Below are 57,671 nucleotides of genomic sequence, written 5' to 3'. Positions count from 1 at the left end.
TTTGAATTAGAGTCTTTAGCAAATTTATTAGCGACTTCACGCGCTTTTTCAGTTGCTTCTTGCACCATCGCAGGTTTTACATCATTGAGGCCTGTAAAAATGTATTCAACTTTTGTTTCGTAGCTGTCCTGCACTATCGCGATATCTTGTTTAGCAAGCTGGCTTACTTTACTCAGCGCGTTTTGCACTTTATCTGGCGCATCAGAATAAACAATAATATTTGAACGCACTATGTATCTAAATTGCTGATTTTCATTACTGTATTCACGTGCTTGCTTATCAATAACTGACTGGCTGCCTATTGTTATTTCATCGTCGTCAAAACCATGCAGTTTTAAGAAAGCAGTTACAGCATCATTTTTTTTCTCAACTCGGCTTACTAATTTTTCAAGATTATTGTCGGCATCACTAAATTGCAGAGGCCAAATTACCGTATCGGCTATAACTTCTCGCTCGGCCAATCCCTTAACCTGCACAGTACGTTCCATCTCTTTTACACTGAGAGCTGTGCTCTTTAAAATAAACCCTAAGCTAATTAAGCCTATACTTAAACAAATAGCCGCTATAACAATGTAAAAACCGGGGGTTTTATTCACAATAATCTCCTTGATTGATATCAATAATAAGCATCTAGACGCTCGAAATAACACAGTAAACAGGGTACATTGAGACTATAAATAACGCAAAATTTAATCAGCCTAGGAAAAACCATGAGCCTTAAGCGCATTACCCAGTTTTTTAACCCAAGCTCAGTGGCCGTTATTGGTGCCTCTAATATATCAACTCGTGCTGGTTTTGTGGTTATGCGCAACTTACTTCAAGGCGGTTTTAAAGGGCCGATAATGCCCGTTACTCCAAGCCATAGCGCAGTACATGGCGTACTTGCTTACCCCTCTATTGCTGACTTACCAAAAGTACCTGACCTTGCTGTTATTTGTACTAACAAAAATACCTTAATTGATATTATTGAGCAGCTTGGAGAGCTTGGCTGTAAAACGGCTATTGTTATTGCAGATGGGCTTTCTGGGGAGCAAAAAAGCGCGCTTAAAGCATGCGCTCAAGCCAAACAGGTTACTTTGCTTGGACCCAATTGTTTGGGCTTGCTGATCCCTCATATTGGTTTAAATGCGAGCTTTTCACATACAGTGGCAAGCCCAGGTAAAATTGCATTTGTATCGCAATCAGCAGCAGTATGCTCAACCATTTTAGATTGGGCTAAAAACAAAGAAATTGGCTTTTCATATTTTGTATCGGTAGGTGATTGCCTTGATATAAACTTTAATGAACTACTCGACTTTTTAGGTCGTGATGCTAAAACCAAAGCTATTTTACTCTACATTGACAACATTGAAGATATTCGTGGCTTTATATCAGCAGCAAGAGCTGCGGCCTTTAGTAAACCTGTAATTGCAATTAAAACAGGTAAAACAAGTGCAGGCGCACTTGCAGCCGAAATTCACACCGGCGGAAAGCAAAGCTCTGATGCTGTTTACGATGCGTTATTTCAACGAGCGGGTATGCTGCGCGTAAATGATTTACGAGAGCTATTTGCAGCGACACAAACACTCGCCATGCATCCAAAATTATTAAAAGTAGAGCAACTGACAATTTTAACTAATGGTGGCGGCCCGGGTGTTATGGCCGTTGATGAGCTAATTCAAAGCTCCGGTAAATTAGCCGAGTTGAGCGCTGAAACCCGAAATGCGCTAAATAAAGTAATTCCGCAATCAGAAACCACCTCAAACCCTGTGGATATTTTTGGCGATTCAGCACCTGCGCGTTATAAGCAAGCATTAGAAATTTTACTGCACGCAAAAGAAGTTAAAAACTTACTGATTATCCATACTCCCTCAGCGCTTGCGCCCAGCGAAGACTACGCCAACATTATTGTAGAAACCTTACAAACATTACCTAAAATGGCGCGCCCTTACGTTATAACTAATTTTATGGGTGAAGACGCATCTTACGCCGCCAGAAAAGTGTGCTCAAACAACGCAATACCAACTTATAGAACACCAGAGGGTGCTGTTGGCGCGTTTATGCACTTGGTAACGTATCGCCGTAACCAAAAGCATTTAACGCAAACACCTGAGTCGAATACAGATGACGCAAAAATAAATAAAGTAGCAGCTAAAGCGCTTATTAATGAGTTTTTAGATGACGGACAAAGCTACTTACCTACCCATCAGGCAAGCCAAGTATTAAATCACTATGGTATTACATGCATTCAAACTGAGGTGGCTTACACCCCAACAGAAGCCAGAGAGCAAGCCATAGAACTTGGTTTTCCGGTCGCGTTAAAACTTATTAGCCCAAGCATTGCTTCAAAGTCTGAAGTAGGTGGTGTGGTGCTTAACTTAAACGATGCCAACGAGGTTGAACAAACCGCTTTTGCAATGCTTATCCGTATTAAAAACACTTATCCGGATGCTGTTATTGAAGGGTTTTCATTACAAAAAATGGCGCCGCGAGCAGGCGCAAATGAGCTGCGAATTGCGATTAAAACCGAGCCTAATTTTGGTCCTGTTATATTATTAGGTGAAGCAGGAACCGGCCTTGAATATGCGCAAGCCGCTGTTGCTCTGCCTCCACTAAATATGAACTTAGCAAAGTATTTAATTGCCGCAGCGCACGATAAAGGCGTACTAAAGGAGCGCATATTACCCGAAAAAGTTGATAAGTATCGTTTGTGTGCACTGCTAACGCGTATTTCTCAGTTAGTTATTGATCAACCTGACATAAGCTCAATGGAACTTAATCCTATACTTGCCAGTAATGGACAGTTTTTAGTACTCGATGCCACCATGACACTTAGCCGTTATCAAACTCAGAGCAATCGTAAGCGCTTATCTATTCGTCCCTACCCTATTGAACTTGTTGAAGTGGTAACACTTAAAAACAACACCCAAGCTACGCTCAGACCAATAAAGCCAGAAGATGAACAAGCTCATAAAGCATTTGACGAGTCACTTAATAAAGAAGACAGATATAAACGCTTTTTTGGCGAACTACCACAATTTAACCACGATCAACTCGCTAAAATGACGCAAATTGATTACGACCGTGAAATGGCGTTTATTGTTTGCCAACGCTTTGAAGGTAAAACTCGCACATTAGGTGTGTCTCGCGTCATTATGGACCCCGATAACCTGCATGCTGAGTTTGCCATTGTAGTACGCTCAGATTGCCAAGGTTTAGGGCTTGGTCGCATACTAATGAGTGCAGCAATTAACCACTGTAAACGTCAAGGTGTGGAATCGATTGAAGGCATAACCTTACCAGAGAATACAGGGATGATTGAGCTTGCCCGTAAGTTAGGTTTTAAAATTAGTCGCGACTTTGAAGAAGGCAGTATTAATATGGTACTTAAACTTAAATAATGAATGAACCACACACTTTAAGACAAAAAATGGCTTGCCTGTTTGAAGGCACAGGCCAGTACCATCGAGCGGGACATATTCTTGATATTGCACTCATTAGCTTAATAATGATCAACGTTGTAGCCATTGTTATTGAATCAATCCCAAGTGTGGCAGAGCAGTATTACAACGAATTCTTAGTTTTAGAAATTGTCTCGGTCGCTATTTTTGCTATTGAGTACTTAGCCAGGCTTTGGGCTTGCGTAGATAAAACACAATATGCAGCAATGGAAGGGTCTCATACCAAACGTCGGCTTAGCTATTTTTTCTCTCCTTTGGCAATTGTTGATTTAATTGCGATTTTACCAAGCTTAATGATGTTTTTATTTCCTCTCGATTTACGTTTTTTACGCGTGCTCCGACTATTAAGGGTATTTAAACTCACTCGCTACTCACGCGCCATGCAGCTACTTTTAAAAGCCTTTAACGATGAAGGTAGTTCATTAATGGCTGCTTTTTTTATTATGGCCGTCGTGCTTATTTTAGCTTCATGCGGAATTTACTTAATTGAGCACGACATACAACCCGATAAATTTGGCTCTATTCCTGCGGCTATGTGGTGGGCAATGGCAACACTAACAACCGTTGGTTATGGCGATGTAGTACCTATAACGCCATTGGGTAAGTTTTTCGGCGGGGTTATTACACTACTGAGCATGGGAATGGTTGCGATACCTACCGGTTTACTGGCGTCTAGTTTTTCAGAACAAATACGTAAACGCCGCCAATTTTTTGAAGATGCCGTACATGAACAAATTCAAGATGGCACTCTTAATGATACTCAACAAGAACACCTAGAAGAACTACGCTATAAATTAGGCTTGAGTAAACTAGAAGCTAATAAGGCCATTAAAACGCAGTTGAATGAGCATAATAGCCATTTGTTTTGCAGGCACTGCGGTAAAAGGCCTTAAATAAGTACTGCTATTATTAATTAAATATATCACTCCAATTGCGATTAATAAGCGGGAGTACTTCGGTATTAGGTACCGGTTTACTAAATAAGTACCCTTGAAAATGCATGCATCCTCGCGCCTTTAAAAAGGCGAGTTGGTGCGAGCTTTCTACGCCTTCAGCTACACATTCTTTACCTAAACTATCCGCAAGCGCGAGTATTGATTGAATAATAGCTTCATCGTCAGAATCTATGCCTATGTCTTGTACAAAGCTTCTATCTATTTTTAATACATCAATAGGAAAACGCTTTAAATAAGTAAGCGATGCGTAACCCGTACCAAAATCATCCATATACAATCTACAGCCCAACTTTTTAAGTTGTTCCATGCTGTGTAGCGCTTCTTTTGAATCACGCATTAATATTGATTCGGTTATTTCAAAAACAATTGCCTCAGACGATACTCCTGAATTACTTAACGCTTTTTTAATTTCAGGAACAAGGTCTTTAAACTCAAAATCAAGAGCCGATAAATTAATAGATAAATACAGGCTAGGTGAGGCTTTTCGCCACTCTTTTAGCTCTAATAAAGCGCGCGCAAAAGTCTGCAGCATAATTTTTGTAATTAGGCCTATACCTTCTGCTGCCACCGAAAACTCTTGAGTTTGCACAAGCTTATTTTCAGGCCAACGCAGCAGTACTTCAAAGCCTTCTGTTTTTTGACTTTCAGCGTTAATGATAGGCTGGTAGTAATTACAAAATTCTTCTTCTTGATACGCTTTAGTTAGCTGAGACTCAAGATGCAGCGCTCTTTGAACATGCTGATTCATCTCTTGCTTATAAAACTGATAACGCCCCTCTAAAGAGTCTTTTGCATGATATAACGCTATGCTCGCAGCTTTTAAAAGCGCAGAGCCTTGCTGTGCATCATCTGGTGATATAGACACACCAATACTTAAATTAACGTTTACAACTTGGCCATTAATCGTAATATTTTGATTCACACAATCCATCAACTTAGTGCATATAATGAGTACTTGTTCAATTTGCTGAATATCTTCCACCAGTACTACAAATTCATCGCCACCAAATCGAGCAACACTATCAGACGGACGTAAGGAGCATTTTAAACGCTCAGCAACTTCTTTAATTAGCTCATCAGCAACTGCATGCCCCAAAGAGTCATTAAAGTATTTAAAACGCTTAATATTTATATGTAATAAAGCGACTTTACATTCGTGAAATTTTGCTTGCTCAAGGGCGTGTTCAACGCGGTCATTAAATAATGTACGATTTGGCAACCCTGTTAAGGCATCGTAGTTGGCCAATAAGTGCAGCTCGTTTTCGGCTGATTTTTGTGCATTTATATCGGTTAAAATAATGACATAGCTATTAAGGCGCTGTTCGTTATCCGCCACTGCACTTATTTTCACAAGTACATGACGCGACTCACCACTTGCTAAAACTACACTGTCTTCACACGAAAAGTGCTCTCCAATAGATAGCTTTTGCATTATGCGTAAATAATCAAAACGATTGCTGCGCGATATACCTAAATTTAATGCTCGACTAGATAACGACTCAGCAGAGAAGTTAAAGGCGGTTTGCAGTGATTTATTAGAAGCCCGAATATTTAAATTTTTATCGAGGATAAACACCCAATCACGTGTTTGCTCAAATGCTGCCGTAAATAGTAAAGCGTGTTCTTCAAACACCATCTCACGGGTCATATTTGTGTAGGTACCCGCTACTTTTTGTGGCGTTTTATCATCCCACTCAACTACTTTTCCAAAATCCTTATACCAGCGCCAATAGCCTTTTGCATGGCGCAGGCGGTAGGTGCAATTAAAGTAACCTTTATCGGTAGATAAAAACTCAAGCCACTCTAAGCGAAATAGCTGCTTGTCTTGCGGATGAATTTTAGATAAATATTCATCAAGGCTCACGGTTTCATTTTCGTAGCCTAACTCACTCGCTAAGCGAGGTTGGTAAATACTTGGATTACTTGATTCCCAATCCCAAACACCCGATTCGCTGCCTTCAAGCGCGAGTTTTAAACGCGCTTCGCTTTCTTTACTTTCTTTATTTGCTGCCAATAAAATACGCTGAATTTTATTACGGCGCATAACCCACATGGCAACAAAGCCAATAAACAGCATGCCGTAAAGCACCATAAAATAAGGTGCACGCCAAAGCGGATACTTTACTTTTATTTTTAAAATAGCAGGCGAGGTATATTCGCCAGTCAACGGGTCTTTAGCCCAAACTTTTAATTGATAATTACCTGGATTCAATTTTGGAAACAATACACGGTTGTTATTTCGGGTATAACTTTTTTGTCCGTTATCGAGTTGATACTCATAAATGATGCGTTCTTGATTACTAAATGCCATGGCCGAAAATGCAACTTCAAGCCCAATATCATCATGGTTTAACACAACCTCGTTGAGCGGTTGTTTTAGATCAAGCGATAAATCTCGTGACATTAAATCAACTCGCGTAATATTTACGTGATCAATAAGCGACTGATAGTTTTGGTTTTCCATTGGATGAAAATAAGTAAAACCTTTTAAGCTACCATACGCAATATGGCCATCTTTGAGCTGTGCCATGGCGTTGCTATTAAACTCAGCAGAGAGTAGCCCTTCTGATGTAGAAAATTGCTGAAAATGAAGTGTTTCTGGGTTTAATCGCCAAATGCCTTTATGGCTACTCATCCAGATCATGCCATCATCATCTAGCACCATATCGTATAGTAGAGTGCCTAATTTATTCCTCTCTAAATCGATTGTATGAACTAATTGATAGGTAGATGCGTCAAGGCCTATTAAGCCGAAATTAGAAAGTGATATCCACAATATATTGTTGTTATCAATTAAGTAAGAAAGCACGCTAATGGCTACGTTTTCATGCTGTTTTGGCACTTTATAAATCATTTTAAGTGCTAAATCACTTGGGTTTACTTGGTATAAAATACCGGCATTAAAAAATAATGGTGAATCTGGTTTATTGCTCAGCGCAGGTAAAAAGCCATGGGCTAAAAAGGGTTCAAATTGATCAAACTGACCACCCAAACGCGTTATTACTTGAGAATCTATATTGTATATAAATACCCCATGATCTGAGTGCACAAAGTATAGATCGCCATTTGGCATTAATGTAACGCCATGTACCCTACCGGTAATTAACTCCTGATTAGCAGGGTTATGTACTTTAGGTTCGCTAACTTGATGCGTTACAGGGTCAAAAATAAACAAACCACGGTTTGTATAAAGCCATAAATTATTTTTATAAGGCGTTATTTCATATACGGTAAACTCAGTGGTGAGTAAGTCGACTTTGTAATCTTTTAAATAAGCTTTACCAATATTTGTTTTTAAATCAACCTCGGTAATACCGTTATGCGTTGCAAGCCAAAGCTTGTCTTTATATTCGGTAATCCCCCAGATAGAGTGATGCGATAAACCATCCCCCCCGAGCAAAGTGCCATCGACATTATTAAAATGATAGCTGTCGTGAGATAAGTAAAACGCACCATCAGTCTTAGTCGCAACCCACGTACCACCCGATTTGTCTTTAGCCATATCAATAATACTGGTATCGGCAAGTGTGTACTTACTTTGGGCTATTCGAGTATTTTTAATCATCTCTCCGGTGTTTAAATCAAATTTAAACAAGCCTTTGTCGGTAGCTAAATCTATTGTTCCGTGTTCGTTTACTATGCTCCACACATTTAGGTCACTTAGTAATACTTTACTTTGAAAAGGTAAATCTGGGCGTTCAAACATTTTTGATAAGTTACTAATATCAACTTCGTATAAGCCTTGTACCGCCCCTACTAACAACTGTTTATTTTCACCTAATGCGAACGACTTAACATTATTTTGGTAAATATGATCAGCCTCACCTTTTAAATGCTGTAGAGGTCTAACTTGCTCTGTGGCAATATCAAATACGTATGCACCATGGCTTGTACCTATAAATATATAACCATTGTAAGCAAATAGCTTTCTCACAAGGGTATTTTTATATTTAGCCGGAAGCTCAAAAATAGTTGTGATTTTTCCGGTTGCTATATCAAGCTTTGCAAAGTCGCGGCCTCGGCCAATCCAAAGTGTTTTTTTATCAACGGCCACCATACTAAAAACAGACTGATTGATAATTTCTTCTTCACTGGTAGGTTTTTCTAGAAATTGCTGATATGAATCTGTTACGGGGTCGTATCTAAATAGGCCTGCAAGTAAAGAGGCTATCCAAATGTGCCCTTGAGGGTCTTGGTAAATACGATCAATGATCGCTTCTTCTAATTCACCATTAGGGCCGTTTATTGGAATAACTTGATAGCCATCATAACGATTAAGCCCAGCCTCAGTAGAAAGCCAAAGGTAACCATTAGTGTCGATAAGCATTGTATTAACGTAGCTTTGCGATAAGCCTTCGCTTGGAGATAAACGTTTTACTTGTGCGCCTACTTGGCAACTTAGGATAGTTATTAAAACTACAAAGCAACTAATGATCCCATTAACGCATTTACTCATGCTTATTCCATATTATTATTTATTATTATGGGTACTCTAGAGCGACTATATTTCGATGTTTGTAAGTATCAAAAAGTACTTGTAAAGCAAGAGTATATGTTAACACTTGGTTAAAACCAATAGCACAATATAAATCAACTACGTTTTTATATGCGAAGGTATTAATCATCTTATCTTGCGACTTTAAGAGTGTTGATAATAGCTGTTTAGCAACACCTTTACCGCGATGTTCCAGCGCAACAAACATGGTAGATAAAAATAAGAACTCTGTTTTATCTTGCAGCCTACATGCTGCAACTATTTCATTATTATAGTAAGTAACCCATACCTTATCTTGTTTATTAGCCCGCCCTCTTACATTATGTTTTTTATAAAATTTATTAACGAGTGGAACTTTTAGCCCATCCAGCAACTTAACTATATACATTTTTATATCAACACTTAGCTAAGCATTAGCGCTAAATACTGCTCAAATTTTTGCTTCAAAACCATTTGTTCAGCCATTGGACGGCTATGGATTGTGTTATAAACTTGCTCTCTCGTTTTTTTATTTCGCTTAATTTGATACGCCCAAAAAGACGCTTCATAATCTAACTGAATTTGGTATTTTTCTTCACGTGGCAATAGGCATAAATTAAAACTCACAATACTTCCTCATCCGCTTTTAAAATTATTTGATTAACCCCGAAACTGGGCAAGAGGTAATCTCCTTGTTATTATACGCGTCTTATTTTATTTATTTCTGTAGTAATTGGAACTGATAATGAATAGACATTTTAGTATCTTGTTATTATTGGTAAATTTATTTTTTAGTGCCTCTTGTTTTAGTCATCAATACAACCTCACTTTTAATCGTCCGCAAAGTACACCACAAGCTGATTATGCCTTAGAGCTATTAAAGTTAGCATACGCAGATATCGGTTTTAAAATACATATAATCGATTTTAGTCACCAAAATGCTTTGCTAGCTGCAAATAATGGCGTACTTGATGGGCAGTTAGGAAGAGATGCAAGCGTTGAAGAAAATTACGAAAACTTAATTAGGGTCGATTATGAGCTATTTAAGTTTGACTTAGTATTATATAAAAACTGTTTACCTAGCAGTTTAGAACAGCTCGATAGCGTCGCAATTGTTGATGGCTACCCTGTCCAAGAACATTATTTAGCAAGCACACAGTTTGCAGGGAATATTATTAAAGTTAAAAGCATGAATACCCAACTTAATTTGCTTGCTCAGAAAAAAGTACAGGGAGCTTTAATGATTAATTTTATAATGCAAAACAATGAGCTCCCGTCACCTCAAGGTTGCTTTGTAAAAGAAGTGTTGAATACTTATCCGCTTTATCATTATTTAAATAAGCGTAATGAAAACTTGGTAGAAAAGCTTAAAATGTCATTAATTAACTTAACTAACAATGGCACTGTGTACGCACTAAGAGCCAAGTATGGATTAAGCTTTTAAAAGTCGAACCCTTGCTGCTGCGCCTGTGTGCTTGGCACTGCATTTTGCTGCTTTTTTTGAAGATAACGTTTGTAGCGCTGCTGGCACAAACTAAGCACCTTCTTTTTTTGGTCGTTGGTTAAGGTATTCCACGAAAAGCGTTCATCCCGACTACGATAACACCCTTTGCAATACCCTCTGTTATTAACTAAGCAAATACTCTTGCAAGGACTTGGAATATCAAATATTTCAATTTGTTGCATGCATAAGTACCGCCCAGTTGAAGAGGAGGTATTAGTATAGCGTTATTTTTGAGCAAAAAAAAAGCAGCAATTTAATTGCTGCTTAATTTCATTGAGCTGTGAGTATTAATGTTCACAGCTATTAGTATTTATCTCTGTTTTACGGTGAAATGGCTTAGCGTACATAGCTAGCACTAATGGTTTTAACTCTTCAGGTACACAAGCTAAACGTTGTTCAAATGTCGCTGTATCAGGAGAGTCTATTACCGCATCTTTACAACCACCAGCGATGTAATTGCCTGGGTGTAAATAAAACGAATCAACAATTTGCCTATCAATTGTTTTAGCAAGCTCTTCAGCACTATCACATTTAGATTCAATTGGTTGCCCAAATGCTAAATGCACGTGCCCTTTAGCAGTACTAAAGCCTTCAACAATGCTCGCAATATCTTCACCAGCCGATTTAACGTACTCACCATGATGTTGCTTGTGGTAAAGCTCTTTGGCTTTAGCAATTGCACACGGCTCATATTGATAAGAAATAGAAACAGGCACTATTTTTAACTCTTTAATATAATCGCCAAACTCTTTCTTTTGTTTACGCCCATTTAATTGCAGCATCTTTAAAAGCGCAGGATCAGTTTGATCAAAACCGTCTTTTGCACGCCCTTCTTTTTGCGCAATCCAAATAGAATTTCCACCGACCACAGAATCGTAAATGTATGACGATAATTGAGTCAGTGCTTTTAACATCTCTTTTGGTGCTTTAGCAGAGCGCTTAACTATAAAGCTTTTATTTAGACGCATAAGCTCAGTAATGTAAGGTATTTGCAATAAATTATCGCCAATAGCAATACGCACTGTTTTCATTTTATGTTGGTATAAACCCCAGTTAACTAATGCAGGATCAAGCACTATGTCTCTGTGGTTTGAAATAAATAAATAGGCCTGGTTAGCATCTAACTGTTCTAACCCAGAAAAGGTAACCTTTGATGTGGTGCGTTTCACTAGTTTATCTAAGTATTGTGCCACTTCATTTTGCACATCTTCAACGGTGCTTACTTTGCCCCATTTTTTACGTAACTGACTTCTTACCATTGGACGCGCAATAAAAGGCACTGCCGATAAAAAGCGCGGTAAATTATACTTTGCTATTACATCAATAAACGCATCATCGTTAATTAAACGTGTAAGCGACGCCGCAACTTCGTCGTCGTTGTATGGGCGTATATCTGCGTATTTATCTTCTAATTCACTCATTACTACATCTACAATGTTAAAAAACGGTACGCCAAAGCGCACCGTTTATGTCTATATCCGATTATAACTCAGCCAATCTAAAATGCGAAATAACCAAAAAACGATTTTTATTTTTAGCAACTTGCTTTAAAGCCGAGTTTAATTACCTTCTATGACCATGAGCTTGCTTAAAAGTGCAAAAATCTGATCAGTCTAGCAAAATACCATGTTCTCAATCTGCTAGTGGGCAGACCACTAATACAAAGCCCTCTAATCATTTGGTAGTAATACCATTAACAAAGCCTTTCTTTCGTAGTACCTTAAGCTCGTATTTTAGATTTTTGATGGATCGTAGGCATCTTTTTACGATTTTAACTCTTTCAGATCCACTTATTTTAGGGCTCATAATGAACATTACTATTCTTGATAACGCAACGTTAGCTAAAACGTCTCTTACTGGTATTGAACAACTTGGTAAATTAACGACTTATGAACTTACTAGCCCAGAGCAAGTTATTGAACATTGCCAAGGTGCTGATGTATTAATCACTAATAAAGCCGTTTTAAATCGCGACACTATTAGCAAACTTACACAGCTTAAATTAATTTGTGTAAGTGCAACTGGTACTAATAATGTTGATCTAGAAGCCGCTAAAGAATTTGGTATTGCCGTAACTAATGTAGCTGGCTATTCAACACCTTCTGTTGTTCAACATACGTTTTCTTTAATTACTAACTTACTGGGTAACACCCACCGCTATCAGGCGGATTGCCAGCAAGGCGCGTGGCAAAAAAGTGAAATGTTTTGCATACTCGATTACAGCTTTAACGACTTACAAGGTAAAACATTTGCCATTATAGGCGGTGGTACGCTAGGTAAAGGCGTTGCTAAAGTGGCTGAGGCATTTGGCGCAAATGTTATTGTTGCAGAGCGCAAAGGTGTTAAATGTCGCGACGGTCGTACGCCTTTTGAAGACGTCATTAAAACAGCCGATATAATCAGCGTACACTGTCCGCTAACAGATGAAACACGTGATTTAATTGCACTTAATGAGCTTAAAATGATGAAGCCAAGCGCTATAATTATTAATACAGCACGTGGTGGAATTATTAACGAATCCGACTTAGCTACAGCGCTTGAGCAAAACCTAATTGCTGGAGCCGGTGTTGATGTACTAACTAAAGAACCAGCTGAGCTTTCAAACCCACTTGCTAATTACAAAGGTAATAACCTTTTACTTACTCCACATATAGCATGGGCAAGCACCGAATCTATTGTGCGTTTAATTAATGAAGTAAGTTTAAATATTGCTGCATTTAATAAAGGCGAATCACGCAACCGCTTGGTGTAGTGATTTTATTGTAGTAATCAAATAAGCTAAAAAATGGCTGTTTTTACTAATACATTTAATATTTTATTAGATAAAAACAGCTTAACCCACTTAACAAACTGATTAATAACAACTTATAAATATGGTCTACTCTTTGCTTTAATACAGCTAATAACCAATTAAAAATCTTATTAAGGTAAATAAAAATGAAAAAATCACTTTTAGCAGCCGCTTTAATCGCTCCATTTTTAACAGGCTGTGTTATTGCCGTATCAGATGGTGAAGCTGAGACTCATTGGGCTGGTAAGAATTCATCTAGCTGGCAAGCACAACATAAAAATAATCGTGAAGTTATATCAGAGCTAAAAATTGATAGCAGTTACCAATCTGTTTTGACGCAATTAAAAACGCCTAATTTCACAGAGCTATTAAAAAAAGATGACGATGTATACCAAGTACTTTTTTATGTAACTCATAGCAAGCATTCAGATTCTAAAACAACGAAAGATGAATGTACGCCACTTGTATTTAAAAATGATAAGTTAGTGGGCATTGGTGAAACCGCTTTAGGTATGATCACGCAGTAACCAATAAAAAGTAGTTTGATACAAAAACGCCAATATATGAATATTGGCGTTTTTGTATATTAAGTTTTTAGAGTGCAACTATTCTATCTCGCCCTGCATCTTTAGCGGCATATAGGCCTAAATCGGCCTCTTCTAATAACGCTTGCTCAGCATACACTTTACCACTTTGAGTGGTGGCGATACCTATACTAATAGTGATGTGGTCTGCATTTAATGAGCCTTTATGTTCTATATTCAAAGCATTTACAGCATTGCGTAATTTGTTAGCAAACTCCATAGCCTCATGCCTATTCATTCCAGGTAATACAGCTGCAAATTCTTCACCACCATAACGAGCTATAAAGTCACTACCACGTTCACATTGAGCTGCGAGTGCTTGTGCAACATCCTTTAAACATTCATCGCCAGCACGATGTCCGTAGCAATCGTTGTAACGCTTAAAGTGGTCTATATCCATAAGTAACACTGATAGCGGGGTTCCACTGCGTTTACTTCGGCGCCATTCACGAGCTAAGTTTTCGTCTAGGTAGCGTCTATTTGGGATTTCAGTTAAGCCGTCGATTGAGGCTAACATTTCTAGCAGATCATTTTTTTGCTTTATAAGTAATTGGTTACGAACCCTAACACGCACAATAGAAGGGCTAAATGGCTTGGTGATATAATCCATAGCACCGAGCTCTAGGCCCTTAGCTTCGTCGTCATGGCTACGATTAGCTGATATAAATATAACGGGGATCGATTGAGTTATCGGATTTTCTTTAAGTTGCACAAGCACTTCATAGCCGTCAATTCCTGGCATAATCACATCAAGGATAATTAAATCAACTTGCGCAGTTTTTACAAAGGTCAGTGCTTTTTCACCACTTTCAACTAAGAATACGTCGTGTTCTACTTTAAGTGTTTTTTCAAGTACTAATCTGTTGATTGGATCATCATCTACAATAAGTACTTTAGCTCTTTTCGACATCCCTAGCCCCTACCCCTTTTATAAAAACAATTACCTGTTCTAACTGCATAATAAGCTCTTTCAGTGTTATTTCAACAGGCTTGTTAGTTGTTTTAAGTGTTCTTTCACACAATAAAGCGCAGTGAGACAATCGTCTAAAGCCTAAATTACCTGCTACACCTTTTATACTATGCACTAAGCGTACCAAATCATCCTTATTGGTTGTTTCTTCTATTTGCAATAGCTGGGTTTCGCATAAATTAGCAAATTTATCAATCATTGTATTGAGGAGCTTTTCATCCATACTAAACTGCGTTAATGCGAATGATTTTTCAAAAAAGCTTGGTTTAACTAAGTTTAAATCGGCAATTGCATCAATAAGTACCTTAGCAACAACCGGTTTAGTTAAATGCTTATTCATACCGCACTTTAAAGAACGTTCAATATCAGCGGGTTCACAATGAGCCGTTAAAGCAAAAATAGGCAGTTGCTTTGCGTCAAACTGTTGACGAATTAATGCCGTAGCTTGGCAGCCATCTATTTGCGGCATTTGCACATCCATCAATATTAAGTCAGGCTTTAAAACTTGCAATAATTCCATGCCGATAGATGCGCTTAAAGCGGTAACAACACTTACGTTTGCTTGGCGTAATACACTGCTAATTATTTCTAAATTAAGTTGATTATCATCAATGGCTAATACAAGTAGACCCGATATATCAACTTTAGTTTCAGCAGTATTATATATTACGGCATTGGTACTAGCTTTAGGCTGTTGCTGAGAGTTCAAGCTAAATAGCCTTTGTCCCAATGCAGAGGCTTTAACGTGATGCGCAGCTAAATGCTCACTTGTTGGTAAATTAAGTGTGTGCTGATGATTAATAATAATTACCGATGTTTCTTTAGCTGATAACGAATCATTAATTGCTTCAACATTTAAAAGTGCAGGTAAATCGGCCGCATCGATTATTATTTGCTGAGTATTAGAGAGCTTAATTGGGTATTTGAGTACTTCATCTAAATTAATATTAGCAAGCTTTGCATAAGCATTTGTTACTTGCTTAAGCTCTTTACTTTGATCCGATAAAATAGCCAATGTATTAGTCGGTAACATTGTATTTTTAGTGGTATCAACCAAAAAGCTAACGCTGAAGTAAAACTCACAGCCATGGCCTTTTTTACTCTTTAAAGCAATCTCCCCTCCCATTAATGACACCGCATGTTTAACAATCGCTAATCCTAACCCAACACCATGATGTATACGTGTTGAAGACTCATCACCTTGCGTAAAGGCGTCAAATAAACGCCTTTGATCGGCTTCATCTATGCCCATCCCCGTATCAATTACTTTAAAGCAAATATGCTGTTGCTCTAGGCTATCACTTTCAATAAGTTCCATTTTTAAAGTGATAGAACCTGTTTTTGTAAACTTAACAGCATTTGTTAATAAATTACCTAATATTTGCTGTAAGCGAATGCTGTCGCATATCAAATCAGGCGCTATTAACGGGTCAATATCAATAACAAATTCAATACCTTTTCCTTCGCACAATGGAGCCGTTAAACTTTCACAAATATCCACCAGCTCAACCATACTAAAAGATGCTTGTTTTAAATCGGTTTGCGAACTTTCTATGCGTGCAAAATCAAGCATTCTATTGAGCATTAGCAACAAGCTTTGTGCTGCATGCTTAGCTTGATCCGTTTGTTGTAATTGCTTTTGCGTTAATCCTTGCTCAATAAGCATATCAAGCAGCCCTAAAACAGCATTAAGAGGAGTGCGTATTTCATGACTTAAATTGGCTATAAAGCGACTTTTAGCAAGGGTTGCTCGTTCGGCATCTAGTTTTGATTTAGTTAATGCGCTCACATCCTGAATGTGAATAACGTAATAAGCTGGGTCGCGGTTTTCATCCCATACAAGCGATACACTCAGTTGCAACCAACTTGTTAAGCGCCCTTGAGCAAGCGTTAAGTGGTATACGCGTTTTTTGTCATCTAGCAATTGCGCTAAAGTGCTTTTTATTTGCTGCCATTGAGTATCGTCAAACAATGCTTTTAACTGCTCACCAACCAGTACTGGCTGTTCAGAAAACTGCTTTCTTGCCGCTTTATTTACTTGTAATATTGTGTGCTCAAGCGAGAGTAAAACCACGCAGTTAGCCGCAAATTCAATCGCACTTCTAAATTTAGATTCTGATGCTTTTAAGGCCAATAATGCTTGTTGCTGTTCGGTAATATCGCGACCAATACCCATAGTCCCCAACAGATGTTGGTGCTCGTTATAAAAAGGTGCAATAGTAAGTTGATACGTTTTTTTATCGGTTTCTATTCGCTGTTCAACACTGTTTCTATTTTGTAATACTTGTTTTTCAAGCGCATTTATTTGTTGATCGTTATCACCTAAATCATCTACATATTTACCGACTAATGCAGTTTGATCTTTACCGATGTACGCCTCAAATGCTTTATTGCATCCTAAGAATGATCCATCAATATTTTTAAAATAAATAAGATCTGGCACACTGTTTAGCATAGTGTTGAGCAAAGCCAAGTGGCGCTCTTTTGCTTCGTAACTGCGGCTTAGTTTTTCTGATTGCAGCTGAACTTGGTCGTCCAGCGCTTTATTTGCACTTTGTAATGAATCTACTAACTGTTTGTTTTTAGTAAATACCCGCTTCACTTTAGAAAACCAAGGCTGCCAGCTCAGCGGTACTTTATAATCGAGCTGCACTTCTTGCTGTGTACCGTTACTCTCTAGGTACGACATTAAGTGAGTCATTGGCTTAATAAAAATGCGCTGACTTAACCAAAAAAACACGCCAAACATAATACTTAAAAATAGCGTTAAAAATGCAAACTCTAATAGTATTTCATACTTAATTGGGCTTATTAGTTGGGGTTTGTGCTCGTAAAATGCTGCGTGAATAGGTAACTCATCCATTGGCTGCATAAAGTAATTACTATCACTAGTTAAGACTGTTTTTTTACTATGGTGCTGGGCCAAATCAGGCCAATAATTTTTTAATGCTGTTGCTTGCTCTATTAACTGTTTAGAGCTGGCGATAACTTGATGTGATTGGTTCATAAAAACGTATTCACCACTGTTCGGTGAAACCTTTTTTAACCACCCAGAAATTGCCTGAACATCATAAATCAAAATAATGTAATCGGCTGAGCCGGTGCTTCGTTGTCGGCCAATAGCAAAATACGATTTATCATTCACTTTAACAATAGGACTTGAAGTAAGTTTGTTTGGTGCAAATTTTGGCTTAAATTTTCCATTTAGGATTTCAGTAAGCATTAAACTTTGGCTTTTGTTACGCCTGCTTACATAAGCAAAGCCATTATTATCAACATATGCTACACCAGACAACGACTGCATTAATGCAAGCGTTGTATTAAACGAAGGCCCTAATGTAATAGCCTGCTGCCACTGTACTAATGCCTTAGTAGATAACGCAAACTCCCCCTTACCTACAATTTCAGTGCCTTGCTCACTAAAGTGACGGTAATAGTAACCATCATATTGATTTATGCCCTCAAGTAAGCTTTGGTTTACTTTTGGATAGGTCGTTTGTTCGTATAAGCTAAACATGGTGGTGAGTAGATTACTCACCGACTCCATCCCGTGAGTAACCTGTGCTGAAACATTCGTAAAATCGGCTTCGCGTTTTTCAACCGCCCGCTCAAGCTTTATATTATATAAGTGCAAGCACAGTAAAAAAGCGACAATCAATGGCACTAAAAGCGCAATAAATAATGAACGATAATAATGCTTCAGAGGTAAAAAATTCAATGTACTGCCTGCCATTTAGCTCGAAAATCAATCGATAGACTATCGAGCCAATTTGTTAAGCGCAAGTTATAAATTTTCTTCTGCAAATGACGCTAAGCGACTACGTACAACACCGTTGAGGTTTATAGTTGCGCTGCCTTCAAAGTTTTTAAAGCGCTCTACTATGTACGTTAAGCCCGATGTTACTGGCGTTAAATAGTTACTATCTATTTGCGCCAAGTTACCCGTACAAATTAATTTAGTACCTTCGCCGCAGCGGGTAATAATCGTTTTAAGTTGAGATGCCGTTAAATTTTGGCTCTCATCTAAAATGACCACCGCATTTTGAATGCTACGCCCACGCATAAAGTTAACCGATTTAAACTGAACATTAGCCTTCTCCATAATGTAGTTTCGGCTTGATATCGGATTTTCGTCGCCTTTGTGCAATACCTCCAGCGTATCGGTAATGGCTGCGAGCCATGGCGCCATTTTTTCCTCTTCAGTGCCTGGTAAAAAGCCAATGGACTCTGCTATTTCTGGCGTATTACGGGTAACTATTACTTTATCGTAAATACCTTTTTCGATGACCATTTCAAGGGCGCTGGCAAGCGCTAACAAGGTTTTACCACACCCCGCAGGGCCGGTTAAAATAACAAGTTCAATACTTGTATCTAGCAGCGCATCAAGCGCCATTCCCTGATAAATATTTTTGGGCTTAACGCCCCATGCTTGTTGATGCATTAAACGCTCAACACCAATATCTTTTAGCGTTATGTGCTCGTCATCGTACGATTTAACACGCGCCGCAAACTGATCCCCTCCATCAAGTAAATATTCATTACAAAATACATCAGGTATTAAGTTTTTAGGCACATGATGAAAGGTATCTCGTCCGTGTTGCTGCGTATTACATTCCCCTACATGGTCCCAAAAATCCCCTTCAATTTTTTTATAACCACTAGTGAGTAAGCTGATATCGTCAATAAGTTGGTCGGTACGGTAATCCTCAACATATTTAAGCCCTGCGCCTTTGGCCTTTAAACGCATGTTTATGTCTTTTGTTACTAATATAACTTTTGAATCACTGTGCTGCTTTTGTAAATACACGGCGCAATTAATAATACGATGGTCGTTTTCGTTACCCGGCAAACCAGAAATGGAGTCGGCAAATAAATGGTCGTTTACAATAATGAGGGTACCTGCAGAGCTCGCTTTTGCCTTTTTGTTACTCGGCAGCGCCACGCCTTGTAGCATTTGTTCGGGCGTTGCATTTTTAAGAACTTCATCTAATCCACGAATAGCGACGCGCGCATCACGGCTTACGTCGTGTTTTCTGTCTTTTATATGGTCAAGCTCTTCAAGCACCGTCATCGGAATTACAACGTCATGTTCTTGAAAAGACAAATAAGCGAGTGGTTCGTGAAGTAGTACGTTGGTATCTAGCACATACATTTTACTTTCAAGGTTCGAAGCTTTTTCCATAGCACTTTCCTTACGTTTTATGATTTTTATGCTATACCAAAATAACTAAGTAAAACGGGCAAAACTTAAACCTGCAATACTTAATTGCCAAGGCATAATGTAAGTTTAGTCTATTTGTCATAAAAGTCCGTTTTATTACAAACTGTAATTAGTTTTGATTTACCTAAAAAAGAGTCATAAACAAGTTGTTTTAATAGTAATAATTAACACTTACAAAATTAATTAAAAGTCAGCCAAATAGCGCCTTGCAGTGGTGTTAGCTTACAGGTAACATAGCCGCCTTTTTCATCATAGACGAGACATACATGAATTTTTCCTTAGGTCAGCGTTGGATCAGTGATACAGAGTCAGATTTAGGATTAGGCACCGTTGTTGCCATTGAAGGCCGTCAGGTCAGCATATTATTTCCTGCCAGTGGTGAGAGCCGTGTTTATTCTTCGGCAGAAGCACCTGTTACCCGTGTGGCATTTAATCCTGGCGATGTGATCAAAAGCGTTGAAGAATGGGAATTAGAAGTAGAGTCTATTGAAGTACAAGGTGAGTTACTGTGTTATCACGGCACCCGTGTTGATAACGGCGAAACTGCCAAACTTAAAGAAACCTTTTTAGATCATTTTATTAAGTTTAATAAACCACAAGATCGTTTATTTGCGGGCCAAGTCGATCGTTTTGATCGCTATACACTTCGCTACCAAACGTGGTTACATAAATTTGAACGTGAACAATCGCCTATTAAGGGCTTAATTGGTCAGCGTGCTAATCTTATTCCGCACCAGCTTTATATTGCCCAAGAAGTGGGTAAACGTTTTGCACCACGCGTACTTTTATCAGATGAAGTAGGCCTTGGTAAAACAATTGAAGCAGGCATGATTTTACATCAACAAATTATTAGTGGTCGTGCGAGCCGCGTACTTATTGTTGTACCAGAAAATCTACAGCACCAATGGTTAGTAGAAATGCTACGCCGCTTTAACTTACATTTTTCTATTTTTGATGAAGAACGCTGCGACGAAGCGTTTGCAGATTCTCCAAACGTGTTTGATACAGAGCAACTAGTACTTACCAGTCTTGAATTTTTAACCAAGAAAAAACGCTGGTTTGAACAAGCAACGCTTGCTGATTGGGATTTACTAGTTATAGATGAAGCCCATCACCTAAGTATAAATAACGGCAAGCCAAGCTCAGAGTATCAACGTATGGCAGAGCTTAGCCAAGATATTCCGGGCCTTATTTTACTTACCGCAACGCCTGATCAACTTGGTCACAGCAGCCACTTTGCACGTTTGCAGTTACTCGACCCTGATCGTTTTTACGACTACGACGTGTTTAAAGAAGAAGAAGCAAATTATAAAGACGTTGCTGAAGCTGCAAATCAATTACTGCAAGAGCAAGGGCTAGACGACACAGCCAAAGCCACGCTAATTGAGCTATTAAAAGAAACCGATATTACTGATATTCTTGAAAAAGCACAGCAAGGTGATTTACCAGCACGTAAAGAAATACTTAACATGCTGCTCGATCGCCACGGCACGGGTCGCATATTATTTCGAAACAGCCGCAGCGGCATTGATGGCTACCCAAGTCGTAAATTACACGCCTACCCTATGGCACTGCCAAAACAGTATAAAACGGCTATGTCGGTTCTCGGTAATATGGGCGGCATTCAAAACCCTGAACTAAGTGCACACCGCGCTCTTTTTCCTGAAAAAATATTTCAAGAGTTTGAAGGCGAAAGCGCAAGCTGGGGTTTATTTGACCCACGTGTAGATTGGTTAATCGACACTCTTAAAACGCTTAAGCGCGAAAAAGTACTACTTATATGTGCTAAAGCTGAAACAGCTATCAGCCTTGAGCAAATACTGCGTGAACGCGAAGCAATTAAAGCGTCGGTATTCCACGAAGGTATGTCTATTATTGAGCGTGACCGCGCTGCTGCATTTTTTGCAGACGAGTACGATAATGCACAAATATTACTGTGTTCAGAAATTGGCTCAGAAGGTCGTAATTTCCAGTTCTCGCATCACTTAGTGTTGTTTGATTTACCACTGAACCCAGATTTACTAGAGCAGCGTATTGGTCGATTAGACCGTATAGGTCAAACGCAAGATGTGAACATTCATGTGCCATATTTTGAAAACACCGCTCAAGAAGTATTGCTACGTTGGTACAACGAAGGTCTAGATGCATTCGAATCTACCTCGTCAACAGGCCAAATGCTTTATAAAGAGTTCCGTGATGATCTACTTGAATATATTTCTGCGCATAACTGCGATGAAGACGAACTCGATCCATTACTTGAGCAAGTAGCACAGCAAAATGCCGTATTGCGTAAAAAAATGGAAAGCGGACGAGATCGTTTACTAGAGCTACATTCATCGGGTCAAGGTGCTGCAGATTCACTTGTAGCTGAAATCGAAAAACTCGATAATCAGTTTGAATTACCAAGCTACATGATCAACGTGTTCGACACATTTGGCGTAAGCCAAGAAGATAAAGGCGAAAATACCATTATCTTAAAGCCAACTGAGCATATGTTAAACCCATCATTCCCATCGCTTAAAGAAGACGGTATGACCGTTACCTTTGATCGCGACACGGCACTTTCGCAAGAAGACGTGCACTTTGTTAGTTGGGATCACCCAATGGTGCAAGGCACCATGGATATGATTTGTGACGACGACTTTGGTAGCGCATCGGTTGCATTGCTTAAAAACAAAAAGTTACCGCCTGGTACCTTTTTTGTTGAGCTTATTTTTGTTGCAGAAGCAATGGCACCAAAAGTATTACAGGTTGGTCGCTTTTTACCGCCTACACCAATTCGTATATTGCTTGATAAAGCAGGTAATAATTTAGGTGAGAATGTGGCATTTGAAGGCTTTAATCAGCAGTTATCAGCCGTTGGCCGCCAAACAGCAAGTAAACTTGCAGGTGCACTACAAAGCGCTGTTCACCCTATGATTACTACCGCTAAAGATATGGCACAAGAAAAACTTGAAGTTATTCGTGCAGCGTCGCTTGTTAAAATGCAAACGTCACTCAGTGAAGAGCAAGAGCGACTTGTTGCCCTTAAGCAAATTAACCCGAATATTCGCCAAGAAGAAATTACCTTCTATGATAAGCAACGCAACGACCTAACTACGTATATTGAAAAAACGCAGTTACAACTTGATGCAATTCGATTAATAGTAGTTTCACACTAGAGATTTTGGCTTTTAACCGCTAGCCTTCTAAGCTGACTCCAGAGTAAATTTGGAGTCAGCTATTAAAAGCTTAATTAACTAAATAGCTGTATCTTTTTAAACTTCATTTTAAAAACCACGTGCTCTTATTTAAATGTAAGCTAACCCTACCTCTTTAGCTTTATACTAAGTCCTTTGTTGTGCTATCTATTTTTCTCAACATAGCCGTATCTAAAAAATCAAGCTGCGCTCTATACAGCTATTGTGTGGGATAGTTGATAGGTTTATTTTCCCTTGCATAAAGTTGTTTTTTTGTTAACCTACTCGCCTTCCATTTTAGTCTTTTTGAGGTGTTTATGGCGTTTCTATCTCGTTCGATATTGGCGTTGTCCATAGCGCTCTCAAGCAGCAGTGTCTTTGCTCAAGCCCAATGCGATGTTGAATTACGTCATGGTTTAATTATTACTGACGATGCGATTCGCATATTAGATAAAGGCCAGACTCGTGTACAAATTAATAACAATAACCAACTGTTTATTCGTGGTTATTGGGTTGATTTAAGCGATGACGAAAGCAAAGTACTCGAACAATTTAGTAATGGTATTCGCCACACAGTCCCCGAATTAGTAAACCTGGCTACCGATGGTGTTAACTTAGGTTTAAGCGCTATTGAACACGTAGTTGAAGGTATGTCAGACAAAGAACCTGAAGTACTTAAAACACAACTAAAGTATGTAGAGCGCGCGCTAATGGATAAGTTTAAGCGCGGCGATGACTTCTTTTTTATAGCCCCTCAATCACTTTCGCAAATAGATGATTTTTTTACTAAAGAGATCAGCCAGCAAATTCACTCTGCAGTGCATGGATCGTTAGGTGCTATTTTGGTATCACTCGGAGATGCGTTTAAATCGCGTGAAGGTAATATAGAAGATCGTATTAACGACATGGGCCAACGCATGGATATTATCTCAAGAGAAATTGATAAGTCGCTACAAAAAAAGGCGCATCAATTAGAGCTTAAAGCTTCTGAGTATTGCGAATGTTTAAATGCACTCGATGTAACCGAATCTCGCTTACAAGCAATAGTACCTGGTATGGCCGATTACGATTTAGTGCAAATAAAGTCTTAGAGTACGTATTCGTTTTTAAAATAAAATAACACCGAGTATAAATATACTCGGTGTTTTGCTTTATGATTGATTAAATGATTGATTAAAATAAGCGCTTCTACTTTTTATTCTAAATTGGTGAGCCCGGTGGGATTGGCAGCACTTTAAAGTTGTTTGGCCATTGCCCTTTAATTAAAAACTGATTTACTTGCTCAGCTAAATATTGCTTAAACGCACTCTCGCCAGTACTTGTATGGCTCAGCATTGAGTTCTGGTTAAAGTCTTCACTCAACTTAACTAAGTAGTAACGTAACTGCGCTTGCACTTCAGGGCTTGCACTATCGCTTGCTACTAAATCAGCCATAGCTTTTGCTGTTAAAAATTGCACGCGCTGAGTGATTTTACCTGTCATTGTATTAGGTGATGACACGTTAAACACTTGGCTATATAGATCCTCAAGTAACTCATCTAAACTATAAAAGTCATTACTACGTGCTTGTTGCTGCGCTAGGCGATTTAAACGCTGTGCATTTAATAAAAGCGACAAGCTATGCTGCACTGCAACCTCGGGTAATGCCATTGCATCGAGCGTTAACCCTGTGCGTCCAACTATGCTCTCGCGCGACTTAGACTCGCCATACGCTTTTGGCGGAATTAGCGATAATACAGATTCAGGAAGTAATAAGTTACTTGGCTTAAGCGTTGCAAAAAGAGCGTTTACCGCTTCTTGTTGCATTTTTTTATCAACCACTTGTGCGCCTTTTGCGGGTGAGTCACTGCGTGTTTCGTATTCGTAATCAACACCGGCTATAAGTTTCACTGCAGCCTCAACCTGAAAACGGTGAAACAGATAAAGCGGAACTAGTTTTTCCTCTAATTGCGATAGTGAATCGCCCGTTTTAATATTATTAATACCAAACTGCGAAAGCGCTTTTTTACGTACGTCGAGTACTCGTAAAAGCTCCTGAGAAGGATTAGTGCCGTTATCCCATAGATGAGCTGTTGGATGTGCGCCACCTTTAGCACGAGCGTCGCTATCTGATATAAACTCAAGGCCTTTGGCCTTGTTCTCCTTTAAAATAGCAGCGAGTTCTGCGCTTTCATCTTGGTTAGTAAAATCGCTATAACCATATTTAATTACTTGGGTATCCCACACGCCCATGCCTGTTGCATACCCGCGCGTTACATCAAGCTTACCTTGTTCATTAAAACTAAGTAGCGGATGTGGGTAATCCATTACAGAAGCTCTATCCCCTACCGATGCCGCAAAGTTATGAGCAATACCTAATGTGTGACCAATTTCATGCGCGCTTAATTGGCGAATACGATCAAGCGCCATTGCTTGCAAGTTTTTAGCAACTTCATTGCCTTTTAAATAAGGAGCAGCGAGTGCTTCAGCTATTAAAATATCTTGGCGAACACGCAATGAGCCAAGTGTTACGTGCCCTTTAAGTATTTCACCTGTACGTGGGTCGATCACCGAACTACCGTATGACCAGCCTCGCGTTGCGCGATGTACCCACTGAATGACGTTGTAACGAATATCCATAGGGTCGGCATTACTTGGCAGTACTTTTACTATAAATGCATTTTTATATCCTGCAGCAGTAAATGCATCGTTCCACCACTTTCCACCTTCAAGCAAAGCGCTTTTTACAGGCTCTGGAACGCCAGGATCAAGGTAATAAACAATTGGTTTAACAGGTTCACTAATAGGTAAGCTTGAGTCCTTTTTAGTTAGACGATGACGCGGTATAAAACGCACGTACATAGACTCACCAAGCGGCGCTGCGTAATCTTTATGTTCTATACTCCAAAAACCTGATTGCGGATTAAACTTACGAGGCGTGTAGTTATCATCTGGTAATTGAATAAGTGAATGATGCATATGAACAGTAAGCGCATAAGGGTCGGCACTTACTTGGCGAACAAATTCACCTGGTTTTGTGCCTTTAAATGTAAGTACGGCTTCAAGCTCGGTGTTTTTTACAAATGCTTTTGAGCGATTAATATAAACGGCGCTACGTGATTCATCAAGGCTAAAGTTGCCTTGCTTACGTGCAGCAAGCGTCCGGCTTACGCCATGTACATCACTTAATAAATAAGGCGTATAATCAATAAGTGCTGTGGCTTTATCTTCTGCGACTACTTTAAAACCAGCAAGTATACTTGATGCAAACGCTTCTTTAATGCTTTGCTGTTCAGCCTTATTACTTGTATTAGCACGATAGTAAGTATTTACAGCCCGCAGCATTACTTTGTCGCCAAAACGCTCAAACTGCACAAGGTGAGTATTACCCAGCTGACCTCTATCAAGGCCTATATCGTTAGAGCCTATACCGTAAGGCAAGCTTTGCTGCAGTAAAAATTGTTGTTCAAATTTATCAACTTTTAAATATACTTTTGCGTTTTGGGTATCGTAAAAAAACGAATAATAGCCCGGAAAATGATTCATTTGCGTAGTAAATTCATCAATTGACTTAATTGCTGCGTGCGCTTGAGTTATGATAGAGCACAGCACAGTAAAGAATATGTAACTTAGTAGTGGTATTTTTTTCATAATCTTATCTTTGTTATTTGTGTTTTAAGTACGATTAGGTGGTCCCATTATAGGGTGCTATTTAAACAATACAGTTATTTAAGACGAATTTCAGCGCTCTAAGCTAATCTCTCTCACATTATGATTGGTTTTAACACGTTATCAGGAAAATAGAATGCGTAGACTCCCTCCAGTATTACTTGAAGATGGTTGTTCAAGAGAACTTTTATCATTAATTCGAACAATTTTAGCAGCATGTAAAGAAATTTCGTTTCGCGTTGGTCAAGGCGCGCTTTCTGGCGTATTAGGCTCAACCCTTGATGAGAACATTCAAGGTGAAACTCAAAAAAAGCTCGATGTATTATCTAATCAGCTGTTAAAAGATATTTTACTGGAATCAGGTACGGTTAAAGCAATCGCCTCTGAAGAAGAAGACTACACAGTAGCAGGTAACCCAGACGCTAAATTTATAGTGGCATTTGATCCATTAGATGGCTCGTCAAATACCGATATTAACTCGCTTGTCGGTACTATATTTTCTATTATGGAAGCGCCTGAGGGCTCTGACGCTGCTGATGAAAGCATTTTTATGCAACCAGGTCACAAGCAAGTTGCAGCAGGTTATGTACTTTACGGCCCGTCAACTATGCTGGCGCTTACTACAGGTAAAGGCACGCGTATGTTTACCCTTGATAAAACACAAGGCAGCTTTTTACTTACTGAAGATTTTGCCACTATTCCTGCTGATACAAACGAGTTTGCCATTAATGCGTCTAACCAACGCCATTGGCAACCAGCTATGCAAAACTACATCGATGATTTGCTAGCAGGCGATACAGGCCCGCGCGCTAAAAACTTTAATATGCGCTGGATTGCAGCAATGGTGGGCGATGTGCATCGCGTACTTAGCCGTGGTGGTCTATTTACTTACCCTACCGACGCTAAAGATCCCAAAAAGCCTAATAAATTACGCCTACTTTACGAAGCAAATCCAATGGCTATGTTAGTAGAGCAAGCTGGCGGTATCGCATCAACCGGTACCGAGCGTATTATGGATATTCAGCCTGATGCAATCCACCAGCGAGTAGCCGTTATTTTAGGTTCTAAAAACGAAGTCGAAACGTGCTTGGGATATCATAAATAATCGCTTAAAACGATTGTTTTCAATTTAAAAAACCGCATTCAATTGAAGTGCGGTTTTTTTGTAGGTGAGGTTTTACATCTCGCTTTTTAAACACCAAAGCCACGTTACATGAGCGCGAAGTAAATTCGCACCTACAGAGTTGCATATATTGTAGGTGAGGTTTTACACCTCGCTTTTTAAACACCAAAGCCACGTTACATGAGCGCGAAGTAAATTCGCACCTACAGGGTTGCATATATTGTAGGTGAGGTTTTACACCTCACTTTTTAAACACCAAAGCCATGTTACATGAGCGCGAAGTAAATTCGCACCTACAGGGTTGGTGTATGTTGTAGCTGAGGTTTTATACCTCGCTTCTTAAACAAATCAAACTTTTACTAACGCAACTATTTGAGCAAGCTTTTGATGATTAAGCTCTCCCATTTGCTCGCTATTACTGAGCGCATAAATAAAACCTTCATGCTCTGCACAATCAATGTCATCTCGCGATTCAATTACGTTTGCCCAAAGCTCTAAATCATCTAAGTCTATTTCGTTACTTAAACAGCGCTTAAGCACATCAATTAAAACCTCGGTTGAGAGAGTATAATGAGTTTTATTGCTATCAGCAGGGCTTGAAACGATAACCGATATAGCTTCGTCCCTTTGCTCACCAAATGTAATAAATTCAGCTAATGCTTTTTGTGTATTCATAATATTTGTTATTCTTGGCTCACTGTTACTAAAAAGAATTATAATGACTCAACTTAACTGCGCTAAATGCCACAGTACTCTAACGTGTAATGTAGACGATATATCAGCGTGTTGGTGCAATGAGCTGCCGGCTATTTTACCGCTAGATATCACAGCAACAAGTTGTTTATGCCGCAAGTGCACGCTTAATAAAATAAATACTTTTTTAAAGGGTGTTTATACACAACCTATTAAAACCCAAATAGACTTTGCAAAACAATTTAGAGGTAACGACAATTTAATCGAAGGGCTCGACTACACCATGCAAAATGGTTACATGGTATTTAGTAAGTGGTTTTTTTTAAAGCGAGGAACCTGTTGTAAAAATGGCTGTAAAAACTGCCCTTATGGATACAAACTGTAAAAAGTTTTAATGCGCTTTCGTATTATTTCACCACAGATAAGGTAAGTAAAAATTAAGCAGAAGCGACTTACAAATATTATTATTTCCCTCTGTGTAGCGCAAAGCGCCTCGGTGTTCTCAGTGGTAATCAATGTTTAAAATTACCTCCACGTAGGCGTGAAGCTTGCTCACGCAAAAGATTGTTAATATAACCATGTGTAAATTAAGCGCGCTAGCAAGCAAAGCGCCTACAATAAATTTGCTGCTGTACTATTTCAACTTATTCACGTTTGGTAATAGGCAGCGAGTTACTTGCGCCCCACTCACTCCACGAGCCATCATAAACGCTTAAATTACTGTAACCACATTCGGTAGCAAATAACGCTAAAATACAGGCTGTAATACCTGAGCCACAGCTAAATTGTAACTGCTGCGCATCACCGACCACGTCATTAAATATCGCTTTAATTTCAGTAAGTGGTTTTGCTTCACCTTTATTAAGTAAATTCATAAAAGGCAACGAGCGACTATTTGGGATATGCCCGCTACGCATGCCTTTTCGGGGTTCACTTTCTTCGCCTGTAAAACGCTTATAAGCACGTGCATCTAGCAATGCAGTGCTGGGCTCATCGATTACGTCAACCACTTGTTGGCTATTAATAAAATACGCAGAGTTATAGTTTGCCGTAAAATCACCTTTACCTGACGCTTTGCTATAACCTTGTTGTGTGGCGTAATCGCTCTCTAACCACTTTTTAAGGCCACCACTGAGTACTTTAACATTGTGATGCCCCATAGCTTTAAACATCCACCACGCTCTTGCTGCGCTAAATAAACCGCCATCTTCGTATACAACTATAAACGAGTCGTTATTTACACCTGCATTTTGCATCACGTGGGTAAACTGCTGCTCGCTGCATACCATACTTGGTAAGGGATTTGATCTATCGGCCAATTCGTTTTTTATGTCAAAACGTTTAGCGCTAGGCAGCATTGCTTGAGGCGAATAAGTACCCAAAACACCTGGGCGCAGCATACCTGCATCAAATATCACTAATGCAGGATTATTAAGTTGCTCGTGTAATTGCTGACAGCTAATTAGGTTTTTCATTAATTATTTAGCACTACATATTTTGTCTAATACGTTTCTTAATTTTGTACTAGATGTATGAGAGGTATAAGAGAAATAACATATTTCAACATTAAACTTTTTAAAGTCAGCTTCTATTTGGTTCCACTTATCGGTGCCCTTCCAATCATCACCCACGAACATTTTATCAAATTTTAAGTTGTTCCAGGCTTCTTCTTTGTCATAGTTAACCTGGGGAACAACTTCATCAACAAATTTTATTGCTTCAACTATTTCCATACGCTCCTGAAAAGGAATCACTGGCTCTTTATTTTTAGCTGACTTGCTTAACTCATCGGTAGTAATACCCACAATTAAGTAATCACACTCTAATTTGGCTCTTTTCAGAATATTTAAATGACCTATGTGGAATAAGTCAAAAACACCCGTTGTATATCCAATTTTTTTCATTTCTAAAGCCCAATTATAATTTAGAGTTTATAAATCCTTTTAGTAGTTCGATTACATCCAAATACTTTTGTAATAGTTACTTATTTTTTATTAAATATTGAACAATTCTATTACTTGCTTTACCGTCCATTTTACCCGCTAACTTTTCTGATAAAGACAATCTAATATTAGCTAAGCTTTCTGGTTCAGCCAGTTGTTGTTCAACTAACTTTTTAAGGTTTTTATATTTTTTGGCGTGTATAGCAACATTCGCATACTCACCATAATCTTGATCCATTCGCTTTTTAAAACGATATGAAAATATTCCTTTGTATCCCCACCGCAACTTCAAAAAATCGCACCAAATGACCGGCTTGTTTAACAGAGCAAATTCAAATAAAGCTGATGATGCATCACTAATCAATAAATCTGCTTTATCTAAAAAAGGCACTAACGAATAATCTTCTACTTTTGCTAAATATACATTGGGATACGTTGACCAATGATCTAGCAATTTCACGTGTTTTTTATAACGCTCTTTACTAATAGAAAAGTAATGAGGTTTTATTAAGATGTTGTAATCACCAAAATGTTCCGGCCAATTTTCAGGAAATAACTCTAAGCTGCTTGGATAAAATGTAGGAGCGTATAAAATAGTTTGTTTTTTATTATCAAAGTTAGTTAATTCTAACGTACCATCAATTTTTTCCTTATTAAAAATAGGGTCTAATTTGCAAAAGCCTACATCAACAAATTCATCATTTGGATACATTGATTTTAAACGGTTTAGTCTGTACTGACCTTCAACAAATCTAACTGTCATTGCTTGACTAGACTTAGTATAGTAACTTGATTTAGGGCCTATTCCATGTCCGAGCTGAGCGCTTTTAGATACTTTATGTAAGCGGTCTAGGTAACAAAAAGAGTTGGCAAAAAAAACCCAATCAGCTTTTTCATTTTCGTAATAAGCAATTGATTGTTGTTGTTCGTTAACCCAGATGTGCTCTAAGTCATAGTCATCTATAACACGCTGGATTAAATGTTCATGGCTATTTTTATAAAATACAAATTTACTTTTGATGCCATTTTTACATAATTCTTTATATACAGGGATATACTGAGGGAGATAGTAAAGACTTTGCGTATCAAAAATTATATTCATATAGGATCACTATTATTTTTTCTTTATATTCTACCTTGAAAGGAGCATAACAAAAACAAAGTGATTACATTTTTATAATTTCACCACGAAGTGGTGCCATTCTAGAGAGAATATCGTTTTGCAAACTATGGCTAATGTTCTGCTCATTCATTGCATTTATAAGTAAATCAACCACATGATTAAAGTCTTTCTCTGTAATATGCATACCTGTATGGATTGCTACCATAGAGTCGCCATCGTATGTACATGGGCCTTCTACTAGCATGCACATATGAGTAATAAACCCTTGGCGAAAGTACGCTATATTGCTGTGCTCAAAGTAATGAATTATCTGCTCGTCATTACCTATTTGATAGATAAAGCTATCAACAATTCTGCCTATCCCCGCTTTACCATCCAGCTTTTGATAAAGCGATAATTGCGTTGAGCTAGCACAACTACAAAGCAATCCTACGCATACTATAAAAATACCAACGCTTTTCATTACCAATACCCTGTTACCGATAAATACCAACCTGTTTGATCGTCAGCCCCTGCAATGCTTCCTAAATCAAGGTAAGCCGCTGTCACACTTACGTGCTTATTAGGCATCCATGCTACAAATAAGTCTTTCCAATCTTGTTCGCCTAAGTTTAAGTTATTTGATTTTTGACGATACTCAACACCTACGGCGACTTCACGACTAAAAAATAGTGCTGTGCTGCCTTCAAATAGCACTTTACCACTACCATTTTCTCCACCGTAGCCAAGCAAACCAAGTTGATTAGCTTCGCTGTATCGTGTGGTTACGTTCCAAAACCAGTTATAACCAGCAATAGCCCCCAAATGTAACTTACTAGCAGCGAGGTAGTAGTCAGTGCCGCTAGTATCTTCTGCGCCTACAAGTGTTGCAATACTGCCATCATCCAGTGATTTATGCTGAATACCTAAGCTAAGTTGTGGCCAATCACTGTAAACAATATCACCATATAAACGTATTTTAGCACCTGTAATTGATTGCTCTATTTCAGCATCAAGTGCTGGTACATCAAAGCGCTGTTGGGCATAACTGAGCTCAACACGATTAAATAAATTAAGTTGTGCACCACATACGTCAAGTGTGTAGTCGGTTACATCTGCGCGGCTACAAAAGCCATTTACCGAAAATTCATCATCACTTGCGTACCCAGCAAGTTGTGCCCACGGTACAATACCACCGCCGCCACTGCCTTCAATTTGAGAAACTCCCGGCGTAGCTAGCAGTTTTCCATTGCTTGCAATGCTCGGTACACTAATTATTAAAAACAAACTTGCTAATAAGTATTTAATTTTTTTCATAGTATTCCTCCAGCCATTCTTCTAATAGTTCTGCTTTTAAAGGCCTACTTAAGTAATAGCCTTGTGCATGGTCGCACTGCATACCTCTAAGTAAATTTAATGAGCCAAGTGTTTCAACCCCCTCAGCTACAACCGAGAAACCTAGCTGATGCCCCAACGTAATTGATGATTGCACTATAAATTGATCTTTTTGCGATTCATCAAGTTTTAGGATAAAGCACTTATCTAGCTTAAGCTCATCAATCGGCAGCATTTTTAATCGGCCAAGTGATGTTTGCCCTACACCATAATCATCTAATGATATTTTAACGCCAATTGCCTTTAGGTTTTCGAGCGCTTTAATACCTTTTTCTTCGTTTTCGATCATATCGCGCTCAGTAAGCTCAATAGTGATCAGCCTAGGATCTACTTTGTACTTTTTAAGCGTACGAACTAATGCAGCATGAAAGCCCGGAAATGCTATGTCTTGCGCAGATACATTTATTGCAGCCTGTAAGTTTATATTTTTAGACTGCCAATCTGCTACTTGTGCTACAACCGTATTAACAACCCACCCAGTAAGTTCAACAATAAGCCCCGACTGCTCAGCTAAGTCAATAAACAGCTCGGGGTTAACCCAACTACCATCTTTTCGCTGCCAGCGAATAAGCGACTCAACTTTATCTATTTTTTGCGATTTCAAATGTAATTTTGGCTGATAAGTCATAAACAATTGACCATCGTCATCACTAATAGCCTGCTTTAATTCATCAAGCATTATTAAGCGCTCTAAGTGCGCCTCGTCTTCACCATTTTGATAATAATGTATGCTCTCTTGTGTGTTTGCAGCACTTTCAACTGCAATTAGCACACGGCGCATTAAGTCATCACTTGCAATACCTTGTGTAGGATACTGCACAATGCCCGCACTAAAGCGTAAGTTAATTTTTAGTTTTTGAATGGTGTAGCACGCTTGTAATTGTGCCATTAAGCCAACAATACCGCTTTTGTGTTCGCGCGCTGCCGCAGTCGGAAACACAGTTAAAAACTCATCGCCGCCAATACGAGCATGAAAGCCCCCTAACTCATCCGAAAACTCACTTATTCTGCAAGCAACCGCCTTTAGGCAGTCATCACCAATGCGCGGACCGAGCTTATCGTTTATATGGCGAAGACCTTTTATGTCTATTGCAACGAGCGTATACTCGGCTGATGAATCTAACTCATCATCAAGCACCTCAAGCATGGCTGAGCGGTTATAAAAGCCTGTTAGGGAGTCGTGTCTGGCTTGAAAGCTAATTTGTTGCTCGCGCTGATTAATATCATTACCCATGCTATCAAACGCTGCGACTAGCGTGTCTATTTCGGTACTTTGCCTTCGCCCTTTAAATTCAAAAGCATAATTACCTTGTGCAAATTGCCTTGCTATTACAGCTAGTTGAGTAAGTGGCGTAGTTAAGTTATTTGCAAATATGCTGCTCGTAATAACACCTACAAACATAGTTAAAATAGCTAAAATAATAAGTGTAAAAAGAAGTTTTTCGAAGTCACTATAACTTTGTGTTAAATCGGCGCTCAGTAAAATAATTATAGGATGGGTCAACAACGATGGTAAATCTATATCTCGGTTACGATACACCAAATACTCACCAAAAAAACGCGATGTGGTTACGGTACTAAAATAGCTAACAGGTTCAAATTGCTCAGGGCGATTAGCTAATGAACTAATAACAATATCGTCAGCGCTACCTATAAAGCTCACATCCATGCCTGTTAAGCTTTTTAGTTCATGGGCTACATTGTCATCAATTTTAAAACCCACCAAACTATAGGCCACTGTACGTGGCGCTCTTACGGGTAATAAAATAATTTGGTAAAGCTCGTTATTTAGCACCACAAAACTAGACTCTTCTGGCGCACTTAAAAGCTCTTCCATTAACGGCTTTAAGTTATGTGCAAAAGCGTCTTCGTCAGTATTGGCGGAAATTAGCCTACCCGATAAATCAAGTAGCAGCATTAATTCGGCATCAATACGTTGGCTATGATTAAACAACACACTGCTTATTGTCCCGGCATCCCGCGTTGCTACAGCTTGCTTAAAACCAAAGTCGGAGGTGAGTACTTTTGCTGCGGTTAGTAGTAAGCTTTCTTTTGATTTTAAATATTGCTTATAAACATTTTGCGCTACGGTAATGTCTTGATTTACTTTTTCTTCTTGAAACTTACTCGTAGACCACCAAAAACTAAACAAGCTGACCATAGTGGTTAATAACACTAAGCCAACACATAAAATGGTTATGCGATTTCGTAAACTATTAGTCATTACCAGCCTTAAACTTACTACCAAAGGTATTTCTAGGTGCTGGGGTCGATGTGTTTACTGTTATCTGTAACTGTTTTTGAGAATTAATTGTTATCATTTTTTTATTCTCCAATGGCGCTGTTTGTAAAGGGTGCCACACACTCACTTGTGCAGGCAGCGTATTAATAGGCAAACTAACATAGCCTTTTTTATCTGTTTTATATACGGATTCACTACTCGCTACATAGATATAGCCAACCATAGAGTCATGAATATTACACCCTAAAACAACAACCCCTTGTTGCTCAAACGTAATGGGCTCTTTTGGTTGCCCTGAATATAATCTTAGTTGAAAAGGCTTAGCTTGTGAAAAAGAATAAACATGATGGCGAATATTATCGCTGTTAGGAAAGTTAACTTTTTGACCCTGTTGTACAACTAATAATTCGGGTAAAAACTGCTTATGGACTTGATCCATTATAGCAATGGGCAAATTTGATGGTGTGGCTTGTTTGTCAGCAATATTAAGCTCAACCACTGCACCTGATAACTTTTGGCCGTGTTGATCTTCTATTACTAATTCAATATTCGCACTTAAAGCAAACTGACTAAAAAACAAACCTATAGCTAAAAAGTAATGACTTTTAGCAAACTTTTGCAATGCCCGCTCAAACATAACAACACCTAAATATTAATGTTAGGTTAAGTTAATTAGAGACGAGCACTAATTGCAAGAATTATAGCCCAGTAACTAAAAATAAAGACTTAGTTACTGGCTTTGTTAGCACTTAAGTGCTGCTATTTAACAATTAATCCGTAATCGTTATCTAAAATAGTAATTACTTCTTGGCGAGGATTCTCAGGGATCACAATATCTTTACCTACAATTTTGCTCGCTATGCCAACATAGGTATTTGACACTTCAAGCATTACTGATTCTGGTAAAATATAATCTTTTGCTAATTGCTCACGCTCACTCATGCGATCTTTATTTAATAATACGTCGCTCTCTGGCACATTATTAATAAGTAATTGGCGAAAACCTTCTTTAGAATTTTCAACAATTTTACCATTTTTGTATGCAGCTTCATCCCAAATACGTGACGAATCAGGCGTGCCTACTTCATCAATATATATAAGCTGTTGCGCGCCATTTAAATCCTCTACATAACCAAACTCAAATTTTGTATCTACAAAAATTTGGTTAAGCTTCGCTAGCTCATCACTAATTAATTTAAAACCTTCAACTAACAGTTTTTCGTATTTGGTTACGTCATCTGCCGATTTAAAGTTAAATACATCTAAGTTATTAGTAATGTTAGCGCGAGTAATATTTACATCATCAACTGGCGGAATATCAGCAACGCCTTCAATAATACCTTTTGTTGATGGCGTAATTAAAACGTTATCAAGCTTTTGGTTCGCTTTTAAACCTTCTGGCAAGTCAATACCACAAAAGTTACGTATGCCTTTAGCGTAATCGCGCCACATGCTACCCGTAATATATTGGCGAGCAATTGCCTCTACCTTTACTGTACTGGCTTTGCGTACAATCCACACATACGGATGCGGAATATCTACAATATGATTGCCCGCAAGACCCGCTTTATCAAATAACTTAAACCAATGGGCTGCCACTGAGTTTAGCGCTATACCTTTACCTGGTACGCCATTTAAACCGTTTTCGCCTTGCCAAATGCAATCAAATGCAGAAATTCGGTCTGAAATAACCATAATAGCAAGCTCAGTACCAGTCGGTACTTGATAGCCTTTATCTTTAATTAATCGAGCGCTGTCTTCATCAGTTAACCAATAAACTGAACGAACTTTACCGCTGTGTACTTCACCTTTGGTACGAATGGGTAAATCATCGTTTACGTCTAAAACTTTATAGCTAGTCATGCTATCTCCGGGGTTAGGGATGCTCTTTGAGCAAAGTATGGTATGGGGTTATATGGGCTGTATAATAATCTAGCCAACCTCAAAGCTCAATCGGATGCTTAAAACAAATAAAGGCATATATTTATAAGCGAGTCGCAATGGGGTAAACTTAATGTGCCAACCAGCCTGAGGAGATAGCTTGAACTACTTAACTGCCACTAAAAATAAAAAATACTTGATGTATATCTCTCAAAATTATTCGTACGCTATCTTGAGGCCTATTCAGGCTGCAGTACTAGCTAATGGTGGCGAAGTCCGCTGGTTTTTAGCGGGTAACGAAGTAAACCCCGATTTTTTAACCACAAACGAGCAGCGTTTACATACCATAAAAGATGTTAAAAGCTGGGCTCCAAACATTACATTTATACCGGGCAATATAATTCCTAATTTTATTCCTGGTAAAAAAGTGGCTGTATTTCACGGGTTCAATTCAGGAAAATTAAATCGGAAAGGGCAAGAGGATCACTTTAACATTCGTGGTTGTTACGATTTATATTGTACGCAAGGTCCAAATACAACAACCCGATTTAAAGAGCTAGCTAAGCAGCATGGTTTCTTTAAAGTAACTGAAACTGGCTGGCCAACACTCGATCCACTTTTTAGCAATACTTCAAATAATCCTTATGTAAGTGACGACCCTCGCCCTACTTTACTTATATGCTCTACTTTCTCACGAAAGCTATCACTTGCTCCTAAATTATATGAGCAAATAAAACATTTTAGTGAACAAGGTAAGTGGCGTATTTTGATGCAATTTCATCCTAAAATGCCTGCTGAATGGGTTAATAAATACAAAGCGCTGAGTAACGAAAGTCTAACATTTATTGAAACCGATAACGTTTTGCCGTTATTGCAAGCTGCCGATGTTATGCTGTGCGATACATCGTCAGTTCTTTTAATGTTTTTACTACTGCGTAAACCGGTAGTCACATTTTGTAATCAAAAACCACTTCCTCATTTACTTGATATTACCGACGCTGATGAAGTAGAAGCCGCTATTGAACATGCGCTTACTAAACCTAGTGATTTAATGCAAAATATTGAAAGCTATTGCCAGGAACTTCATCCATACACCGATGGTCAATCTAGCCAGCGCGTATTGAATGCAGCTAATGAATTTTTACAAAGTAACGATAAACTAAAACCCAAGCCACTAAATATAATAAGACAGCTAAAAATGCGCAAAGATCTAAACTACTGGGGTTGGTAACAAGATAATGATAAACCTAAAAAACGTAACTTTTAAGTGGCATAAAAGCGATAGCTCACCCACGCTCACCATAAAAGAGCTAGTTATCGAAAAAGGTGAGCATATTTTTTTACACGGTCCTAGTGGCTCAGGTAAATCGACCTTATTAGCGATTCTTGCTGGCATTAATACAGCCACTAGCGGTGAGGTATCAATTTTAGACAAAAACCTAACTACATTAAGCAATACTACCCGTGATGTTTTTAGAGCGGATCACATTGGCTACATTTTTCAAAACTTTAACCTGCTTCCTTATTTAACTCCTATTGAAAATATAACGCTTGGGTGTGAGTTTTCAAAAAGTCGAAAACAAAAAATATTAAAGCAATCATCAAATAAAAACTCTGCCTTACAAAAAGAAGCGATGCGGTTATTAAATGCTTTAGGCCTTACTGCGCAGTATCACCATAAAGATGTAGCGACATTAAGTATTGGACAGCAACAGCGCGTTGCTGCAGCTCGCGCATTTATAGGCAGCCCTGAATTAATAATTGCTGATGAGCCCACATCTGCACTCGATACAAATAACCGTGAAAGCTTTATAAAGTTACTGTTTGAGCAGGCAAAGTTATCTAATAGTACGCTGGTATTTGTGAGCCACGATGAAACACTAAAGCCTTTATTTGACCGCTCCATTGACCTTATAAGCTTGCAGGAACAAGTATGATCATCGCTAAACTTGCTTACAAAAGCTTATTAAACCGCCGTGCAAGTGTACTGCTTACATTATTTACTATCGCAATTAGTGTAATGCTACTTTTAAGTATTGAGCGTGTACGAATTGATGCTAAAAGTAGTTTTAGTAATACTATTTCGGGCACTGATTTAATTGTTGGTGCGCGTACCGGCGACATACAGTTGCTGCTTTCGTCAGTATTTAGAATTGGCCATACTAATAACGGCGTAAGCTGGAAAAGTTATGAATACATAACAAGTCAGCGAGGCGTAAAATGGAGCATACCTATAAGCCTAGGCGACAGCCATAAAGGCCAAGCGGTACTAGGCACAACACTTGATTACTTTAGCCATTATCGCTTTGCAAAAAAACAAAATTTAACCTTTAACAAAGGCCACCCTTTTGCTGCAATTAACGAAGTGGTGCTAGGTAGTGAAGTCGCTAATAAATTAGGTTATAAACTTAACGACTCTATTGTTATATCGCACGGTATGGGGAACACCAGTTTTCATCATCATGACGATAACCCATTTAAAGTCGTCGGTATTTTAAACCCTACTGGCACGCCTGTTGATAAAACGCTGCATATTCCTTTGGCTGCAATCGATTTAATTCACGGCGGTAAAGCGAGCCTTGAGCATGAGCATGAGCATGAGCATGACGAACATAACGACCTAGTTGGGCATCCAAAACAAATTACAGCATTTTTAATGGGATTCAAATCGCCTTTATACACGCTACAAATTAGGCGCAATATAAATCAATATAAGCCAGAAGCCCTGCTTGGGATTATGCCAACAGTAACACTTAAAGAGTTATGGGAAATGCTCGCCATAGTAGAAAAAATACTTTTGCTATTCTCAGCTGTTGTCGTGTTAGTAAGCCTACTTGGCATGCTAACGACATTGCTTGCAAACCTGAGTCAGCGTCGTCGCGAACTTGCTATATTACGTTCGGTAGGCGCTCGCCCTTGGCATTTATTTACACTTATAAGTATTGAGTCACTACTGACTACTTTACTTGGTTGCCTAGTAGGTAGTGTGCTTTACTATTTAGTTATTTTTTCAGTCGGCGGTTACTTACAAAGCCATGCCGGTATAAGCGTAAATATCACAATACTCTCTTACTATGAACTGAGCTTAATCGGCGTTATTATGGCAGCCGGTTTTATTATTGGCTTAATACCCGCTACTCGCGCTTATTTTTATTCACTCAGCGATGGTATGAGTATAAAAGCATAATTTTTAGGTATTTTATGACATTTTTTAAAACAGCTTTTCAGTACATTGCTGCTATTAACTTATTATTTGTAAGCGTAGCGAGTTATGCTAATCCACCAAAAGAAATTTTTTGGGAAGACTTAATCCCTAAAAACCACGTGCAAATAGACACTCAAGCACAAGCTAATCACGAAGGTAGTGATCAAAACTGGGTGCAACCCGATTTAGATGCTCCAGTGGTAAAGGCACTTGATGGCCAATCGGTGAGTTTGCCTGGTTTTGTTGTGCCACTTGAGGGCGATAGCGAAGTAATTACCGAGTTTTTACTCGTTCCTTATTTTGGCGCCTGTATACACGTACCACCGCCACCGCCAAATCAAATAGTCCATGTAACAATTAAAGGTGGAGTACCAATAGATAGCCTATACGACGCAATTGTTGTAACTGGAATAATAAGTACTGAAACATGGTCGGGCGAAATAGCGCAGGTAGGATATAAAATGAAAGCGGTCGGTGTAGCACCGTTCGAGCTTTAAAATAAAGGGCCAGCTTTTAAAGCTGGCCCTTAAATATCATTAAATTTAGAATCGATAAAATTTAAATAACTGAATATTCAAATAACTAGGGCGTGTTGAACTTTGTGGATTGAAATTTGTTCAATCTAGGGGCGATTTAATCGCGGCGCGAGGTTTGTAACCTAGCGGGCTAAGTAAAAATCGAGCAACAAAGAGTTAATCGCCCCTAGAAAGAACCCAAAGGGCAGCGCATGTTTGGTATTTATGCTGCGTTATCGCCAATTTATGGGGAATAACCACACTACATAGGCTCTGCCTTGCCTAAATACCAAACAGTCTGCTGCAAAATCAATCACGAAAGGTCAACACGCCCTAGATAACTACTTTTGGCAATTTGAGCAAAAAATAGTACTGCGCTGCCCCAATCTAATTTCTTCCAATTCGTTTTCACACGTCATACATGGCTTGCCTTTGCGCCCATATACTAATAACTCTTGAGCAAAATACCCGGGCTTACCATCACTTTGTGCAAAGTCTTTAAGCGTTGTACCACCTTGCATAATGGCCGCAGCAAGCGTGTCTTTTATAATAGGGATAAGTGCTTGATAACGTTTGAGCGATACTTTTCCCGCTTCTCGCTTTGGATGTATACCCGCTTTAAATAACGATTCATTCGCGTAAATATTACCAACACCAACCACCACTGCGTTATCCATAATAAATTGCTTTACGGGTACTTTTTTATTGCGCGATTGTTCGTACACGCGTTTAGCAAAAAAATCATCGGTAAGCGGCTCAGGACCAAGCTTAGAGAGTAGCTTATGCACTTCACCTGGCTCTTGCCATAAGCAGCAACCAAAGCGACGAGGATCGTTTAAGCGCAGTGCTTTACCGTTGCCAAAAATAAACTCTACATGGTCATGCTTTTTAAGCGGCTCACTTTTATCTACAACACGTAAATTACCTGACATACCCAAATGTAAAATAGTGCTCCCAAGCTCACAGTGTAAAAGTAAGTATTTAGCTCGTCGTTCAATACTAGTAACAATTAGCCCTTCAAGTTGATACACGTCATCTGGCACTGGCCAGCGCATACTGGCATTGTAAATATTTACCTTTGTAACAACTTGGTTTTGTACGTGGGGAGTGATGCCCATTCGGCTCACTTCTACCTCTGGTAATTCAGGCATTAATTAGACTCACTTTGTGAAAAATCAAAACTAGGAAATAGCTGCTGTGCAGTTTTTAAATCGAGTGCGAGTATTCGTTGGCTACTCTTTTCGAGTAAGTAATATTGCCCATCGCCTTTATAAAGCAAATAAACCCAAGGTAAACTCTCGCCAGCCAACTCAAATGTAGCAACATATAAAGGTGCATTAGGATTAAAAACAACAGATTCGTTAACACCCATTAACTGCGCGCTTTGCCATTGGTTAATTAAATCACTAAGTTGCTGCTCAGATGCTTGCCACACAAGTGGTATGTCTTTTTGTAGTGGGGTTGTACGCCAGCTTGTTCCTATTCGCTCAATTTTTTGATCAACAAATTGCAGTGTCAGTACAAAACTTTGCTGGGGGAGTACGGCTTGTAATGTTGGTTTATCCTCCCCTCCCAAAAGTTGCTTATGCCAGCCATTTAAGAAGAAGATCATAATCAACATCGAAAATATTATAACGTTGTTCCAACCTTTACGGCCCAGTCGCATATTAATACACCTAGTAAATTCAAGATTTTAAAGTGTAACTAAAACTTAATTGCGCTGTCTATATGTTAAAGGCCGCAGACTTTGTTAGAATATCGGCAAATTTAAAGGAGTTCCGTCAATGTCTATGTATGTAGTGGGCCATAAAATCCCAGATTCAGATTCTATTTGTGGTGCAATTGCACTGGCTTATTTAAAAAACCAAATCGATGAGCCTGCAATTCCAACTCGTCTTGGTGAAATTTCACCTGAAACTCAATTTATCCTTGATAAATTTGGCTTCGAAGCACCAGAGCTTAAATTAAGCTACGCGGGTGAAGATGTGTATATTGTAGATCACACAGAAAAAACACAAGCACCCGATGATATCGACCAAGCTCGCGTTGTTGGCGTGGTAGATCACCACAAATTAGGTGACTTAACATCATCTACTCCGCTTGAATGTTGGATTCGTCCTGTTGGTTGTTCAAACACCATTATTAAAATGATGTACGACTTCTACAGCGTAGAAATCCCTAAAGACATTGCGGGCATTATGATGTGTGCAATTTTAAGCGACACAGTCATATTTAAATCACCAACATGTACCACTGCCGATATTAAATGTGTTGAAGCGCTAGCTGAAATTGCAGGCGTAGAAGACTTTAAAGAACTTGGTATGGATATGTTCCGCGTTAAATCTGCGGTAGAAAACACACCAGCACGTGATTTAGTAATGCGTGACTTTAAAGATTTCAACATGAACGGTAACCTAGTAGGCATTGGCCAACTAGAAGTAATCGACCTTGCTGTTTTTGACGATATTAAAGCAGACCTTGCAGCCGATATTGCTAAGCTAAAAGTTGAGGGTAATCGCCACTCTGTATTTTTACTGCTTACCGATATAATGAAAGAAGGCTCAGAAATGCTAATTGTATCTGACGATGCAAACTTAGTTGAGCAGGCTTACGGTGTAAAACCAGAGAATGATAAAGTATGGTTAGATGGCGTACTAAGCCGTAAAAAGCAAGTAGTACCACCACTACAAGATGCATTCAAAAAAATCTAATTGTGTTTTCATTTATTGATTTAAAAGCCTTGTTGGTTATGCCAACGAGGTTTTTTTATATCAATTCACTAATCATATTTTTAAAAACAAAAAACCCAGCCTAAGCTGGGTTTTTAAATTCTAAAAGAACTAAAATTACTTAATTTTAGCTTCTTTAAAAAGAACATGTTTACGAATCTTTGGATCAAACTTTTTGATTTCCATCTTCTCAGGCATGTTACGTTTGTTTTTGTCAGTAGTGTAGAAAAAACCAGTACCGGCAGTTGAAACTAAACGGATTTTATCGCGCATGATTCAGATCCTTAAACTTTAACGCCGCGAGCACGGATTTCTGTAAGAACCGTGTCGATGCCTTTTTTATCGATAATACGCATACCTTTAGTAGTAGTGCGTAATGTTACAAAACGTTTTTCACTTTCAACCCAAAAACGGTGTGTTTGTAGGTTAGGTAGGAAACGACGTCTAGTCGCGTTTCTCGCGTGTGAACGGTGATTACCAACCGCAGGACGCTTACCTGTAACTTGACATACTTTAGACATGTCTATATATCTCCAATAACTTCGCTCGAGCTTAATTTAATCTAAGGCCGTGTATTTCCGCCCTAGAGATAAATCGAAGGGCGCTCTTTATACAGCTTTTACAGGCAAAGATCAAACACTGATCTATCCAATCAGCTCATATATGTAAATTTGATAGCGGCTAATTATAAAGATCGAATGCCCTTAGGGAAAGTAAAAACTGCATTTAAATTAAACTAATTTGCCAAAACACGTTAAACAGCTCATTTTTAACACACTTCTGTATCTAACAAAGCTAAATCAGGCCTCGCTCGGCAAACGAAACACACGTTTCTCCACCAACAATGATGTGATCAAGCACACTTATGTCGACCAATTGCAGTGCTTGCTGCAATTTATTAGTAATAAGTTTGTCTGCTTGGCTCGGTTCTGCAATACCACTTGGGTGATTATGCGCAAAAATAACAGCGGCTGCATTATTTTTAAGGGCAGCCTTTACCACTTCACGCGGATAAACACTGGCAGAATTAATTGTGCCATAAAAAAGTATTTCATCTTTTACTAATCTATTTTGGCTATCTAGGTATAACACCATAAATACTTCTTGTTGCAAGCCTCGCATTTGAATTGTTAGGTAATCGTAAACTGAGTTTGGCGAATTAAACACGGCGTCTCGTTGGCAACGCTCCTGCATATAACGTTGGCTTAGCTCTAACACAGCTTGTAGCTGAACATACTTAGCGGTCCCTAACCCCTTTTGAGAGCAAAACTCCTCAATGCTGGCATTAAACAAATTATGAAGTGTTTTATTCTCGTTTAATAAATGCTGAGCCAACTCAATTACATTCATTCCCGGTAACCCTGTTCGTAAAAATATGGCAAGAAGCTCTGCGTCAGTCAGCGCCTTAGCCCCCTTTGCTATGAGCTTTTCACGAGGTCGAAGTGAGTTTGGTAGTGAAGTCAGTTGCATTATTCATCCTTGAGAGGCGAAAGTGTCTTATAAATGTAATGCAAATTTGAAATTTAGCCTGTTATTTCGAATTAAAAAACTTCGCTGTATGGGTAAAGATTTGTTATTTTAAGCCCAATATTTAATAAAAACTGATGAACATCCATGACTAACTTAACAAACAAAAAAATTGTACTAGGTATTACCGGCGGTATTGCAGCTTATAAATGTGCAGAACTCGTTAGGCGATTAAAAGACTCTGGTTGTGAAGTAAAAGTAGTTATGACTGAATCAGCTAAACACTTTATTACACCACTGACCATGCAAGCCGTTAGTGGAGAAACAGTCTCTGACTCACTACTAGACCCTTCTGCTGAAGCTTCAATGGGGCATATTGAATTTGCAAAATGGGCTGACTTAATTTTAGTTGCTCCTGCGACGTGTAATATTATTGCTAAAATGGCAGCCGGCATTGCTGACGACCTACTAACGACGTTACTGCTAGCAACGCCTGCAAAAGTCGCAGTTGCGCCAGCCATGAACCAGCAAATGTATGCACACGCAGCAACACAAGCTAATTTAGCCACATTAAAAGCACGTAACGTACTTATTTGGGGCCCAGGTAAAGGTGAGCAAGCCTGTGGCGATATAGGCGCTGGACGCATGTTAGAGCCACATGAGCTAGTTGCGCTATGTATAGCAAAAGAGCAACCGCAATTACTTGCAGGAAAAACAATTACAATAACAGCAGGCCCAACGCGTGAGCCTCTCGATCCGGTACGTTTTATATCAAATCACAGCTCTGGAAAAATGGGTTATGCACTGGCAGAAGCCGCTTTGCAACTCGGTGCTAAGGTTAATTTAATTTCGGGTCCTGTTACGATTAAAGCGCCTCTTGGCGTAAATTTAATAAATATTGAAAGCGCTGAGCAGTTACTAAATGAATCATTAATTTATGCACCACAGTCAGATGCATTTATTGGCTGCGCCGCTGTAGCAGATTATCGAGCTGCAAACATTGCGACTCAAAAAATGAAAAAGCAAGGCGACGAACTCACTCTTACTTTAACTAAAAACCCTGACGTAATTGCAGCTATTGCAAACCTTACACAAAACCGCCCCTATACGGTTGGATTTGCCGCCGAAACTCAAAATGTAGAAAGCTATGCTAAAGGTAAACTAAAGAATAAAAATCTAGATATGATTTGCGCTAATGACGTATCAAAAAGTGGCTTAGGGTTTAATTCCGATCATAATGCTTTAACACTGTACTGGCATAATGAACAACTAGAATTACCAACTACAAGTAAAATAGAAATAGCTCGCAAAGTGATCGAACAGCTGGCTAAACATCTATAAAAAGGCTGGAAACAAACTGAATAAAACATTAACATACGCCAATCATTTGAACAAAAAATGACTAGGGTTCTTAACTGCGCCACTAAGAATAACTAATAAAAAGGAATGTTCATGCCTGCGACAAAAAGAAGTAATCGCAAAGAGCAAATACTGCAAGCACTCGCACAAATGTTAGAAACTAATTTAGGACAACGTATCACCACAGCAAAACTAGCTGCTGAGGTGGGTGTGTCTGAAGCTGCGCTATACCGTCATTTTCCGAGCAAAGCGCGTATGTTTGAGGGCTTAATTGAGTTTATTGAAGATACCCTTTTATCTCGTATAAATATTATTATTGAAAACGAAAAAGAAAGCCAAACGCGCATTTATAACATTCTATTATTACTTCTAACCTTTGCTGAAAAAAACCCAGGCATTACTCGTATTTTAACTGGCGACGCATTACAAGGTGAGCAAGAACGTTTACGCGAGCGGGTACAAAGTCTGTTTGAAAAATTAGAAACTCAGTTTAAACAAGTACTTCGTGAGCGTAAATTACGTGAAGGTAAAAACTTTCAAAGTGATGAGCTTACACTTGCAAACTTTTTACTTGCCTACGTTGAAGGCAAAATGAATCAGTTTGTACGTAGCGACTTTAAAGCAAAGCCAAGTGTTCAATTTGAAAAACAATGGCTTGAGCTACAAAAAATTTGGCTGTAATGTTTGCTAAATTAATAAATTAAATACCAAAAAACGACCTACGGGTCGTTTTGTCGTATGTAGCTGCCATTTAACTGATCCGCTCGAATTATGAACCAAACTCGTTACAATGAAACAATGTCATAATACGAGAATCAATAATGAAAACAAAACTCACCTTATTAAGCACGGCACTCGTTGCCAGCTTAACTAGCACCGGCATACACGCCAAAGAATCGCTACAATTTAAAGACGTTTTTAGTTTTAAATCAGCTAAAAGCACGCAACTATCTGACAATGGTCAAGTACTCACTTTTAGTGCAACGCCGTATCGTGGAAATGCAACTGGCCAAGTTTACTCACTACAAAGCAATACTCTCATCGCAGAAGTAGAGCGCGGCACTAAACCTCATATTAATAAAGCCGCTAACTGGGTCGCTTTTACACAAGTACCTACCTTACTTGAAAAAGAAACAACCAAGAAAAAAGATACCCTTAAAAACAATCTGGTACTCGTAAACACACAATCAGGTGCCCAACAAAGCTTTGCTGATGTAAAAGATTACACGTTATCTGATGACGGTATGTGGCTTGTTTATCGTTTGAATAAAAAAGACGATGACGCAAAAGTAGAAGATAAAACCGATAGCACTAAAAACGAAGAAGACAACGCTATCACGCCCGATAAAAAAGATAAGAGCTATGCGCTTGTTATCGTAAATTTATCTGATAAACGCACCCATACAATAGAAAACGTATTTAGCTATGCTATTAACTCAGCCAACAGCCAGCTATTAGTGAGTCAAAGTTACAGCGATGGTAATAACAACCAAATAGCGTTAATTGAGCTAAGTGACTTTACTAGCAGTGTATTAATTGATGAACCGGGCGTAACCGCAAATAAAATAGCGTGGCACCCAACTGACAATATTGCAGCGTTTACATTGGGTAACTATGTAAATGATGACACGCGCCGTCGAAGCTACAGTTTACAGCTATATAAAAACGATAAACTTTCAACAATAGCCTCACCTGATAAAACATGGACCCTAGGTAAAACAGCCACCCTTGAATGGTCAGAAAATGGCGAGCGTTTATATTTTGAAAACCATCCAAAATTAGCAGCTAAAGTAAAAGCCAAAGAATATACCGACGAAGCCTCATTGTACGATTTTGACACCATACGCGAACATAAAGGTTTAGATGTATGGCACAACAACGATGCGCAAATAAAACCGCGTGAAGAACAGCAATGGAACGAAGTTAATAAAAACCGCCATTACAGCGCGGTGTATCACGTTAACTCGCAAAAAGTGGTACAGCTAAGTACCACTAATATGCCTGAGGTTGCACTAAACCCTGAGCGAGATGTGTCTTTACTTGGCTCATCTAACATCCCCTACCTAGAAAAAATAATGTACGGCGGTTTTTTTGCTGATTACTTTGCAGTAAATATAAACACCGGTAAACAAACTCCCATTATTAGTAACTACCCGTTTAAACCGAACCTTGCACCGAATGGAGAGTTTGCGGCTTACTTTAGCGATAGCCAAATACAGTTAAAAGATTTAAAAAATAATAAAGTAACACCGCTTACAAAAGCGATTCAGGCAACCTTTGCTGATGATAAACACGACTACCCATCTACTCAACCTGGTTATGGTTTTGCTGGTTGGATGACCGACAGCAGCCAAGTGCTTGCTTATAGTAAATACGATATTTGGGCGTTTGATGTAAAAACGCAGCAAGCTAAACGCCTAACTAATGGTAAGCAAAGCAGTACGCAGTACCGTGTTATTAAGCTTGATAAAACCCAAGTAGGCTTTAAAAAAGGCGATACATTACTTGTCTCTGCTATTAACTTACAAACTAAACAAAGCGAAGTTGCAAAGCTCGACTTAACCACTAACACAATAACTAAGGTGCTTAGCGATAATAAACGCTTTGATATGGTTAAAAAAGCCAAAAAGGCTGACAAGTACTTATTTACCTCGCAAACTTATAGCCAATTTCCTGATTACTACCAAACAGATTTTAGCTTTAGCGCACCAAAACAAGTGACTACCCTAAACCCACAAATTAGTAATTTTGCCTGGGGCGAAAAGCCAGAACTAATAAGCTATAAAGGCTTTGACGGCGAAGATTTACAAGGCGTCCTAATAAAACCAGCGGGATATAAAAAAGGCGATAAAGTACCTGTGGTTGTGTATTTTTATCGTTACATGAGCCAGCGCATGTTTGATTTTCCTAAGATGGAATTAAATCATCGCCCTAACTTCCCTATGTTTACCTCAAACGGTTATGCGGTATTTTTACCTGATATTCGTTTTGAAATAGGTCACCCTGGTAAATCGTCAACGCAAACCATGATAAACGCCACCCAAAAATTAATAGATTTAGGCATAGCCGACCCAGATAAAATAGGCTTACAAGGTCACTCTTGGGCGGGCTATCAAAGTGCGTTTATGATAACCCAAACAGATATGTTTAAAGCGGTTGTATCTGGCGCGCCAGTATCAAACATGACAAGTGCTTACAGTGGCATACGTTTAAAATCGGGTCTTGCTCGTCAGTTTCAATACGAAACAGGACAAAGCCGTATTGGCAAAAACTTATTTGAAGCACCAGAACTTTACATAGAAAACTCACCAGTATTTTTTGCAGACAAAGTTAATACGCCTATCTTAATAATGTCTGGCGACAAAGATGATGCAGTACCTTGGCATGAAAGCGTACAGTATTATTTAGCGCTACGCCGTGCAGGAAAAGACGCTACATTTTTACAATACGAAGGTGAACCACACCACTTGAAAAAGTTTCCTAATCAGGTCGATTTTTCAGTGCGTATGATGCAGTACTTTGATCATTACTTAAAAGGCAAACCAGCTGCAAAGTGGATGACACAAGGCGAGGCATTTATAGAGGAATAGATATAACATTTATTCAGAGCTCTACGTAAGCGATAACGTTGAGCTCTGCGTCAATTAAATCAAGGCGAGGCATATTACATTTAAGTAATCAGTCACTACCTAGTCCTTCATACCTTTGAAAAATGCTGTAATGCTCTTTAAACTTTTATAAACACCACCGTATATAAGCGTTTTAATCAAAGTAAAAAACTATAATAAAAGCCTAATATAAGTAATAATCACTAAATTCAGAGGTTAAAGAGTCGTTCATTATGCTAGGTTTTTGGTACAAAGAGTTTCCACAATACCCAAAAGACCATAAGGATTTTTGGCGTACTCGCTTAATAGCCCACTCTTTACTAATAACCACATGTTACTTTTTAGTTTTAACACTCCTCAATCTTTTTTATTTTGAAAGCTATGACATTGCTTTAATTGATGCCTTAGGACTTACGATATCGTTAGGTATTTATACTTGGTTTAATAAAACAGCCAACGTAAATGCAGCAGCGTGGGCTGTTACCCTTATGGTCGTTAGCTTAATAATGATGTTTGTGATTTCAGTTGGTGGCCATGCCCACTCTTTATTTTGGGCCACGCTTATTCCGCCATTCACATTTTTTTTAGTTGGCAGAAATTGGGGGAGTATATTTAGTGCAGTCGCTTTTGCTATTTGTGCGTATCTTGTGTACTTACAACAACAGCAAACTGTAACAATTGGCTTAGGCTCTTTATTTAATCTTATTGAAGTAGGTCTTGCTCATATTTTGATTTTTAGATTTTACGAAAAAACACGGTTTTCGGCATACACCCGACTATCTATCCGTAACCTAGAAATTCAACACTTAGCAGAAACCGATAAGTTAACTGGGCTTTATAACAGGCAAAAGTTTGATTTTGAATTATCACAGTTAATTGCTAAAAACGACGTTTTTAAAACCCCGCATTGCTTACTTATTTGCGATATAGACCACTTCAAGAATATAAACGATACCTACGGGCATTTAGTTGGCGATAACGTACTCACTGAATTTTCTAAAATATTAAAAATTCGTATGGGAAATGATGCACTTATTGCGCGATGGGGTGGAGAAGAATTCACTATTATTTTATCGAACACCTCTTTAAATGATAGCGCTAAAAAAGCTGATGACCTGAGAAAATATATTGCCGAAAACACCATTACAAATATAGCATTTACTATAAGTATTGGGTTAGCAACGATACAAAAAGACGATACAGTGCTAAAACTATTGGAGCGGGCTGATACAGCGCTATATAAGGCTAAAAATAATGGACGCAATAAAGTATGTGTTAGCGATAACGATTCAACCGTTATCGCTCAATCAACTTACTTAAATGGGTCTATAGCCTAAACTTAAGCGTACTGCCCACAAGCAAATCCACAGCTCCAAGCATACTGGAAATTGTAGCCCCCTAACCAACCCGTTACATCGGTTACTTCACCTATAAAATATAAGCCTTTAGCTTTTTTAGCTTCAAAGGTTTTTGAGCTCAACTCGTCGGTATCTACACCGCCCAATGTTACTTCTGCTGTTCTATAACCTTCTGTGCCATTGGGTTTAATTTGCCACGCATGAATGTAATTAACTAACTCATCTATTTGGGCATGTGTAAGCTGATTAATATTACAATCTGGTATCGCTTTGCTTTCATGCAGTATTTCTATAAAGCGTTTAGGTAAAATAGTCGAAAGGCTGTTTTTTAACGACTTTTGGGCTTGTGTTTCACGCCAATCAGCAAGTTGTTGCCTTAAATCAATTTCAGGTAGCAGGTTTATAGTGACAGCCTGCCCTGCTCGCCAAAATGAGCTTATTTGCAATATTGCAGGGCCCGATAACCCTCGGTGAGTAAAGAGGATATTTTCTTTAAATACGGTGCCGTCTTCGCTTGAAACTTCACAAGGGATACTAATTCCCGAGAGCCCTTCAAAACGCTCTTTATCATGCTGATGCAAAGTAAATGGTACAAGTGCTGCCATGGTTGGTAACACGCTTAAGCCATACTGCTCTGCAATTTTATAGCCTATTGGTGTAGCCCCTAGTTTTGGCATGGTTAAGCCACCCGATGCAATAACTAACGACTCACAGCTTAATGTTTCTTGCTCTGTGGTAACGCTATAGCCGGTTTCGGTTTTTGATACGCTGATCACTTCACTGCGTAGCTTTATATTTACTCCGGCCCACTCACATTCGGTTAGTAAAATATCAACAATGTCTTGTGCATTGTTATCGCAAAAAAGCTGGCCTAGTGTTTTATGGTGATACGCCAAGCCATGTCTGTCCACCAGCTCAATAAAGTCATGCTGTGTATAACGACTTAAGCATGATTTAACAAAATGAGAGTTTGTGCATAAGTAGTTATCCGGGGTTGCATTTTCATTTGTAAAATTGCAACGCCCACCACCACTTATTAAAATTTTACGACCTGGTTTTTTCCCCATATCAAGTACTGTAACGCTTCGGCCACGGTATCCAGCTTGCGCTGCACACATTAATCCTGCTGCTCCCGCACCTATTACAATTACATCTACTTGGGTCATTTATTTATCTCATTAAAAAATTTGCTCGATTATAGCAAAGTTTAATAGCTAACAACGCAGCATTTGAATTATTAGTAATAACACAACAAAAACGCATCAGTAATAAGTAGGGAATAATTACCCTCACAATAAAACAACCCTTTATGCTTATTTTTAATTTATATGACAAATACTAAACAACGAGTAAACCGCTAAAAACCTGGGTTATAACTAAATGAAAGAGGTACATAATAAATTGATATTTTAACCTAGTTAACAGATCGTTTACTTTTGTTCCCGCATCGTGATCTTATATCACGAAATAATAAATAAAAATCTAGGGATAATTATGACAACTAGTAAAACTTTTAAAAGATGCGCAATTGCAATTACAGTTAGTACGCTTTTTGCAGCAACATCTGGCATGGCTCAATCAGTTTCAAGTTCAATGGCTGAAACATCGGCTAAACTACAAAGCCAAGGCAGTTTCGAAACTCAGTTCATTATTAAATATAAAAATAATAACGAAATGGCGAGCCTCTCAACTGCAGACGCAAGCCCGTCTAGCATGAAAAAGCGCGCACAAAGCTTTGTTAAAAACTTCGCTTCTAAAAAAGGCAAAGTAAAAGCAAAATACATTCGTGCAATGGCACTTAATAACCATCACGTAATGCGTGCTGATAAAAAATTAAGTACAGCAGAAGCGCAAGAATTTATGCAAGAAATGGTTGATTCAGGCAATGTGGAATACATTGAAGTGGATCAAATGTTAAAGCCGTTTTCAACTCCTAACGACCCTCGCTTTGATGACCAATGGCATTACTACGAGCAAGCCGGTGGTTTAAACTTACCTACTGCATGGGATACCGCAACGGGTAGCGGTGTAGTTGTAGCTGTACTAGATACGGGTTACCGCCCACATGCCGATTTAAATGCTAACATTTTACCAGGTTACGATATGATCTCTAACCTTTCGGTAGCTAACGATGGCGGTGGTCGCGATAGCGATGCACGTGATCCTGGTGATGCAGTTGCTGCGAATGAATGTGGCACTAACGGTGCACAAAACTCTAGCTGGCACGGCACCCACGTAGCCGGCACAGTTGCTGCGGTAACCAATAACGGTGAAGGTGTTGCAGGCGTAGCTTATAACGCAAAAGTAGTGCCTGTTCGTGTACTTGGTAAGTGTGGTGGTTTAACCTCTGATATTGCAGATGGTATTATTTGGGCATCTGGTGGAAGTGTTTCAGGTATTCCTGCTAACTCAAACCCTGCTGATGTAATTAATATGAGTTTAGGTGGCAGCGGTTCATGTAGCTCGACAACTCAAAATGCAATTAACACAGCACGTAGTAACGGCACTGTGGTAGTTATTGCTGCAGGTAACGATAACGATAACTCAGCAAACTACAACCCAGGTAACTGTAATGGTGTAGTAAACGTAGCATCAGTAGGTCGTAATGGCGGCCGAGCTTATTACTCAAACTACGGTAGCAATATTGATGTTGCAGCACCGGGTGGCGCGCAAAGCTTTGCAAACGACTCAGAAGGTGTTCTATCAACTTATAACTCAGGTTCGTCTACACCTTCAAGCGACAGTTACGGTTATTCGCAAGGTACATCAATGGCTGCGCCTCACGTAGCAGGTGTTGCGGCACTTATTAAGCAAGCAAAACCAGATGCAACGCCTGACGAAATAGAAAGTATTTTAAAATCAACAACCCGTTCGTTCCCTGCGACATGTACTAGCTGTGGTACGGGTATTGTTGATGCAGCCGCAGCTGTTGCAGCAGCAAGTGGCGGCACCACTCCGCCTACAGGCGGTGATAGCGAGCTTATTAATGGTGAAGCTAAAACAGGTTTAAGTGGGGCTGCAAATGCACAAGCATTTTACATGATGACAGTACCAAGCGGTGCAACTAACGTAACATTCACTATGAGTGGTGGTACTGGTGATGCTGATTTATACGTACGTGCGGGCAGTAAACCTACAACTACTACCTATGACTGTCGCCCTTATAAAGGCGGTAATAGCGAAGAGTGCTCTATTGATAACCCTACAGCAGGCACTTACCACGTAATGCTTAACGGCTACTCTGCGTATTCAGCTGTGAGCTTGGTAGGTAATATTACTGGTGGTTCATCGTCTGGTGGCGGTACAGGCACTCCACAAGCTGGCGGCGGCACTATAAGCGATGTGACAGCCAATACTGGTCAGTGGAAACATTACACGTTAGATGTACCTGCAGGAATGAGTACGTTTACAGTAACAACGTCGGGTGGAAGTGGCGATGCAGACTTATTTGTAAAATATGGCAGCCAACCAACAACCACTACGTACGATTGTCGCCCTTATAAAAATGGCAACGCAGAAACATGTACATTTACCAATCCACAAGCAGGTACTTGGCACTTGAGTGTTAACGCTTATAGCACTTTCTCTGGTTTAACACTTAGCGGACAATACCAACCGTAATTTAAAGTTTGAGCCGTAAATAAAAAACCGATGTTGTTTCCAACATCGGTTTTTAAATAGTAAGTAGCTGATTAATTAAAGCTAAAACCTACACTTTATTACTGTTATAGCTTCTCTAGTACTGATTCTGCGCGGCTTACAACAAACTCTTTGTCTTGCTCTACAAATAAACCAGTTACTACTTCATTTTCAATAATCATAGCGTAACGCGTTGAGCGTAAACCACCAAAACTAGCGGTATCTTTATCAAGCCCTAACGATTTAGTGAAACTTCCATCGCCATCAGCAAGCATGGTAATTTCTTGCGCGTTTTGCGAGTCGCCCCATGCTTTCATAACAAATGCGTCATTAACAGATACACAGTAAATAGCATCAACACCTTTTGCTTTAATTTTATCAGCAAGAGTAATAAATTCAGGTAAATGTGCATTTGAACACGTTGGTGTAAATGCACCTGGCACTGCAAATAACACGACTTTTTTACCTTCAAACAACTCTTTATTTGTAAGAGATTGCATACCGTCGTCAGTTAATTGCGTTAACGTAACCGATGGTAATTCTTGGCCTTGCTCAATCATGGTGGTTCCTTTAAAAGATCAATACAGAATAAGTAACAATCATACTACGTAACCTATTACAGTGTAGGTAAAGTGTAACTAACTTAGTAACTCAGAGTAGTCTAGCAAAGGTTTGTAGACCGCGTTCACTACATTTTATGAAAACTATTTTAGCTTCTATAGTTTTCATAAAATTTATTGCTCTGTAGTTAAGGTAAATTCAAATCATTTATAAAGCGAGAAAAGTCATTACCTAACTTTTTATCCCGCATGCTGTACTCTACAATTGCTTTTAAATAGCCTAACTTATCTCCGCAATCGTGAGAGCGACCACTCATATGGAATGCTTCAACGGTTTCTTGTGCCATTAATGCGTCAATAGAATCTGTAAGTTGTATTTCACCGCCAGCACCTACAGACGTTTTTGCGAGTAGAGGCCAAATATTCTTACTCAGTACATATCGCCCTACAACAGCAAGATTTGAAGGTGCTAAATCTGCATCAGGTTTTTCAACCATAGCTTTAATTGCAGCACTTTTACCTGGCATTAACTCAACGCCATTAATATCCGCAATACCATATTTACTAACGTCTTCTTTAGCTACCGGCTCAAGCATTATTTGGCTTGCTTGAGTTTCTTTAAAGCGTTTAATCATGGCCGCTAAGTTTTCAGTTTTTTGGTCCGCTGTATAAGCATCAAGTATCACATCTGGCAAGAGCACTATAAAGTTATCGTCACCAACTATTGGCTTAGCACACAAAATAGCATGCCCTAGCCCTTTAGCTTCACCTTGGCGTACACTCATAATGGTGACATCAGGCGGACAAATAGAGCGAATCTCATCTAATAAAGCACGTTTAACACGTTTTTCAAGAGTAGCTTCTAGCTCGTAACTTGTATCAAAATGGTTTTCGATTGCATTTTTAGAGCTGTGTGTAACTAATACAATATCTTTAATACCGGCAGATACACATTCGCTGACAATATATTGAATTAGAGGTTTATCAACTATAGGGAGCATTTCTTTTGGAATAGCTTTTGTCATAGGGAGCATTCTCGTCCCTAAGCCTGCTACTGGAATTACAGCTTTCATATCTATCCTTAGTGATTAAGTTTGTAAATAAACTAGCAGATACAAAATAGATACCAGCTGAATAAAGTTACCTCTTTTGAAGAAGTAAATTTGAAGCTGCTTTTAAAATGAAGACTCTACACTTTAGGAATATAAAATAGATAGGTAAATAGTGAACTTATTAATGATTTTGTTAGGGGTGAGATTACATTAGCTAAATAAAAAAGCCTGAGATTGTTATTAATAACAACTTCAGACTAATCAATATTTAACAATACCTTACTGAAGGTAGAGTTATAAAACCTTTTTATAATTAAAGACCAGCGCGATCTTTAATTACTGCAATAAGTGGTGAGCTAGCAAAGTTGCCTTCAGCCCAAGCAATATCAGCACCATCTGTTAGAGCACTTTTTGATAAGTTTTTAACTATATACTCACCAGTATCCACTGCATTACTAGCAACAGCATGGCGTAATAAGTTATTACCATTACATTGTACTGCATCATAAATATTACGAATTTTTACACGAGAGCTTTTAAGCTTGCTGCGTAATCGGTTTTTATCGTCTGCCGCAATATATTCACAAATAGATACTGCTAATTGATCTTCAGCATTTGCAGGTGCTGTATACGAAAAAGAACTTACAGCGACAACAGCAGTAAGTGCAACTAGCTTTGGTAATTTAAACATGACAAACCCTTTATAATACTTTGTTCTTATATAGACTATCAAATATTATATCAATCTATCAAAAATTACGCAATAATGTTAATGTTCTTTATACAAAGTTACGAATTTATAACTAGATTTGTTTTTTTCATCAGGAAGGTTTTCTTGCTCTTCTTTCACGTCCCAATTAGCAACTTTATTGTAATCAGGAAACTGTGTATCGCCTTTAATATCTAAATCAATAAAGGTTAAATACAAGCGTTCTGCTTTTGGTAAAAATTGCTCATAAATATTACCGCCACCAATAATCATTACTTCTTCAACAGCACAAACTAGTTCTAGTGCGGCCTCTGGTGTAGTTAC

The 57,671-nt window shown here is 38.8% G+C and carries 48 protein-coding genes (2 of these 48 only partly in view); 19 read left to right on the top strand and 29 right to left on the bottom strand.

Annotation, left to right across the window (positions count from 1 at the left end; all coding sequences use genetic code 11):
* Positions 1-596: the 5' portion of an SIMPL domain-containing protein gene (locus I6E72_RS07375; protein WP_024590673.1), read on the bottom strand. 121 nt of this gene lie to the left of the window's left edge; 596 of the gene's 717 nt are visible here — the first part of the coding sequence; it begins with the start codon at positions 594-596; the stop codon falls past the left edge of the window.
* A 114-nt stretch (positions 597-710) separates the two neighbouring features.
* Here I6E72_RS07375 and I6E72_RS07370 point away from each other — a divergent pair, with 114 nt between their 5' ends.
* On the top strand, positions 711-3,380 hold the full coding sequence (locus I6E72_RS07370; protein ID WP_010553300.1) for a bifunctional acetate--CoA ligase family protein/GNAT family N-acetyltransferase: 2,670 nt from the start codon (positions 711-713) through the stop codon (positions 3,378-3,380).
* Positions 3,380-4,333, top strand: a complete 954-nt coding sequence (locus I6E72_RS07365) for an ion transporter (RefSeq protein ID WP_024590672.1) — start codon at positions 3,380-3,382, stop codon at positions 4,331-4,333. Before I6E72_RS07370 ends, I6E72_RS07365 begins: the two co-directional genes overlap by 1 nt.
* Positions 4,334-4,349: 16 nt before the next feature.
* Here I6E72_RS07365 and I6E72_RS07360 read toward each other — a convergent pair whose 3' ends face one another.
* From I6E72_RS07360 to I6E72_RS07350, 3 genes are read right to left on the bottom strand one after another with little or no spacing between them, the layout of a single operon-like run.
* On the bottom strand, positions 4,350-8,852 hold the full coding sequence (locus I6E72_RS07360) for an EAL domain-containing protein (protein WP_197111656.1): 4,503 nt from the start codon (positions 8,850-8,852) through the stop codon (positions 4,350-4,352).
* Between the two features lie 25 nt (positions 8,853-8,877).
* Positions 8,878-9,279, bottom strand: coding sequence for a GNAT family N-acetyltransferase (locus I6E72_RS07355; RefSeq protein WP_165735489.1), 402 nt, complete (start codon positions 9,277-9,279; stop codon positions 8,878-8,880).
* 14 nt (positions 9,280-9,293) lie between these two features.
* Positions 9,294-9,497: a DUF3283 family protein gene (locus I6E72_RS07350; RefSeq protein ID WP_002962585.1), complete on the bottom strand. Its 204-nt coding sequence runs from the start codon at positions 9,495-9,497 to the stop codon at positions 9,294-9,296.
* 118 nt (positions 9,498-9,615) lie between these two features.
* Here I6E72_RS07350 and I6E72_RS07345 point away from each other — a divergent pair, with 118 nt between their 5' ends.
* Complete coding sequence (locus I6E72_RS07345) at positions 9,616-10,314, top strand: substrate-binding periplasmic protein (protein ID WP_007586939.1); 699 nt, start codon at positions 9,616-9,618, stop codon at positions 10,312-10,314.
* On the opposite strand, the gene I6E72_RS07340 is transcribed toward I6E72_RS07345, so the two are convergent.
* Together I6E72_RS07340 and I6E72_RS07335 are read right to left on the bottom strand one after the other, a co-directional pair.
* A complete protein-coding gene (locus I6E72_RS07340; RefSeq protein ID WP_007586940.1) occupies positions 10,311-10,556 on the bottom strand; it encodes a DUF1289 domain-containing protein in 246 nt (81 codons plus the stop codon). The two genes, I6E72_RS07345 and I6E72_RS07340, sit on opposite strands and share 4 nt — an antisense overlap.
* Before the next feature lie 105 nt (positions 10,557-10,661).
* Complete coding sequence (locus I6E72_RS07335) at positions 10,662-11,795, bottom strand: 1-acyl-sn-glycerol-3-phosphate acyltransferase (protein ID WP_024590668.1); 1,134 nt, start codon at positions 11,793-11,795, stop codon at positions 10,662-10,664.
* A 386-nt stretch (positions 11,796-12,181) separates the two neighbouring features.
* Between I6E72_RS07335 and I6E72_RS07330 the strand changes: the two genes are divergently transcribed.
* Both I6E72_RS07330 and I6E72_RS07325 read left to right on the top strand, forming a co-directional pair.
* On the top strand, positions 12,182-13,126 hold the full coding sequence (locus I6E72_RS07330) for a D-2-hydroxyacid dehydrogenase (RefSeq protein WP_007586942.1): 945 nt from the start codon (positions 12,182-12,184) through the stop codon (positions 13,124-13,126).
* A 185-nt stretch (positions 13,127-13,311) separates the two neighbouring features.
* A complete protein-coding gene (locus tag I6E72_RS07325; protein ID WP_197111654.1) occupies positions 13,312-13,692 on the top strand; it encodes a DUF3192 domain-containing protein in 381 nt (126 codons plus the stop codon).
* 67 nt (positions 13,693-13,759) lie between these two features.
* Here the strand turns inward: I6E72_RS07325 and I6E72_RS07320 are convergent, their stop codons facing one another.
* Genes I6E72_RS07320 through I6E72_RS07310 form a run of 3 tightly spaced genes read right to left on the bottom strand, consistent with a single transcriptional unit; the run spans position 13,760 to position 19,901 of the window.
* Entirely contained in the window at positions 13,760-14,659 is a 900-nt protein-coding gene (locus tag I6E72_RS07320) for a diguanylate cyclase (RefSeq protein ID WP_007581985.1), read from the bottom strand.
* Positions 14,643-18,452, bottom strand: coding sequence for a PAS domain-containing hybrid sensor histidine kinase/response regulator (locus tag I6E72_RS07315; RefSeq protein WP_197111652.1), 3,810 nt, complete (start codon positions 18,450-18,452; stop codon positions 14,643-14,645). The genes I6E72_RS07320 and I6E72_RS07315 overlap by 17 nt, the downstream gene beginning before the upstream one ends.
* A 51-nt stretch (positions 18,453-18,503) precedes the next feature.
* Positions 18,504-19,901: a PhoH family protein gene (locus tag I6E72_RS07310; RefSeq protein WP_101216016.1), complete on the bottom strand. Its 1,398-nt coding sequence runs from the start codon at positions 19,899-19,901 to the stop codon at positions 18,504-18,506.
* Positions 19,902-20,206: 305 nt separating this feature from the next.
* On the opposite strand from I6E72_RS07310, the gene rapA reads away from it, so the two are divergent.
* Entirely contained in the window at positions 20,207-23,101 is a 2,895-nt protein-coding gene (gene rapA / locus I6E72_RS07305) for an RNA polymerase-associated protein RapA (protein WP_024609042.1), read from the top strand.
* 335 nt (positions 23,102-23,436) lie between these two features.
* Positions 23,437-24,210, top strand: coding sequence for a YggN family protein (locus I6E72_RS07300; RefSeq protein ID WP_007581974.1), 774 nt, complete (start codon positions 23,437-23,439; stop codon positions 24,208-24,210).
* A gap of 109 nt (positions 24,211-24,319) precedes the next feature.
* On the opposite strand, the gene I6E72_RS07295 is transcribed toward I6E72_RS07300, so the two are convergent.
* A complete protein-coding gene (locus tag I6E72_RS07295) occupies positions 24,320-26,749 on the bottom strand; it encodes a zinc-dependent metalloprotease (protein ID WP_197111650.1) in 2,430 nt (809 codons plus the stop codon).
* Positions 26,750-26,903: 154 nt separating this feature from the next.
* On the opposite strand from I6E72_RS07295, the gene I6E72_RS07290 reads away from it, so the two are divergent.
* On the top strand, positions 26,904-27,872 hold the full coding sequence (locus tag I6E72_RS07290; RefSeq protein ID WP_197111648.1) for a class 1 fructose-bisphosphatase: 969 nt from the start codon (positions 26,904-26,906) through the stop codon (positions 27,870-27,872).
* Positions 27,873-28,238: 366 nt separating this feature from the next.
* Here I6E72_RS07290 and I6E72_RS07285 read toward each other — a convergent pair whose 3' ends face one another.
* Positions 28,239-28,565 (bottom strand): hypothetical protein, encoded by a 327-nt coding sequence (locus I6E72_RS07285; RefSeq protein ID WP_039488300.1) that lies wholly within the window; start codon positions 28,563-28,565, stop codon positions 28,239-28,241.
* A 43-nt stretch (positions 28,566-28,608) separates the two neighbouring features.
* Here I6E72_RS07285 and I6E72_RS07280 point away from each other — a divergent pair, with 43 nt between their 5' ends.
* Complete coding sequence (locus tag I6E72_RS07280; protein ID WP_197111646.1) at positions 28,609-28,968, top strand: DUF5522 domain-containing protein; 360 nt, start codon at positions 28,609-28,611, stop codon at positions 28,966-28,968.
* Between the two features lie 259 nt (positions 28,969-29,227).
* On the opposite strand, the gene I6E72_RS07275 is transcribed toward I6E72_RS07280, so the two are convergent.
* From I6E72_RS07275 to I6E72_RS07240, 8 genes are all read right to left on the bottom strand, one after another.
* The gene (locus I6E72_RS07275) at positions 29,228-30,058 is read right to left on the bottom strand and encodes a sulfurtransferase (RefSeq protein WP_197111644.1); all 831 of its coding nucleotides are present in this window, start codon (positions 30,056-30,058) and stop codon (positions 29,228-29,230) included.
* A 3-nt stretch (positions 30,059-30,061) separates the two neighbouring features.
* The gene (locus I6E72_RS07270; protein WP_004335499.1) at positions 30,062-30,487 is read right to left on the bottom strand and encodes an adenylyltransferase/cytidyltransferase family protein; all 426 of its coding nucleotides are present in this window, start codon (positions 30,485-30,487) and stop codon (positions 30,062-30,064) included.
* A 76-nt stretch (positions 30,488-30,563) separates the two neighbouring features.
* On the bottom strand, positions 30,564-31,628 hold the full coding sequence (locus I6E72_RS07265; RefSeq protein WP_024592822.1) for a CDP-glycerol glycerophosphotransferase family protein: 1,065 nt from the start codon (positions 31,626-31,628) through the stop codon (positions 30,564-30,566).
* 64 nt (positions 31,629-31,692) lie between these two features.
* Entirely contained in the window at positions 31,693-32,112 is a 420-nt protein-coding gene (locus tag I6E72_RS07260) for a group I truncated hemoglobin (protein WP_007581961.1), read from the bottom strand.
* Positions 32,112-32,945: a DUF3034 family protein gene (locus tag I6E72_RS07255; protein ID WP_007581959.1), complete on the bottom strand. Its 834-nt coding sequence runs from the start codon at positions 32,943-32,945 to the stop codon at positions 32,112-32,114. The genes I6E72_RS07260 and I6E72_RS07255 overlap by 1 nt, the downstream gene beginning before the upstream one ends.
* Complete coding sequence (locus I6E72_RS07250; RefSeq protein WP_197111642.1) at positions 32,932-35,247, bottom strand: bifunctional diguanylate cyclase/phosphodiesterase; 2,316 nt, start codon at positions 35,245-35,247, stop codon at positions 32,932-32,934. The genes I6E72_RS07255 and I6E72_RS07250 overlap by 14 nt, the downstream gene beginning before the upstream one ends.
* On the bottom strand, positions 35,240-35,902 hold the full coding sequence (locus tag I6E72_RS07245; protein ID WP_007581955.1) for a methylamine utilization protein: 663 nt from the start codon (positions 35,900-35,902) through the stop codon (positions 35,240-35,242). The genes I6E72_RS07250 and I6E72_RS07245 overlap by 8 nt, the downstream gene beginning before the upstream one ends.
* 122 nt (positions 35,903-36,024) lie before the next feature.
* Positions 36,025-37,128, bottom strand: a complete 1,104-nt coding sequence (locus I6E72_RS07240; RefSeq protein ID WP_010553317.1) for a phosphoribosylaminoimidazolesuccinocarboxamide synthase — start codon at positions 37,126-37,128, stop codon at positions 36,025-36,027.
* A gap of 178 nt (positions 37,129-37,306) precedes the next feature.
* Here I6E72_RS07240 and I6E72_RS07235 point away from each other — a divergent pair, with 178 nt between their 5' ends.
* From I6E72_RS07235 to I6E72_RS07220, 4 genes are read left to right on the top strand one after another with little or no spacing between them, the layout of a single operon-like run.
* Positions 37,307-38,377: a CDP-glycerol glycerophosphotransferase family protein gene (locus I6E72_RS07235; protein ID WP_197111639.1), complete on the top strand. Its 1,071-nt coding sequence runs from the start codon at positions 37,307-37,309 to the stop codon at positions 38,375-38,377.
* A gap of 7 nt (positions 38,378-38,384) precedes the next feature.
* Complete coding sequence (locus I6E72_RS07230; RefSeq protein ID WP_197111637.1) at positions 38,385-39,083, top strand: ABC transporter ATP-binding protein; 699 nt, start codon at positions 38,385-38,387, stop codon at positions 39,081-39,083.
* Positions 39,080-40,333, top strand: a complete 1,254-nt coding sequence (locus tag I6E72_RS07225; RefSeq protein ID WP_197111635.1) for an ABC transporter permease — start codon at positions 39,080-39,082, stop codon at positions 40,331-40,333. Before I6E72_RS07230 ends, I6E72_RS07225 begins: the two co-directional genes overlap by 4 nt.
* A 14-nt stretch (positions 40,334-40,347) precedes the next feature.
* The gene (locus I6E72_RS07220) at positions 40,348-40,848 is read left to right on the top strand and encodes a DUF3299 domain-containing protein (RefSeq protein WP_197111633.1); all 501 of its coding nucleotides are present in this window, start codon (positions 40,348-40,350) and stop codon (positions 40,846-40,848) included.
* A 359-nt stretch (positions 40,849-41,207) separates the two neighbouring features.
* Here I6E72_RS07220 and mutM read toward each other — a convergent pair whose 3' ends face one another.
* Together mutM and I6E72_RS07210 are read right to left on the bottom strand one after the other, a co-directional pair.
* Complete coding sequence (mutM, locus tag I6E72_RS07215) at positions 41,208-42,017, bottom strand: bifunctional DNA-formamidopyrimidine glycosylase/DNA-(apurinic or apyrimidinic site) lyase (RefSeq protein ID WP_007581941.1); 810 nt, start codon at positions 42,015-42,017, stop codon at positions 41,208-41,210.
* On the bottom strand, positions 42,017-42,532 hold the full coding sequence (locus I6E72_RS07210; protein ID WP_007581940.1) for a hypothetical protein: 516 nt from the start codon (positions 42,530-42,532) through the stop codon (positions 42,017-42,019). The genes mutM and I6E72_RS07210 overlap by 1 nt, the downstream gene beginning before the upstream one ends.
* A gap of 118 nt (positions 42,533-42,650) precedes the next feature.
* Here I6E72_RS07210 and I6E72_RS07205 point away from each other — a divergent pair, with 118 nt between their 5' ends.
* Positions 42,651-43,577, top strand: coding sequence for a manganese-dependent inorganic pyrophosphatase (locus I6E72_RS07205; protein WP_197111631.1), 927 nt, complete (start codon positions 42,651-42,653; stop codon positions 43,575-43,577).
* Between the two features lie 135 nt (positions 43,578-43,712).
* Here the strand turns inward: I6E72_RS07205 and rpmG are convergent, their stop codons facing one another.
* From rpmG to radC, 3 genes are all read right to left on the bottom strand, one after another.
* Positions 43,713-43,868: a 50S ribosomal protein L33 gene (gene rpmG, locus I6E72_RS07200; protein WP_004335545.1), complete on the bottom strand. Its 156-nt coding sequence runs from the start codon at positions 43,866-43,868 to the stop codon at positions 43,713-43,715.
* A gap of 11 nt (positions 43,869-43,879) precedes the next feature.
* Positions 43,880-44,116, bottom strand: a complete 237-nt coding sequence (gene rpmB, locus I6E72_RS07195; RefSeq protein WP_004335549.1) for a 50S ribosomal protein L28 — start codon at positions 44,114-44,116, stop codon at positions 43,880-43,882.
* 274 nt (positions 44,117-44,390) lie between these two features.
* Positions 44,391-45,065, bottom strand: coding sequence for a RadC family protein (radC, locus tag I6E72_RS07190; protein ID WP_007581936.1), 675 nt, complete (start codon positions 45,063-45,065; stop codon positions 44,391-44,393).
* 144 nt (positions 45,066-45,209) lie between these two features.
* On the opposite strand from radC, the gene coaBC reads away from it, so the two are divergent.
* From coaBC to I6E72_RS07170, 4 genes are all read left to right on the top strand, one after another.
* Entirely contained in the window at positions 45,210-46,403 is a 1,194-nt protein-coding gene (gene coaBC, locus I6E72_RS07185; RefSeq protein WP_197111629.1) for a bifunctional phosphopantothenoylcysteine decarboxylase/phosphopantothenate--cysteine ligase CoaBC, read from the top strand.
* Between the two features lie 111 nt (positions 46,404-46,514).
* Entirely contained in the window at positions 46,515-47,102 is a 588-nt protein-coding gene (gene slmA, locus I6E72_RS07180; protein WP_007581932.1) for a nucleoid occlusion factor SlmA, read from the top strand.
* Between the two features lie 140 nt (positions 47,103-47,242).
* Positions 47,243-50,011 carry a S9 family peptidase gene (locus tag I6E72_RS07175; RefSeq protein ID WP_197111627.1) on the top strand — a complete coding sequence of 923 codons (2,769 nt, stop codon included), beginning with the start codon at positions 47,243-47,245 and terminating at the stop codon, positions 50,009-50,011.
* 251 nt (positions 50,012-50,262) lie between these two features.
* Positions 50,263-51,366 (top strand): GGDEF domain-containing protein, encoded by a 1,104-nt coding sequence (locus tag I6E72_RS07170; RefSeq protein WP_197111625.1) that lies wholly within the window; start codon positions 50,263-50,265, stop codon positions 51,364-51,366.
* A 2-nt stretch (positions 51,367-51,368) separates the two neighbouring features.
* Here I6E72_RS07170 and I6E72_RS07165 read toward each other — a convergent pair whose 3' ends face one another.
* Positions 51,369-52,553, bottom strand: a complete 1,185-nt coding sequence (locus tag I6E72_RS07165) for an NAD(P)/FAD-dependent oxidoreductase (protein ID WP_197111624.1) — start codon at positions 52,551-52,553, stop codon at positions 51,369-51,371.
* A 328-nt stretch (positions 52,554-52,881) separates the two neighbouring features.
* On the opposite strand from I6E72_RS07165, the gene I6E72_RS07160 reads away from it, so the two are divergent.
* Positions 52,882-55,008: a S8 family peptidase gene (locus I6E72_RS07160; protein ID WP_197111622.1), complete on the top strand. Its 2,127-nt coding sequence runs from the start codon at positions 52,882-52,884 to the stop codon at positions 55,006-55,008.
* A 104-nt stretch (positions 55,009-55,112) separates the two neighbouring features.
* Here the strand turns inward: I6E72_RS07160 and I6E72_RS07155 are convergent, their stop codons facing one another.
* The 4 genes from I6E72_RS07155 to folA form a co-directional block, all read right to left on the bottom strand.
* The gene (locus tag I6E72_RS07155) at positions 55,113-55,586 is read right to left on the bottom strand and encodes a peroxiredoxin (RefSeq protein WP_165735471.1); all 474 of its coding nucleotides are present in this window, start codon (positions 55,584-55,586) and stop codon (positions 55,113-55,115) included.
* 188 nt (positions 55,587-55,774) lie between these two features.
* Positions 55,775-56,659: a UTP--glucose-1-phosphate uridylyltransferase GalU gene (gene galU / locus I6E72_RS07150; RefSeq protein WP_197111620.1), complete on the bottom strand. Its 885-nt coding sequence runs from the start codon at positions 56,657-56,659 to the stop codon at positions 55,775-55,777.
* Positions 56,660-56,951: 292 nt separating this feature from the next.
* Positions 56,952-57,329, bottom strand: coding sequence for a DUF3718 domain-containing protein (locus I6E72_RS07145; RefSeq protein ID WP_007586082.1), 378 nt, complete (start codon positions 57,327-57,329; stop codon positions 56,952-56,954).
* Positions 57,330-57,407: 78 nt separating this feature from the next.
* A protein-coding gene (gene folA, locus I6E72_RS07140) for a type 3 dihydrofolate reductase (protein WP_024590638.1) crosses the window boundary here: on the bottom strand, positions 57,408-57,671 show its 3' portion. It continues 228 nt past the right edge of the window; 264 of the gene's 492 nt are visible here — the last part of the coding sequence; its start codon lies beyond the right edge, outside the window; it ends in the stop codon at positions 57,408-57,410.

Source organism: Pseudoalteromonas sp. NSLLW24 (assembly GCF_015864725.1).
Classification (GTDB): domain Bacteria; phylum Pseudomonadota; class Gammaproteobacteria; order Enterobacterales; family Alteromonadaceae; genus Pseudoalteromonas; species Pseudoalteromonas arctica.
This window is presented reverse-complemented; position numbering and strand designations above follow the sequence as displayed.

Coding starts and splice junctions, on each gene's coding strand:
- I6E72_RS07370 (WP_010553300.1), top strand. CDS start 711: ATGAGCCTTAAGCGCATTACCCAGTTTTTTAACCCAAGCTCAGTGGCC.
- I6E72_RS07365 (WP_024590672.1), top strand. CDS start 3,380: ATGAATGAACCACACACTTTAAGACAAAAAATGGCTTGCCTGTTTGAA.
- I6E72_RS07360 (WP_197111656.1), bottom strand. CDS start 8,852: ATGAGTAAATGCGTTAATGGGATCATTAGTTGCTTTGTAGTTTTAATA.
- I6E72_RS07355 (WP_165735489.1), bottom strand. CDS start 9,279: ATGTATATAGTTAAGTTGCTGGATGGGCTAAAAGTTCCACTCGTTAAT.
- I6E72_RS07345 (WP_007586939.1), top strand. CDS start 9,616: ATGAATAGACATTTTAGTATCTTGTTATTATTGGTAAATTTATTTTTT.
- I6E72_RS07340 (WP_007586940.1), bottom strand. CDS start 10,556: ATGCAACAAATTGAAATATTTGATATTCCAAGTCCTTGCAAGAGTATT.
- I6E72_RS07335 (WP_024590668.1), bottom strand. CDS start 11,795: ATGAGTGAATTAGAAGATAAATACGCAGATATACGCCCATACAACGAC.
- I6E72_RS07330 (WP_007586942.1), top strand. CDS start 12,182: ATGAACATTACTATTCTTGATAACGCAACGTTAGCTAAAACGTCTCTT.
- I6E72_RS07325 (WP_197111654.1), top strand. CDS start 13,312: ATGAAAAAATCACTTTTAGCAGCCGCTTTAATCGCTCCATTTTTAACA.
- I6E72_RS07320 (WP_007581985.1), bottom strand. CDS start 14,659: ATGTCGAAAAGAGCTAAAGTACTTATTGTAGATGATGATCCAATCAAC.
- I6E72_RS07315 (WP_197111652.1), bottom strand. CDS start 18,452: ATGGCAGGCAGTACATTGAATTTTTTACCTCTGAAGCATTATTATCGT.
- I6E72_RS07310 (WP_101216016.1), bottom strand. CDS start 19,901: ATGGAAAAAGCTTCGAACCTTGAAAGTAAAATGTATGTGCTAGATACC.
- rapA (WP_024609042.1), top strand. CDS start 20,207: ATGAATTTTTCCTTAGGTCAGCGTTGGATCAGTGATACAGAGTCAGAT.
- I6E72_RS07300 (WP_007581974.1), top strand. CDS start 23,437: ATGGCGTTTCTATCTCGTTCGATATTGGCGTTGTCCATAGCGCTCTCA.
- I6E72_RS07295 (WP_197111650.1), bottom strand. CDS start 26,749: ATGAAAAAAATACCACTACTAAGTTACATATTCTTTACTGTGCTGTGC.
- I6E72_RS07290 (WP_197111648.1), top strand. CDS start 26,904: ATGCGTAGACTCCCTCCAGTATTACTTGAAGATGGTTGTTCAAGAGAA.
- I6E72_RS07285 (WP_039488300.1), bottom strand. CDS start 28,565: ATGAATACACAAAAAGCATTAGCTGAATTTATTACATTTGGTGAGCAA.
- I6E72_RS07280 (WP_197111646.1), top strand. CDS start 28,609: ATGACTCAACTTAACTGCGCTAAATGCCACAGTACTCTAACGTGTAAT.
- I6E72_RS07275 (WP_197111644.1), bottom strand. CDS start 30,058: ATGAAAAACCTAATTAGCTGTCAGCAATTACACGAGCAACTTAATAAT.
- I6E72_RS07270 (WP_004335499.1), bottom strand. CDS start 30,487: ATGAAAAAAATTGGATATACAACGGGTGTTTTTGACTTATTCCACATA.
- I6E72_RS07265 (WP_024592822.1), bottom strand. CDS start 31,628: ATGAATATAATTTTTGATACGCAAAGTCTTTACTATCTCCCTCAGTAT.
- I6E72_RS07260 (WP_007581961.1), bottom strand. CDS start 32,112: ATGAAAAGCGTTGGTATTTTTATAGTATGCGTAGGATTGCTTTGTAGT.
- I6E72_RS07255 (WP_007581959.1), bottom strand. CDS start 32,945: ATGAAAAAAATTAAATACTTATTAGCAAGTTTGTTTTTAATAATTAGT.
- I6E72_RS07250 (WP_197111642.1), bottom strand. CDS start 35,247: ATGACTAATAGTTTACGAAATCGCATAACCATTTTATGTGTTGGCTTA.
- I6E72_RS07245 (WP_007581955.1), bottom strand. CDS start 35,902: ATGTTTGAGCGGGCATTGCAAAAGTTTGCTAAAAGTCATTACTTTTTA.
- I6E72_RS07240 (WP_010553317.1), bottom strand. CDS start 37,128: ATGACTAGCTATAAAGTTTTAGACGTAAACGATGATTTACCCATTCGT.
- I6E72_RS07230 (WP_197111637.1), top strand. CDS start 38,385: ATGATAAACCTAAAAAACGTAACTTTTAAGTGGCATAAAAGCGATAGC.
- I6E72_RS07225 (WP_197111635.1), top strand. CDS start 39,080: ATGATCATCGCTAAACTTGCTTACAAAAGCTTATTAAACCGCCGTGCA.
- I6E72_RS07220 (WP_197111633.1), top strand. CDS start 40,348: ATGACATTTTTTAAAACAGCTTTTCAGTACATTGCTGCTATTAACTTA.
- mutM (WP_007581941.1), bottom strand. CDS start 42,017: ATGCCTGAATTACCAGAGGTAGAAGTGAGCCGAATGGGCATCACTCCC.
- I6E72_RS07210 (WP_007581940.1), bottom strand. CDS start 42,532: ATGCGACTGGGCCGTAAAGGTTGGAACAACGTTATAATATTTTCGATG.
- I6E72_RS07205 (WP_197111631.1), top strand. CDS start 42,651: ATGTCTATGTATGTAGTGGGCCATAAAATCCCAGATTCAGATTCTATT.
- rpmG (WP_004335545.1), bottom strand. CDS start 43,868: ATGCGCGATAAAATCCGTTTAGTTTCAACTGCCGGTACTGGTTTTTTC.
- rpmB (WP_004335549.1), bottom strand. CDS start 44,116: ATGTCTAAAGTATGTCAAGTTACAGGTAAGCGTCCTGCGGTTGGTAAT.
- radC (WP_007581936.1), bottom strand. CDS start 45,065: ATGCAACTGACTTCACTACCAAACTCACTTCGACCTCGTGAAAAGCTC.
- coaBC (WP_197111629.1), top strand. CDS start 45,210: ATGACTAACTTAACAAACAAAAAAATTGTACTAGGTATTACCGGCGGT.
- slmA (WP_007581932.1), top strand. CDS start 46,515: ATGCCTGCGACAAAAAGAAGTAATCGCAAAGAGCAAATACTGCAAGCA.
- I6E72_RS07175 (WP_197111627.1), top strand. CDS start 47,243: ATGAAAACAAAACTCACCTTATTAAGCACGGCACTCGTTGCCAGCTTA.
- I6E72_RS07170 (WP_197111625.1), top strand. CDS start 50,263: ATGCTAGGTTTTTGGTACAAAGAGTTTCCACAATACCCAAAAGACCAT.
- I6E72_RS07165 (WP_197111624.1), bottom strand. CDS start 52,553: ATGACCCAAGTAGATGTAATTGTAATAGGTGCGGGAGCAGCAGGATTA.
- I6E72_RS07160 (WP_197111622.1), top strand. CDS start 52,882: ATGACAACTAGTAAAACTTTTAAAAGATGCGCAATTGCAATTACAGTT.
- I6E72_RS07155 (WP_165735471.1), bottom strand. CDS start 55,586: ATGATTGAGCAAGGCCAAGAATTACCATCGGTTACGTTAACGCAATTA.
- galU (WP_197111620.1), bottom strand. CDS start 56,659: ATGAAAGCTGTAATTCCAGTAGCAGGCTTAGGGACGAGAATGCTCCCT.
- I6E72_RS07145 (WP_007586082.1), bottom strand. CDS start 57,329: ATGTTTAAATTACCAAAGCTAGTTGCACTTACTGCTGTTGTCGCTGTA.